Here is a 55750-nt window from a genome sequence, read left to right as displayed (position 1 = left end):
TTGAGGACGGAGAGCCGGAGCAGGGTGACCGCCCACTCGCGGACCAGGACGACGATCGCGATCGTCCACATCCACCAGGTGTCCATGATGATCGCCAGGCCGATGAACGCCATCCCGGTGATGGCCTTGTCGGCGATGGGGTCGGCGATCTTGCCGAAGTTCGTGATGAGGTTGCGCTTGCGCGCGATGTCGCCGTCGACCTTGTCGGTCACCATGGCCGCGACGAAGATCGCCCAGGCGACCGTGCGCCAGAGGACGGAGTCGCCGCCGTCGGCGAGGAGCGCCCAGCCGTAGAACGGCACCGAGGCGATCCGCAGCGTGGTCAGCGCGTTGGGCAGGTTCCAGTTGCTCGGCTTCGCCACCGCCCCGGTGGTCGGCGTGGTGCCGCCCTCTGCACCGCTCATCGCTTCTCTCCCGTCGCCTCCGCGACCAGGTCGACCCCGTCGCTCTCGACCACCACGGCGCGCACGAGGTCGCCGATCCTCACGTCAGTGCAGCCCCGCACCAGCGTGCTGCCGTCGACCTCCGGCCCCTGGTGGGCGGCGCGGCCCTCGCAGTGGTCCGGCCGGTCGCTGTCGAGCTGCTCGACCAGCACCTCGACGGTGCTGCCGATCCGCTCCTCGGCACGCTCGCCGTTGAGCGCGGTGACCAGGTCGGTCACGTGGGCGACGCGCGCCCGGATCTCGTCCTCGTCGTGCTTGCCCTCGAAGGTCTCCGCCTCGGTGCCGTCCTCGTCGGAGTAGCCGAACACGCCGGTCACGTCGAGGCGGGCGGCGGTGAGGAAGTCGCAGAGGATGTCGAGGTCCTCATCGGTCTCACCGGGGAAGCCGACGATCACGTTCGATCGGACGCCAGCCTCCGGCGCCAGGGAGCGCACCTGGTCGAGGAGACCGAGGAAGCTCTCCGGGTCGCCGAACCGGCGCATCCGGCGCAGCACCGCGTTGCTGGCGTGCTGGAACGACAGGTCGAAGTACGGCGCGACGCCCGGTGTGGTCGCGATCGCCTCGATCAGGCCCGGCCTGGTCTCCGCAGGCTGCAGGTAGGACACCCGGACCCGGTCGATGCCCTCGACCGCGGCCAGCTCGGGGAGCAGGGTCTCGAGCAGCCGCAGGTCGCCGAGGTCCTTGCCGTACGACGTGGAGTTCTCCGAGACCAGGAACAGCTCCCGCGCGCCCTGTCCGGCGAGCCAGACGGCCTCGGCCAGCACGTCGGAGGGCCGGCGACTGACGAACGAGCCGCGGAACATCGGGATCGCGCAGAACGTGCAGCGCCGGTCGCACCCGCTGGCCAGCTTGAGGGCCGCCATCGGACCGGAGTCGAGCCGGGCCCGCGCCGGTCCGGTGGTCGAGCTTGTCGAGACCGCCGTTCCAGCTGCCGGCCGCTCGGCCGGGCTGATCGGCAGCAGCCGCCGCCGGTCCTGCGGGGTGTGCGGGTGCGGCCGCTCCCCCGCCACGATCGACCGCAGCCGGGCTGCGATGTCGGGGTAGTCGTCGAACCCCAGGACGGCGTCCGCCTCGGGCAGCTCGTCGGCCAGCTCGGCGCCGTACCGCTCGGCGAGGCAGCCCACCGCCACCACGGTCTGCGGCCGGCCGGCCTCCTTGAGGTCCGCAGCGGCCAGCAGGGTGTCGATCGAGTCCTTCTTGGCCGCGTCGACGAACCCGCAGGTGTTGACCACGACGGTGTCGGCGTCCTCCGGGTCGTCGACGAGCCGGAACCCGTCAGCCGCGAGGCGTCCGGCGATCTCCTCGGAGTCGACGTCGTTGCGGGCGCAGCCGAGGGTCAGGAGCGCGACCGCGAGCGGCGCTGGTGAGCCGGTCGCCGGGGACGGTGCGGTCGGAGGAGAGGACGTCATGACTACCGGCAAGTATGGCTGCTCGCCCCTCCCTGGAGCGAAACGCCGGGATCTCCCCTCCCGGGGTGCGTCAGCAGGCGGAGAGCACCTTCGTGACCTCCGCGCCGGTCTCGCCGAGCGGCTCGGGGTCCTTGCAGTCGACTGCCGCGGTGACCGAGCCGTCGGAGCTCTGGATCCGGACCGGCGGGACGACCTCGAGCTTCGACGTCTGCCCGAACGCGAGCTGTCCGTCGAAGACGATGTCGCCGTCGCGGTCGCGGACCAGGACCGCAGCGCCACCACCGGTGGCGGTCAGGGTGACCGGTACGGCGGGCACGTTCCCCTGGCCGTTCGAGATCCCGCCGCTACCGGTCTGCCGCAGCGACGCGGGGTCGCCGAGGGGCACCGGCCCGTCCATCACCAGCCGGGCGATCGACCACACCAGCACTGCCGCCATCACCGCAGCGAGGAGGACCGACCAATTCCGGCCGCCGCGCGTGCCGCGGATCGAGCCGCCCACGCCGGTGGCGAGCTCGGACTCGAAGACCCGGCGCGGGTCGACGGGCGCGTCGGCGTACTTCTCGTCGTACGACGCCACCAGAGGGCCGGCGTCGAGCCCCAGGACCCGGGCGAGCGTGCGCAGGTGACCGCGGGCGTAGAAGTCGCCCCCGCACGGACCGAAGTCGTCGACCTCGATCGCCTCGATCACGTGGGGACGGATCCGGGTGCGCTCCGAGAGCTGGTCGACCGTCAGCCGGAGCCGGCTCCGGGCCCCCTCGAGCTGCGGGCCGATGACCGGCTCGGGCGCGGGGTGCACGGCCAGGTCGTCGAGGACGACGGTCAACGTCTGCTCGGCGGGCGTCGCGTCGAGGGCGGGGTCGGAGAGCAGCGCGTTGGCGCCGATCGTGGGGTGGGACCCGGTCTGGTGCGCGCCGGTGCGCTGCACCTCGACCCGCGCGGCGCCGACCACCGGGCGGCCGGGGCCGGGCGTCGGGGTCGGGGCACGGCGGCCGTCGGCCGGCTCGTCGTCCGGCACGGCCTCGATCTCGTCGGTCGACGCCTCGGCGAGGACGGGCTCGATCGTGTCGACGGTGTCGTCGTCGGTGTCGGCGGGCGCCGCCGGCCCCGCGAACGGGAAGCGGAAGCGTCGCTCGACCTCGGCCGCGATGCCGCGGCGCTCGAGGGCGACGGTGTCCTCGGCGTCGCTCTCCTCGTCGGGCGAGGTCGCGAAGGTGTCGTCGTCGGCGTCATCGTCCAGGCCGGGCACCACCTCGACGACGTCGGCGCGACCGTCCGCGAGCGTGGCGAGCTCGTCGCTGACGGTCGCCCGGTCGGCGCCGACCAGCCGGGTGGCGAGGGTCAGCGGCACGATCAGCTGCTGCCCGCTCTCCCCCACGACGAGCAGGTGCCCGTCGCGGAACGGCAGCCGCCGCGGCAGGTGCTCGAGGCACTCGACCTGGTCCCAGGCGATGCCCTGCCACTCGGCGCCCTCCCGCAGCCGGACGCCCAGGCGGTCGGCCACGAGCAGCGGCGCGCGGCCGTCGGCGACGGCAGCGGCGTGCAGCACCGTGATGAGACCGAGCACCGCGAACGCCGCCCAGTCGAGCGGTGCACCGTCGCCGAACGCGCGAACGGCGAACGCGACGGTCAGTGCCGCGGCGATGGTGCCGATGACGGCCGAGAGCACGACGTTGCGTCGTACCTCCACCTGGTCGGGGGTCTCGTCGGGTCGGTCCGTGGTCGGCAGGTCGGTGTCGAGAATCTCGTCGGTCATGTCCGTCACTCCCCCTGGATGGTCGCGATCACGGAGTCGAGCTCATCGGGTTTCACCAGCACGTCGCGGGCCTTCGAACCCTCGCTGGGGCCGACCACGCCACGACTCTCGAGGATGTCCATCAGCCGGCCGGCCTTGGCGAAGCCGACGCGGAGCTTGCGCTGCAGCATCGAGGTGGACCCGAACTGCGTCGACACGACCAGCTCGATCGCCTGGACGACCAGGTCGAGGTCGTCGCCGATGTCGTCGTCGAGGACCTTGCCGCTGGTCTGCGGGGCGGTGACGTCCTCCCGGTAGGTCGGCTCGAGCTGGGTCTTGCAGTGCCGCACCACCTGGTGGATCTCGGCCTCGGTGACCCAGCTGCCCTGGACTCGTATCGGCTTCGACGCGCCCATCGGCAGGAACAGCCCGTCGCCCTGGCCGACCAGCTTCTCCGCACCCGGCTGGTCGAGGATGACCCGGCTGTCGGCGAGCGACGAGGTCGCGAACGCCAGCCGGGACGGCACGTTCGCCTTGATCAGGCCGGTCACGACGTCGACCGACGGCCGCTGCGTGGCGAGCACCAGGTGGATGCCGGCCGCGCGCGCCAGCTGCGTGATCCGGACGACCGAGTCCTCCACGTCGCGCGGCGCCACCATCATCAGGTCGGCGAGCTCGTCGACGATCACCAGCAGGTAGGGGTACGGCGCGAGCACCCGCTCGCTGCCGGCCGGGACCTCGACCTTGCCCGCCCTGACGGCCTTGTTGAAGTCGTCGATGTGGCGGAACCCGAAGTTGGCGAGGTCGTCGTACCGCATGTCCATCTCGCGGCAGACCCACGCCAGCGCCTCGGCGGCCTTCTTGGGGTTGGTGATGATCGGCGTGATCAGGTGCGGCACGCCCTCGTAGTTGTTGAGCTCGACCCGCTTGGGGTCGACCATGATCATCCGCACCTCGTCGGGCGTCGCCCGCATGAGGACCGACGTGATCAGCGAGTTGATGAAGCTCGACTTTCCGGAGCCGGTGGCACCCGCCACCAGCAGGTGCGGCATCTTCGCCATGTTGGCGACGACGAAGCCGCCCTCGACGTCCTTGCCGAGCCCGGCGACCATCGGGTGGTGGTCGTTGCGCGCGGCGTTCGACCGCAGCACGTCGCCCAGGGACACGATCTCCTTGTCGATGTTGGGGATCTCGACGCCGACCGCGGACTTGCCGGGGATCGGGCTGAGGATGCGCACGTCCTCGGAGCCGACGGCGTAGGAGATGTTGCGCGAGACGCCGAGGATCTTCTCCACCTTGACGCCGGTGCCGAGCTCGATCTCGTAGCGGGTGACCGTAGGGCCGCGGGTGTAGCCGGTGACCTGCGCATCGATGCCGAACTCCTCCAGCACCTGCGACAGCTTCTCCACCACGGCGTCGCTGGCCTTGGACCGGGCGCGGTGGGGCGAGCCGGGCTTGAGCGCGTCGCCGCTGGGCAGCGAGTAGGTGATGTCGCCGGAGAGGGCGAGCTGCTCGACCCGCTGCGGCAGCTGGGCGTGGGGCGGGGGCTCGAGCTCCCCGGTCTCGTCCTGGGCGGCGGGGACCGGAGCCGGGCCGGGCTCGTCGGTGAGCGGCACGTCGATCGGCTCGCGCAGCTCCATCGACTCCTCGACCGCGGCGGCGGCCTTGCGGCCACGCCGCTTCTTCGGCTGGTCCGCGAGGAGCGGGGAGTCGTAGGCCTGGTCGCCCATCAGCGGGTCGATCGTGTCGTCGGACCCGCGCCCGCGCTTCACCCGGATCGGCTGGGTCGGCTCGCCCTCGTCGGCGTCGCCGTGGTGGCGGCCGAGGAGCACGTCACCCATCTCGCGGAGCCGGTCGGGCACGCGGTAGAGCGGTGTCGCGGTGATGACGAGGACGCCGAAGAACGCCAGCAGCACGAGCAGCGGAACGACGAGCGCCGGGGAGCGGAGCAGGTCGAGGAGCAGGGCGGAGACGACGTACCCGACCGCTCCCCCGCCCTCGCGGAGCGGGGTGGTGTCGCCGCTGACCGGCTCGGGGCTGCCGTTGGCGATGTGCACGACGCCGAGGAGGCCGAACGCGAAGGCGGTCCAGCCGATCACCTGGCGGCCGACCGGACCGTTGGCGACCGGGTCACGCATCACGCGCCAGGCGGCGAGCAGGACCAGCATCGGGACGAACCACGCGACCTTGCCGACCGTGCCGGAGACCACGGTCCGGACGAGCTCCATGACACCGCCCGGGACCTCGAACCACACCCCGGCAGCGACGACCATGGCGAGCCCGACCAGCAGGAGGCCCACACCGTCGCGGCGCTGCTCCGGCTCGATCTCCTTGGCTCCCCCCACGATCCCTCGTACGACGGCGCCGACGCCGTGCGCGATGCCGAGCCAGATCGCCGCGATCGCCCGCGCGAACGCGGCGAACGATCGCGAGACCGGGCCGGGTCCGCTCCGGACGGCGCGAGGCGCCGGCCGACGGGTCGCGGCGCTTCGCTTCGCGGTCGGCTTCTTCTTGGCTGTACTTCGCGATCGCGAGCTGGAACCTGCCTTGCCGCTCCCGCGGCTGCTGGACGTGCTCCGGCTGCGCGACCGCGTCGGGGAAGACGTACGGGTCGCCATGCTGATGACCCTACTCAGTCGTCACATCAGCCCCATGGATCACGGAAGCGTGTCGCTGCCTCAAACGCCCCTTCCTGCACACGGAAGCGCAGGGCGGGGACGAGAAGGTCGTGGCGGGCAAATTCAGTCGAATCAGGGTCTGGACCGGAGAGTGCCGCACTCCTAAGGTGCCGGATGGTGCGTGTCTTTCGGCCCGCATCTCCTGGAATAAATTCCTTGGAAGGATTCCCTCGGTGAAGAATCTCAACCGGGGCCGCAGCTTTGCGCTCGGCCTCGCCCTCATCGCCGCCGGCCTGGCGGCACCCCCCGCGCTCAGCGCATCCGCTGCTCCCGCGGCCCCTGACCCATCCATCATCGACGAGATGCGGAACACCGCGTCCGGCGACATCGCGCTGCGCGAGAACCCGGCCACGGGGAAGGTCGGCTTCGTGCGCGGCAAGGGTGCCAATCCCGACCTGCTCCCCGGGGTCGCCGCCGAGGGACGTCAAGGAGCGATCGACAAGGCGACCCGCTACCTCGACCGGTTCGCCGGTGCCTTCGGCGCCCGTTCCTCCGAGCTGAAGCAGGCCGGCGTCTACGCCGACAAGTTCGGCTGGTCGGTCACCTTCACCCAGTCCCACCAGGGCATCCCGGTGTTCGGTGCCGAGCTCAAGGCCGAGGTCGACCGCGAGGGCGACCTGACCGTGATCAACGGCTTCGCCGCCCCTGGCCTCTCCCTCAGCACGACTCCCCGGTTCTCGAAGGAGGAGGCGTCCGCGCGCGCGCTCGCGCTGGTCAAGGCCCGTCCCGAGGGCTACGAGGACGGATTGCCGCGCGCCTACAAGGCGGGGCTCAAGGTCCGCTCGATCGAGTTGATGGTCTACCGCACCGGCTCGCCCCGCGGCATCGACGGCGACAACCGTCTCGCCTGGGTCGCCGAGGTGTGGAACAAGGACAACATCCGCGAGACGTTGATCCTCGACGCCGAGACCAACAAGCCGCTCAACCGCTGGTCGATGATGGCGCACGCCCTCGAGCGCGAGCTCTACGAAGGCTACGTCGACGACAACGGCACGCCGGACAACCCCGACGACGACTTCGTCAACTACGACCACGTGTGGAGCGAGGGCGACCCGTTCCCCGGCAGCCTCGACGAGGACCAGCGCAACGAGGTCCTCGGAGCCGGTGAGACGTACTGGATGTTCCGCAACACGTTCGGCTACAACTCCTGGGACGGTCTGGGCGGCGAGATGATCACCGTCAACAACGACCCCACCATCAACTGCCCGAACGCCAACTGGAACGGTTTCTCGACCAACTACTGCAGCGGTGTCACCGGTGACGACACGGTCGCCCACGAGTGGGGTCACGCCTACACGGAGTCGACCTCGGGTCTGATCTACCAGTGGCAGGCCGGCGCCATGAACGAGGCCTACTCCGACATCTGGGGCGAGACCGTCGACATGCTGAACACCCGCCACAACGAGGGCGGTGAGACGCAGGCGAACCCGGTCTACCGCACGGAGGGCAACTGCTCGGAGTACACCCGCAACGAGATCACGATGGAGATCACCGCGCCCGCGAGCGTGGCCGGACCCTGTGCCGCCGCGCCGGCGTCGTTCGGTCCCGTGATCACACAGGCCGGGGTCACCGGCGAGGCGATCGTCGGTGTCGACGGCACCGGCACCCTGCCGGACGGCACGCCGGACACCTCGACGGGCAACGGCTGTCTCCCGTTCGAGAACGCCGGCGACATAGCCGGTCGCTGGGTCTACGTCGACCGCGGCGCCTGCACGTTCGCGACCAAGGCCCAGAACGCCGAGGACGCCGGTGCCGAAGGCATCGTCGTGGGCAACCACACGGCCGGCCAGGAGCCGTTCTCGATGTCGGGCTCGGCTGACATCTACGGAATCATGGTCAGCTTCGAGGACGGCCAGAAGTTCAAGTCGGCCGGAGGCCCGGTGACGTTCCACGCGGCCGCCGTCCCGTCGGACACCGACGACACCTACCGCTGGCTGTCGGGTGAGTCCGACCCGGCGTTCGGTGGTGCGATCCGCGACATGTGGAACCCCAACTGCTACGGCGACCCGGGCAAGGTCTCCGACGCCGAGTACCACTGCTCGGACGATGACTCCGGCGGTGTGCACAGCAACTCGGGTGTCGTGAACCGGACGTTCGCGATCCTCGTGGACGGACTGGACGGCAAGGTCGCCCCGATCGGGCTCGACAAGGCCGCGTGGCTGTTCTGGTACACCCAGGCCCACTTCCTCACGCCGATGTCGTACTTCCCCGACCTGGCCGACGGTCTGCTCGCGTCCTGCGAGGCACTCCAGGGCCAGGACATCGAGAGGGTCACCCTCGGCAGCCCGACCCAAGCCGACGGCGCGGACGGCGGTGTCGTCGACCCCGCCGTGGTCGAGGGCGGCACGACGGACGCTGACTGCAACCGGGTAGAGGCGGCCATCGCCGAGACCGAGCTCCGGCTCGACCCGACCGAGAAGTGCGACTGGCAGCCCCTGCTGCAGCCGGGCAACCCGTCCGTCTGCGGTGAGGGCACCCACACCGAGACCACCTACAAGGAGAACTTCGAGGACGGTCTCGCGGGCTGGAGCCAGGACGAGGAGCTCGGCTTCTCGTTCAGCGAGGGGATCCCGTGGCGGGCCTCGGAGGACGCACCGGACGACCACGGCGGCACCGTCGCGTTCGCACCCGACCCTGTGGCGGGCGTCTGCGGTGGCGAGGGTGACCTCACCAGCCGGAACGGTCTGATCAGCCCGGACATCACCGTCCCTGAGGGCCAGACCCCCCGGCTCACGTTCCGCCACTACATGGCGTCCGAGGCGACGTGGGACGGCGGCAACGTGAAGGTCAGCGTCAACGGCGGGGACTTCGAGCTCGTGCCGCTCGACGCGTACCTGTTCAACGCGCCGGGCGGCGAGCTCGACCCGACGGCCGGTCCGATGGGCGGCGAGCCCGCATGGACAGGCACCGACGGCGGTCAGCTGGGCGGCTCGTGGGGCAAGTCGATCATCGACCTCAGCACGCTCGCCGATGCCGGTGACAGCGTGAGCTTCCGGTTCGACTTCGGTCGTGACGGCTGCAACGGCGTCGACGGTTGGTACGTCGACAACGTCAAGGTCCAGGTCTGCGCGCCCAACCCGGTCAAGACCACCACGAAGGCCGTCGAGTACCCCGAGCGGCAGGAGAAGGGCGTGCCGTTCGACGTCAAGGTCAAGGTCACCGCCGCCAACGGCGAGACCCCGACCGGGCGCGTCGTGCTGTGGTACGGCCAGCGGAAGCTCGGACGGGACTGGCTCAATGACCGCGGCATCGCGAAGGTGACGGTGCTCCGGGTCTTCCGGGTCGGCGATCGCCCGATCGTTGCCAGGTACAAGGGCGACGACGGCTTCCGGCGGAGCCAGGACACGTTCATCGTCCACTTCCACCACTGATCGACCAGCAGCACCTAGCAGCAAGGACGACGGTCCCCGCTCTCCTCCGGGAGGGCGGGGACCGTTGCGTTCGGTGGTCGAGCTTGTCGAGACCCGACTAGGCCTCGACGACGACCGGGATGATCATGGGCCGCCGCTTGTGCGTGCCACTGACCCAGCGCCCGATGGTCCGGCGCACGGTCTGCTGGAGCTGGTAGGTGTCGTCGTTGCCGTCGGACAGCATCGCGTTGACCGCGTCGATGATCGGCTGCTTGATGGACTCGAAGTCGGAGTCGGCCCAGGCGTGCCCACGGGCGTGGATCTCCGGGCCCGCCGACACCTTCCCGGCGACGGAGTCGACCACCACGATGACCGAGATGAAGCCCTCCTCGCCGAGGATCCGGCGGTCCTTGAGCTCGGACTCGGTGACGTCGCCGATCGACTGGCCGTCGACGAAGACGTAGCCGACGGCGACCTTGCCGGTGACCGACGCGACGCCGTCGACGAGGTCCACCACGACGCCGTCCTCGGCGTACACGACGTTCTCGACGCCGGTCTGCTTCGCCAGCGCGCCGTTGGCGAGCATGTGACGGGTCTCGCCGTGCACCGGCAGCACGTTGCGCGGGCGGACGATGTTGTAGCAGTAGAGGAGCTCGCCGGCGCTGGCGTGGCCGCTGACGTGGACCAGGGCGTTGCCCTTGTGCACCACCCGGGCGCCCCACCGGGAAAGCCCGTTGATGACGCGGTAGACCGCGTTCTCGTTGCCGGGGATCAGGCTCGAGGCGAGGACCACCATGTCGCCGGCCTCGAGGTTGACGAAGTGGTGGCTACGGTTGGCGATCCGGGCGAGCGCGCTCATCGGCTCGCCCTGCGAGCCGGTGGAGATCAGCACCTGCCGCTCGGGCGGCAGCTCGGCGAGCTCCTTCGCGTCGACCATGACGCCCGGCGGGATGGTCAGGTAGCCGAGATCGCGCGCCACCCCCATGTTGCGGACCATCGACCGGCCCACGAAGGCCACCCGGCGGTCGTGGGCGACCGCGGTGTCGAGGATCTGCTGGACCCGGTGCACGTGGGACGCGAAGCAGGCGACGATGATCCGCTGGTCGGCCTCTCGGAAGACCTGGTCGAGGACCGGGGTGATGTTCTTCTCGGAGGTCGTGAAGCCGGGGACCTCGGCGTTCGTCGAGTCGGTGAGGAAGAGGTCGACCCCCTCCTCCCCCAGTCGCGCGAACGCCCGCAGGTCGGTGATCCGGCCGTCGAGCGGCAGCTGGTCCATCTTGAAGTCGCCGGTGTGGAGCACGAGGCCCGCGCCGGTGCGGATCGCGACGGCGAGCGCGTCGGGGATGGAGTGGTTGACCGCGACGAACTCGAGGTCGAACGGGCCGAAGCTGATCCGGTCGCCCTCCTTGACCTTGTGGAAGGCGGTCTGCTTCAGGCGGTGCTCGCGGAGCTTGCCGTTGAGGAGCGCCAGGGTCAGCTCGGAGCCGACGAGCGGGATGTCGCCACGCTCGCGCAGGAGGTACGGCGTCGCGCCGATGTGGTCCTCGTGCCCGTGCGTGAGCACGAGCGCCTCGACGGCGTCGAGCCGGTCCCGGATCGCGGCGAAGTCGGGCAGGATCAGGTCGACGCCCGGGTGGGACTCGTCGGGGAAGAGCACGCCGCAGTCGACGATGAGCAGGCGCCCGTCGTACTCGAAGACGGTCATGTTGCGGCCGACCTCGCCGAGGCCGCCCAGCGGGATCACCCGCAGCCCACCGGAGGGCAGCTCGGGCGGGGCTCCGAGCTCCGGGTGCGGGTGGCTCAACCCAGGACTCCCGCCGACTCAAGACCGGCGCGGAGAGCCGCGACCTCGTCGTCGTCCAGGGCCACGAGTGGCGACCGGACCCGACGGTTGTCGAGGACACCGACCAGCTCCAGCGCCGCCTTGGCGGCGGTCGCCCCGTAGTTGGGGGCGCCCATGATCGCGTCGATCGCGGGGAGCATCCCGGAGTAGATGTCGAGGGCCGCCATCGGGTCGCCGTGGTGGAACGCGTCGTACATCGCCCGCAGGCGGTCGCCCACGACGTGGCCCGCCACCGACACGAAGCCGGCGGCGCCGTGCGCCAGCCAGGCGAGGTTGGCGTGGTCGTCACCGGAGTAGACCGCGTAGCCCAGGTCCCTGATCCGCACGCCGCGGACCATGTCGCCGACGGCGTCCTTGACGGCGACGACCGGCTCCCAGCCGGCCATCTCCTGGTAGGACTCCAGCGCGATGGTGCTTCCGGTGCGGCCGGGGACGTCGTAGAGCATCACCGGAAGGTCGGCGGCGTCGACGACCTGGCGGAAGTGGTGGACGATCCCGCGCTGGCCCGGCTTGTTGTAGTACGGCGTCACGAGCAGCACGCCGTCCGCGCCGACCTTGGCCGCCTGCTGGGCGAGCCAGATCGAGGTGTTGGTGTCGTTGGTGCCGACGCCCGCGACCAGCTTGGCGCGGTCACCCACCGCATCCTTGACCGCGGCGAGGATCTCGCCGTCCTCCTCCTTGGTGGTGGTGGGCGACTCACCAGTGGTGCCGGACACCACCAGTCCGTCATGGCCGTGGTCGACGAGGTGGCGGGCGACGCGCTGGACGGCGTCGAGGTCCACCGAGCCGTCCTCGCGGAAGGGCGTGACCATTGCGGTCAGCACGGTGCCGAAGGGCGCGGAACTCATGGTGCAAGGCTATCGCTTCGACCGGGCAGGGCCGACTCGCGACGGGGGTCACAGCCTCGACGGACCACCTGTGGTGTCATCCCGGCCCGGTTCGACCTGAGACCTGGAAGGATCTCTCCTCGTGCGAGTGCGCTCCCTCTCCGCACCACTGACCGCCGTCGTCGGCTTGCTGATGCTGCTCACCGTCGGCCAGCCGCCGGCGTCCCCCAGCGTGCCCTCGGCCGGCGTACCGGCGTCCCCGGCCGCCGTCGACAGCCGCCCGAACATCGTGCTGATCCTCGCCGACGACATGCGCGCCGACGAGCTCCGCCTGATGCCGAGCGTACGACGGCTGCTGGTCCGCAACGGCACGACCTACCGGGGCGCGCTCTCCCCGCACCCGGTCTGCTGCCCGGCCCGGGCCGAGCTGGTCACCGGCCAGTTCGGCCAGAACAACGGGGTGCAGAACAACAAGGGACCGTGGGGCGGCTACCAGGCGCTCTCCCACCCCGGCAACACCGTGGCGGCGTGGCTCCAGGACGCGGGCTACCGGACCTCGCACCACGGGAAGTACCTCAACGGCTACGAGCGGTTCGCCGCCCCGCGTGAGCCCGGCTGGACGCGGTGGGACACCCAGGTCGGTGGCATCTACAGCTACGACCGGAGGGCGGTCTTCACCGACGGCGACCGGATCGACGGCCGCTACACCACCCACGTCATCGGCGGGCGCTCCGATCGCACGATGGCGCGGTTCGCGCGCAGCGGTGCTCCGTTCTTCACCGTCGTCAACCACGTCGCCCCCCACGGGTCACGCCGCAACGGAGTGTGGCGCCACCCGGTCGCGGAGCGCAGGCACCAGGACGCGTACGCCGCCCTGCTCCCTGGGTCGTACGGCGAGCCGTCCTTCCAGGAACGGGACGTCAGCGACCTGCCGGCCGACCTCCGGCGACCGCTGATCCCGACCCGCGACCTGGTCCGGCTGGCCCGCGCCCGGGCCCGGGCGCTGCTGTCGGTCGACGACGCGGTCAGGCGCACCGTGAACCGGCTGCGGGAGCTGGGCGAGCTCGACGACACCTACGTCGTCTTCGCCTCCGACAACGGCTTCCAACTCGGCGAGCACCGCCAGCGCGGCAAGAACCTGCCGTTCGACGAGACATTCGAGATCCCGCTCGTCGTCCGGGGCCCGGGCATCGCCCGGGGCGCGGTCGTCGACGAGCCGATCACCCTCGTCGACCTGGCTGCGACCTTCCTGGAGTGGGCGGGCGGCGTGCCCGCCGACCGGACGCTCGACGGCCTGCCGCTGGGCCGGATCGGCACCGACCATCCGCGGGACACGATCCTGGTGCAGATCGGCGACTCGGCGGACGACGACACCGACGGCTGGCGCTACCGCGGCGTGACGACCGGCCGCTACCTCTTCGCGGTCCACGCCGGCAACCCCCGCAACGGCGTGCTCTTCGACCGGGCCGTCGACCCGCACGCGACGGTCAACCGGATCGCCGACCCGGCGTACGACGAGGTCCGGCGCGAGCTGCTGCGGCGCACCCGCGAGCTCACGTCGTGCTCCGGTGAGGCGGCGTGCAACCAGTCCTTCGGCCCGATGCCGAAGCCTGCCTGACCCCGTCGTCACTCAGACGTGCGGCATGACCTCCTCGGCCACGAGGTGGAGGTGCTCGAGGTCGGACAGGTCGAGGACCTGCAGGTAGACCCGCTGGGCGCCGAGCTTGGCGTAGCGGCCGATCTTGTCGACGACCTCCGGCGGAGTGCCGGCCAGCCCGTTCAACCGCAGCTCGTCGACGTCACGACCGATCACCTCCGCCCGGCGGGCGAGCTCGGCCTCGTCACGGCCGACGCACAGCACGAGCGCGTTGGACCAGGTCAGGTCGTCGGGATCGCGCCCGATCTCCTCGCACGCGGCCCGCACACGTGCGAACTGGGTCGCGGTGAAGTCCTCGTCGACGAACGGCAAGTTGAACTCGTCGGCGTAGCGGGCGGTGAGCGCGGGCGTCTGGTTCCTGCCCTTGCCGCCGATCAGGATCGGCGGGCCGCCGCGGTAGCCACCGTCCTGGACCGGCTTCGGCAGAGCCGGCGAGTCGGCCAGCCGGTAGTGGGTGCCGGTGAAGTCGTAGGTCTCCCCCCGCGGCGTCGACCACAGCCCGGTGACCACGTCCAGCTGCTCGGCGAACCGCGCGAACCGCTCCCTGGTGTCGGGGAACGGGATGCCGTAGGCGGTGTGCTCCTCCGTGAACCAGCCTGCGCCGATGCCGAGCTCGACCCGGCCGCCGCTCATCGCGTCGACGTTGGCGACCTGGATCGCGAGCACGCCGGGGTGGCGGAAGGTCGCGCTCGACATCATCGTGCCGAGCCGGATCGTGGAGGTGTCCCGCGCGAGCCCGGCCAGCGTGGTCCACGCGTCCGAGGGCCCGGGCAGCCCGTCGCCGCCCATCGTCAGGTAGTGGTCGGAGCGGAAGAACGCACCGAACCCGAGGTCCTCGGCCGTGCGGGCTACCGCGAGGAGGTCGTCGTACGACGCGCCCTGCTGGGGCTCGGTGAACACCCGGAGCTCAACTGTCATGCGTCGAGCCTTGCAGGCCGCTCAACCGCAGGCGTGGACCCGCTCCCAGCGGACGATGTCGAACCCCTCGCGCGGCTCGCGGGAGACCTCGCGCCAGCGCTTGCGGCTGAACTCCGGGTAGTGGGTGTCCCCCTCGGGCGACTGGTGGACCTCGCTGATGACCTGCACGTCGGCGTACGGCAGCGCGGCGTCGTAGACCACTGCCCCGCCGCCGATCATCACGTCGCCGTCGAGCGTGTCGGCGAGCCTCAGCGCGTCGGGGAGCGTGGGCGCGACGAAGAGGTCGGTGCCGACGCCGTCGGCCTTCCAGTCCGGGTCGCGGGTCAGCACGATCGTGGTGCGGTCGGGCAGCGGCTTGCCGATGCCCTCGTGGGTCGTGCGGCCGAGGATCAGGACGTGGCCCGAGGTCGTCGCCTTGAAGTGCGCGAAGTCCTCCGGGAGGTGCCACGGGATCTTGCCGTGCAGCCCGATCACTCCGTTCTCCGCGACGGCGGCGACCATCGTCACCGTCTTGCCGCCCGGGGTCGTCACCGGGGTCCCCGCGGCGTTGTTCGTCGGAGGAGCGAAGCGGGGGAGACGAAGAACGCCGTGGGGTGGTTCATACTGCGATCGGGGCCTTGATGCCGGGGTGGGGGTCGTAGCCCTCCACGGCGATGTCCTCGAGCTCGAAGGCGTCGATCTCGGTGACCGCCGGGTCGAGGACCAGCTTGGGCAGCGGGCGCGGGTCGCGGGTGAGCTGCAGCCGGGCCTGCTCGAGGTGGTTGGAGTAGAGGTGGGCGTCGCCGAGGGTGTGCACGAAGTCGCCGACCTGGAGCTCGCACACCTGCGCGACCATGTGGGTGAGCAGCGCGTAGGACGCGATGTTGAACGGCACGCCGAGGAACACGTCGGCCGAGCGCTGGTAGAGCTGGCAGCTCAGCCGTCCCTCCGCGACGTAGAACTGGAAGAGGGTGTGACAGGGCGCGAGCGCCATCTGGGGGATGTCCGCGGGGTTCCAGGCCGACACGATGTGACGACGGCTGTCGGGGTTGCTGCGGATCTGCTGGATGACCTCGGCGAGCTGGTCGATGTGGCGTCCGTCCGGGGTCGGCCAGGAGCGCCACTGGGCGCCGTACACCGGTCCGAGGTCGCCGTTCGCGTCCGCCCACTCGTCCCAGATGGTGATGCCGCGGTCCTGCAGCCACTTGACGTTGGTGTCGCCGCGGAGGAACCACAGCAGCTCCCCGAAGACGGAGCGGGTGTGGATCTTCTTCGTGGTCACCAGCGGGAAGCCGGCGTTGAGGTCGAAGCGCATCTGGTGGCCGAACACGCTCAGCGTGCCGGTGCCGGTGCGGTCGCCCTTCTCCGCTCCCTCGTCGAGGATCCGCTGCACGAGATCGAGGTAGGCCTGCACGCTGCTCAGCCTAGATGGTGGGTACGACGAGGTGGCGGCTCACGCGCTGAGTGACATGGGGCCGTAGACGACCCGGTCCAGCTCCATCAGGGTCACCGCGACCACGCCGGCGCCCTTGAGCTCCGACCAGGTCTCCCCGATCCACGACTCGGCGTCGGCCTGGCTGGCGAACCGGCGGTCGGCGTACTCGTCGGCGGCCTCGCCGGACAGCGTCACCTCGGCGCCGTCGGCGTCCTCGAGGCGCCACCACCAGGGGCGCTCCGACGGCGTCGGCTGGCGGAACGCGGGAGGGGGCTCGGGAAGGTTCATCAGGACTCCCGGACCGAGGTGTCGACGAACGGTGGCTTGACGACCTTGAACACCTCGCGCCGGCCGCGGACGTCGACGGCGACCTCGCCGTCGTCGGCGACCACGCTGGCGATCAGCGCCAGGCCGATGCCCTGCTTCAGGCTCGGCGAGAACGTGCCGGAGGTGACCTCGCCCAGGCGCACGTCGGGCACCAGCGAGATCGGCATGTGCGGCCGCGGGATCGCGCGTCCGGTCGAGACGATGCCGACCAGCTTGCGACGGGGACCGCGCTCCTTCTCGGCGAGGACGGCCTCGCGGCCCCAGAACTCCGGCTTCTTCCAGCCCACCGCCCAGCCGAGCCGGGCCTCGTTGGGGGTGACCGTCGGACCGATGTCCTGGCCGTGGAGCGGGTAGCCCATCTCGGTGCGCAGCGTGTCGCGGGCGCCCAGGCCGCACGGCAGGATGCCGTGCTCCTCGCCGGCCGCCAGCACGGCGTCCCACAGCTGCGGGGCGACCTCGCTGGGCGCGATCAGCTCGTAGCCACGCTCGCCCGTGTAGCCGGTGCGACACACGATGACCGGGTGGCCGTCGTGGTCGGCCTCGACGAACGTGAGGTAGTCGTGCCCGACCGGCAGCCCGGCCGCGGCCAGGACCTCGTCGGACTTCGGGCCCTGGACGGCGAGCACGGCGTAGTCGGCGTGGTGGTTGACCACCTCGACCCCGTCCGGAGCGGCCGCTGCGAGCCTGCTGAACACCTCTGCGTTGTTGGCCGCGTTGGGGACGAGGAGCACGTGCTCGTCGTCCCGGTAGTAGCTGAAGATGTCGTCGATGATGCCGCCGGTCTCGGCGTCGAGGCACAGGGTGTACTGCGCACGACCGGGACCGATCCGGCCGAGGTCGTTGCTGAGCGTGGCGTTGACGAACGCGACGGCACCGGGGCCACGGACGACGATCTTGCCGAGGTGGCTGACGTCGAAGATGCCGACGGCGGTGCGGACCGCGTTGTGCTCCTCGACGATGCCGGAGTACTGCAGCGGCATCTCCCAGCCGCCGAACTCGGCGAACTTCGCACCGAGGGCCTCGTGCCGGTCGTGGAGCGGCGAGCGGGCCGGTGCGGCCTCGTTCGTCGGCTGGGTTCCGTCGAGCATGTCGGCGACTCTACCGACGCGGCTCCGCCTCGGGCCGACGTCTACCCTTCCGGCGTATGACGTCCTACGCCCTGCGCACCGCCAGCCCCGCCAAGACCCGGGCGGAGGCAGTGGTGGTCGGCGTCGTACCGGGCAAGGGCGGCCGCGCCGGCTCGGCGAGGCTCGCGCCCGGCGGCGAGGACGTCGCCCAGGCGTACGGCCGCAAGCTCGCGCCGCTGCTGGCCACCCTCGGTCTCAACGGCAAGCCGGGCGAGGTCGCGAAGGTCCCCACCAGCGGCACCATCACCTCGCCGCTCCTCGTGCTCGTCGGCCTGGGTGCCGACCCCGACCCGCTCTCGGTGCGCCGTGCCGCCGGCGCCGCTGCGCGCGCCGTCACGAACGCCGCGTCGGTGGCGGTGGCACTGCCCGCGGACACGCCCGAGCTTGTGCGGTCGGTGCTGGAGGGCTACCGGCTCGGGGGCTACACGTTCACGCGCTACAAGAGCGGCCCCGCCCCCTCAGGGCCCGCCGAGATCGTCGTCCTGTCGCCGGCCGCGCGGCGCAAGGAGGCGATCGCCGCCTTTGACGACGCGCAGGTCGTGGTCGACGCGGTGGTCGCCGCGCGCGACTGGGTCAACACCCCGCCGGGCGACCTCACCCCCGGCCTGTTCGCCGACGAGATCGCGGCGGCGGCGAAACCGGTGGCCGGCGTCAAGGCGACGGTGTACGACGAGGCGAAGCTCGCCGAGATCGGCTGCGGGGGCATCCTCGGGGTCGGTGCCGGCTCGGCCGCTCCCCCGCGCCTGGTCGAGCTGGACTACCGCCCGAAGGGCGCGACGACCCACCTCGCGCTGGTCGGCAAAGGCATCACCTTCGACTCCGGCGGCCTCACCATCAAGCCGGCCACGAGCATGCCGACGATGAAGGAGGACATGGCGGGCGCCGCGGCCGTCGTGCAGGCCGTCCTCGCGATCGCCCGCCTCAAGCTGCCGGTCCGCATCACCGGCATCGCCGCGCTGGCGGAGAACATGGTGGGCGGAGCGTCGTTCCGCCCCGGCGACGTGCTCACGACGTACGGCGGGACGACCGTCGAGATCAGCAACACCGACGCGGAGGGCCGGCTGGTCCTGGCCGACGCGCTCGGCCGGGCGGTCGAGCGCAAGCCCGACCTCGTCGTGGACGTCGCGACCCTGACCGCCCACATGTCCCTCGCGCTGGGCGACCGGATGTGCGGCGTGATGGGCGACGACGCCGTCGTCGAGCAGGTGCTCGCAGCCGCGGCGGCCGGCGGCGAGGAGGCCTGGCCGATGCCGATCCCCGAGCACATGGAGGAGCGGATCCGCACGTCGAAGGTCGCCGACCTCACCCAGCACGACTGGATCCGGTGGGGCGGCGGGCTGTTCGCGGCGGCGTTCCTCCGGGAGTTCACCGGCGGCCTGCCCTGGGCCCACCTCGACATCGCCGGCCCGGCGTTCAACAAGGGGGGTCCGGTCGGCCACTGGACCGCGGGCGGGACCGGCTACGGCGTCGCCACGCTGGTCGAGCTCGCCCGGGACCTCGCCGCGGTCGGGAGCGACTGACCCTCGGGTCAGGTCTCGCGCGGCTTGTACTGCTCGTAGTCGGCGGCCTTCTGCTTCTTCATCCGGGAGTTGTAGTCGCGCATCCGCTGCGGGATGCCGACCACGGCGGCGTCGTACGACGGCACCTGGTGGCGGTTGCAGAAGTCATGGGCCCACTTCACGCCGGGCACCCGGCGGCGCGTCCACTCGCCGTCGTGGGCGACCAGGAGCAGGGTCACCTCGCTGACCGCGGTGCGGGGCTCGACGAAGCCCTCGACCCCACGGCGGGCGCCGACCCACTCGTGCAGGTGCGCCTCGTCGACCTTGTCCGCGGCGCGGACGCGCGTCGACCCGGTGCGGGCCGCATCACGCGCCGGCCCGCTCATCTTCGGTCCCTTCCGGAACCGGCTCCACAAGCCCATGCGGCCCAGTGTGCCCGATCGGGCCAGGGTCGTGCGGCGAACCACGATCGGGCTCCACGCGCCAGGACCACCGCCGGGCGGGATCGCTACCCGTCAGTACGAAGGCCGTTGCGCTGAGCAACGCGGGTGGTGCAAGGATGGGCGCCGCACCCGAACGAGAGGGAGGACGAGCGGTGGCCGAGGCCGACGGCGACAACGTGGTCGACGTTCTTATCCTGGGCGCGGGGTCGGGCGGCTACGCCTGTGCTCTCCGCGCCGCCCAGCTGGGTCTCAGCGTGGCGCTCGTCGAGCAGGCGAAGCTCGGAGGCACCTGCCTCCACGTCGGCTGCATCCCTACGAAGGCGCTGCTGCACGCGGCCGAGATCGCGGACGCGACGCGCGAGGCGGACAGCTTCGGCGTGCTGGCGAAGTTCGACGGCATCGATGCCGCCGGCGTGCTCGGCTACGCCGACGGCGTGGTCAGCCGTCTCTTCAAGGGGCTGACCGGCCTGGTGAAGAGCCGCGGCATCCGCGTCGTGGAGGGCCGCGGCACGCTGACGGGGCCGCGTGAGGTGACGGTCGAGGGTCCTCATGGCCCAGTGACCCTGACCGGCCGCGACGTCGTGCTCGCCACCGGCTCCGCGCCGCGGCTGCTGCCTGGCATCGAGATCGACGGCAGCCGGGTCCTGACCTCCGACGACGCACTACGGCTCGACCGCGTCCCCTCCTCGGCGATCGTGCTCGGCGGAGGCGTCATCGGTTGTGAGTTCGCGAGCGTGTGGCGCAGCTTCGGCGCCGACGTCACCATCGTCGAGGCGCTCCCCCGGCTGCTGCCGCCCGAGGACGCCGCGTCCTCGGCCGCGCTGGAGCGGGCGTTCCGCCGTCGCGGCATCACCTCGCGCACCGGCACGTCGGTCACCGCCGTCACCACTGCCTCGGATGACGACGGCGGCGGTGTCGTCGTCACGCTGTCGGACGACACCGAGCTGCGCGCCGACGTGCTCCTCGTCGCCGTCGGCCGGGTCCCCCGCACCGACGGGCTGGGCTACGCCGAGCAGGGCGTCACTCTCGACCGCGGTTTCGTCACCGTCGACGACCACTGCCGCACCGGCGTCGACGGCGTGTGGGCGGTCGGCGACATCGTCCCCGGTCTCCAGCTCGCGCACCGCGGCTTCCAGCAGGGCATCTTCGTGGCCGAGCAGATCGCCGGCCTGAGCCCGCGCCCGATCGACGAGCGCGGCATCCCGCGGGTCACCTACTCGCGGCCCGAGGTCGCGTCCGTCGGACTCACCGAGGAGCAGGCCAAGGAGGAGTATGGCGACGACGCCGTCACCACGTTGACCTACGACCTCGCCGGCAACGGCAGGTCGCAGATCCTCCGCACCCAGGGGTTCGTCAAGCTGGTCCGCCAGGTCGACGGCCCGGTCGTCGGCGTCCACCTCGTCGGCGAGCGGGTTGGCGAGCTGATCGGCGAGGCCCAGCTCGTCTACGGCTGGGAGGCGCACCCCGACGACGTCGCGCCCCTGGTGCACGCGCACCCGACCCAGCACGAGGCCATCGGCGAGGCGTTCCTCGCCCTGGCCGGCAAGCCCCTGCACACCCACAGCTGACCACAAGTCACCGAAACACAAACGAGGACGAGGATTCCATGGCCACCGAAGTCACCCTCCCGGCACTCGGCGAGTCCGTCACCGAAGGCACCGTCACCCGCTGGCTGAAGCAGGTCGGCGACGAGGTCGCCGTCGACGAGGCGCTGCTCGAGGTCTCGACCGACAAGGTCGACACCGAGATCCCGTCGCCCGTGGCCGGCACCCTCGTGGAGATCAAGGCCTCCGAGGACGAGACCGTCGAGGTCGGCGCCGTGCTCGCGCTGATCGGCGACGCGGGTGAGGGTTCCGGCGGCGGCGAGGCCCCGGCCGAGGAGGCTCCCGCCGAGGAGGCACCGGCGCAGGAGGCTCCGGCCGAGGAGTCGGCCCCCGAGCCCGAGCCCGCTGCGCAGGAGCCCGCCCAGGCCGAGCAGCCGTCAGCGCCCGAGGCCCCGGCTGCCGAGGCGCAGCCGTCGTCCGGTGGTTCCGCGGACGGCACTCCCGTCACGCTGCCGGCGCTCGGTGAGTCCGTCACCGAGGGCACCGTCACCCGCTGGCTGAAGCAGGTCGGCGACGAGGTGGCCGTCGACGAGGCGCTGCTCGAGGTCTCGACCGACAAGGTCGACACCGAGATCCCGTCGCCCGTGGCCGGCACCCTGCTCGAGATCAAGGCCTCCGAGGACGAGACCGTCGAGGTCGGCGCCGTGCTCGCCATCGTCGGGTCCGGCTCCCCCTCGGAGGCTCCGGCCCAGCAGGAGGCGCCGCCCCAGCAGGAGGAGCAGGCCCCCCAGCAGGAGGAGCAGGCTCCGGCCCAGCAGGAGGAGCAGGCTCCGGCCCAGCAGCAGGAAGCCCCGGCCCAGCAGCAGGCCCCCGCCCAGGAGAAGGCTCCCGAGCCTGCTCCTGCCCCGCAGCAGCACGCTGCACCTTCCGCTCCGGCTCCTGCCGGCGGCGGAGACGGCCCCGGCTACGTCACGCCCCTGGTCCGCAAGCTGGCCGCCCAGCACGGCGTGGACCTCGCCACCGTCAAGGGCCGCGGCGTCGGCGGCCGGATCCGCAAGCAGGACGTCCTCGACGCCGCGGAGGCCCAGAAGGCCGCCGCTGCCCCGGCGGCGCCCGCGGCCGCGGCCCCGGCTGCTTCCTCCGCCCCCGCGCCTGCGGCGTCGGCCTCGCCCTCGCCGCTGCGCGGCCAGACCGTCCCGGTCAGCCGCCTGCGCAAGATCATCGCCCAGCGGATGGTCGAGTCGCTCCAGACATCGGCGCAGCTCACCCAGGTGATCGAGGTCGACGTCACCAACATCGCGCGGCTGCGCGAGGCGACGAAGGCTGACTTCCAGGCCCGGGAGGGCGTGAAGCTCAGCTACCTGCCGTTCTTCGCGAAGGCCGCGATCGACGCCCTGAAGCAGCACCCGTCGCTCAACGCCACCATCGACCTGGAGAAGGGCGAGGTGACCTACCACGACCGCGAGAACATCGCGTTCGCGGTCGACACCGAGAAGGGACTGCTCACGCCGGTCGTCAAGGACGCCGGCGACCTCTCGGTCTCGGGGCTGGCGAAGAAGATCGCCGACGTGGCCGGCCGCACCCGCAGCAACAAGATCGGACCCGACGAGCTCTCCGGCGGCACCTTCACGATCACCAACCTCGGCAGCGTGGGCGCCCTGTGGGACACCCCGATCATCAACCAGCCGCAGGTCGCGATCCTCGGGCCCGGCGCCGTGGTGAAGCGCCCGGTCGTCATCGACGACGAGGACCTCGGCGAGACCATCGCGGTGCGCCACATGGTCCACCTCGCGCTGACCTACGACCACCGCCTGGTCGACGGCGCCGACGCCGGCCGCTTCCTCCAGGAGGTCAAGAAGCGCCTCGAGGCCGGCCAGTTCGAGGTCTGAGGCCGACGCTCCTCGAAACCCGTGACCCCCGGGTGCTCGCGCACTGCGTGACAGGGTGGGTGACATGGGACTCCACGTGGTCATGGCCGGCAGCTCGGGCTTCCTCGGCACTCACCTGACGGCCGAGCTCGATCGGCGCGGTCACTCGGTCACCGCCCTCGTGCGGCGTCCGTCCGAGCGACCGGACGAGTCCAGCTGGGACCCCTACGAGGGGAAGGTCGACCGCGCCCTCGTCGCCGGCGCGGACCTCGTGGTCAACCTCGCCGGCTCACCGACCCTCGGCAACCCGCACTCGCAGAAGTGGGCGACCGCGCTGCGCGAGTCGCGGGTGCGGACGACCGAGGTCCTGGCGGGCGCGATCGCGGCGGCGCCCGAGCCGCCGGCGTTCCTCGCCGGCAACGCCGTGGCTTGGTACGGCGACCACGGGCCGGCCCAGCTCACCGAGGCGGCCGACAGCCGCGGCCACTCCCTGATGACGTCGGTGTGCCGCGAGTGGCAGGCGGCGGCGCAGCCTGCCGTCGACGCCGGCGCGCGGGTCGTCTTCCTGCGCACGTCGCCGATCATGGATCGCTCCGCCCCGCCGCTCCAGCAGCTGCGGCTGCTCTTCAAGGCCGGTCTCGGCGGGCGGATCGGGAGCGGCCGGCAGCACATGCCGATGATCTCGCTGGGCGACTGGGTGGGCGCGGCGGCGTACCTCGCCGAGCACCCGATCGTCTCCGGCCCCGTCAACATGACCTGCGTGGAGACGCCGACCAACGCCGAGTTCACCAGGGCGCTCGCCAGCGCGCTCCACCGGCCGGCGTTCGCAACCGTGCCCGGCCCGGTCATCAAGCTCGGCGCCGGTCGGGCCGCGTCGGAGCTGCTCGGCTCGCTCAACACCCGTCCGCAGGCCCTGCTGGACCTGGGCTACCAGTTCGCCGACCCCGACGTCACCGCGGTGCTGGCGAGCGGTCTCTCGTAGACGGCGGCGAGCGCCCACCCGTCCCGCGCGAGCCGGAACTCCAGCCGCCGGGTGGTCAGCCCGTCCTGCGGCAGCGCTTGCGGCTCGCCCCGGCCGAACGGCACGGCGACCGCGTCGGCCAGACGATCGGTGACGAGGAGCACGATCCGCCGCTCGGTGCGCACCCGCAGCTGGACGGAGTGCACCTGCATCGTCATCCGTCGCACCCGGAGGCCGCGCTCCATCCACCGGCGGAGCATGGCGACGTCGCGGACCCCCACGGCCGACCCCGGGAGGTAGATGCGCCGCAGCGCCGCGACGTCACCGCGCGCCCACGCCGCTGACCGGGCACGGTCCCAGTCACGCAGCACTGCGAGCGACGCCACCGCCTCGGTCATCGTCACCGACCCGGCCAGCCGCGGCGCTACGACCGGGGAAGGGCTGCTGCGGTCGTCCCCCGGTGTCGACCGCAGCAGCCCGGTCACGACCAGCACGACCACTGCCACCACGATCACCGTGGCGACCGCGAGGGTCACCCGGAGCTGGGGCGGCGACGCGGCGCACGCGTCGGGGTCCGTCGTCATGCCGTCAGTCCTATCCCGCGGAGGGCGACGACGCATCCGGCTGTCCACAGGCTCCGAGTACCCTCGATCCCGTGACCGACCTGCAGTTCCAGGAAGCCGGCCTCGGTGCCGACGCGATCGACTACCTCGCCGCCTGGGACCTCCAGCGTCGCGTGCACGAGCAGGTCACCGCGGGCGACCGTCCCGGCACCGTGCTGCTGCTCGAGCACCCGCCGGTCTTCACCGCCGGCAAGCGCACCGCCCCGCACGAGCGCCCCGCCGACCCGGGAGGTGCGGCCGTCATCGACGTCGACCGCGGCGGCAAGATCACCTTCCACGGCCCTGGCCAGCTGGTCGGCTACCCCATCGTCCGGCTCCCCGACCACGTCAAGGTGGTCGACTACGTCCGCCGGGTCGAGGAGGCGCTGATCGCGGTCTGCGCCGACCTCGGCGTCACCACCGCCCGCGTGCCCGGCCGCAGCGGCGTCTGGCTCCAGGCCGACGCGCGGGGCCCGGAGCGCAAGATCGCCGCCATCGGCATCCGCGTCAGCCGCGGCGTGACGATGCACGGGTTCGCGCTCAACTGCGACGTCGACCTGGGGTGGTACGACCGGTTCGTCCCGTGCGGCATCGCCGACGCCGGCGTCACCTCCCTCACCAACGAGCTCGGCCGCGACGTCACGGTCGTCGACGTGCTGCCGTCGGTGCGCCGGCACCTGGGCGAGCTCCTCGCCTGGCAGCCCTACGACGCCACGCCCGACTACGAGCCCCGCCCCGAGCCCGGCCGGACCCCGAAGATCCCGCTGCTGGCCCCCTCGGCCTGACCAGATCCGCGGCGACCTGCCCGCGCGTCGCGCCCGCCACCCAACCATTCGGCGTGGTCCCATCGTCTGACCATCCGGAGGGGGCGACAGAAAGAGGGACATCGGGTGAGCGACCTGGTCATCGAGACGACCGGCCTGCGGAAGGAGTTCCGCAGCCTGCGCGGCGGCCTGCGGGTCGCCGTACACAACCTGGACCTGGCGGTGCCCGCCGGCGGGGTGCACGGCTTCCTCGGCCCCAACGGGTCCGGCAAGACCACGACCATCCGGATGCTGCTCGGCCTGGCCCGACCGACCCGCGGGACCATGAAGCTGTTCGGCCAGCCGGTGCCACGCCATCTGCCGCAGGTGATCGGACGCGTCGGCGCCGTCGTCGAGTCGCCGAAGTTCTCCCCCAACTTCACCGGGCGGCGCAACCTGCAGCTGCTGGCGGGCGCGATCGGCGCCCCGGCCGGGCGGGTGGACGCGGCGATCGAGACGGTCAAGCTGATCGGCCGCGAGAAGGACCGCTACAAGTCCTACTCGCTCGGCATGAAGCAGAGGCTGGCGATCGCGGCCACGCTCCTCAAGCAGCCCGACCTGCTGATCCTCGACGAGCCCACCAACGGCCTCGACCCGGCCGGCATCCGCGAGATCCGCGAGACCATCCGCGACCTCGGAGACTCCGGCGTGACCGTGCTGCTGAGCTCGCACATCCTGGCCGAGGTCCAGCAGGTCTGCACCTCGGCGACGATCATCGGCAACGGCCGGCTGCTGGCGTCCGGCACCGTCGACGAGCTGCTCGGCATGGGTACGTCGTACCGCGTCTCCGTGCCGGACCCCACCGCGGCCGCGCACGTCCTCGCCCGGGCCGGCTTCGCGCCGGCGGCCATCGACGGCGAGCTCCACGTCGACGCCGACCGACCCGCGGACCTCACTCGGGTGCTCGGTGAGGCCGGGATCTGGCTGACCGAGCTGACCCCGCTCCGCGCCGACCTGGAGGCCTACTTCCTCCAGCTCACCGAGGGTGAGCAGCTCGGCCAGGACGCAGAGGAGGCAGTGGCATGACGCGCCTCCTCCGCGTCGAGCTGACCCGGCTCCTCTCCCGGCGGGCGGTGCTCGTGCTGCTCGTGGTGGCGGTCGCGATCCCGACTGTGATCGGCGTCGCCACCGTCCTCAACTCCCGGCCTCCTTCCCCTGCCGAGATCGCCAACGCCGAGCGCTCCCTCGAGCAGGAGATGGAATCCCCGTGGTTCCAGAAGCAGCTCGCGAAGTGCGAGGCCAACCCGGGTCGCTGGGGGGTCGAGCCGGGCCCGGACGTCGAGCAGTCGTGCGCGGAGTCGATGGGCATGACCATCCACAACTACCTCTGGTGGAACGAGCTGCAGCTCGTCGAGGAGCGGGACAGCGGGTCCGGGCTCGCCGTCGTGATCGTGCTGGCGATCCTGATGATGCTGGCGGGCACGACGTTCGCCGGGCACGACTGGGCGAGCGGATCGGTCAGCAACCAGCTGCTCTTCGAGCCACGACGTCCGCTGGTCTGGGCCGCCAAGGCGGTCGTCGTGACGGCGGTGACGGGGGTGTTCGCCGCCGTCGTCATCACGGCCTACTGGCTGTTCCTCGGCGCGGTCGCCCGCTCCCGCGATCTCCCCGTCGGCGACGGGCTGCTGCTCGACTGCCTCCGGAGTGGCTGGCGCGGCGCCGGTGTCGCTGCCGCCGCGGCGCTGGCCGGCTATGGCCTCACCATGCTGTTCCGCAGCACGGTGGCGGCGCTCGGCATCCTGCTCGCGTCCAGCGTCGCCGGTGGCGTCGTGCTCGCGGTGGTCGGGATCGGCTCGGTCTGGAACCCCGGCCTCAACGTCGCAGCGGTCATCCTCGACGGCGCGACCTACTGGGCGGACGTGCAGTGCCCCGGCGAGGCGGCTCTTCCCGGTGAGACCTGCAGCGTCGAGAGGACCCTGCCGCTGGGCCGCGCGCTGTGGTTCCTCGGCGTCGGCCTGGTGCTGTTCGCCACCGCCTCGGTGGCGTCGTTCCAGCGTCGCGACGTGCCCTGACCGAAGCGGGGCTTCGCCCCCCTGCGGGGTACTCTTGCGGGCGTGTCCGCCCCCGTTCCCGAAGGCCGCAAGCTCCTCCGTCTCGAGGTCCGCAACGCTGAGACCCCGATCGAGCGGAAACCCTCGTGGATCAAGACCCGGGCGAAGATGGGGCCGGAGTACACCGCGCTCCAGAGCCTGGTGAAGTCCGAGGGCCTGCACACGGTCTGCCAGGAGGCGGGCTGCCCCAACATCTTCGAGTGCTGGGAGGACCGCGAGGCGACGTTCCTCATCGGCGGCGACCAGTGCACGCGGCGCTGCGACTTCTGCCAGATCGACACCGGCAAGCCACAGCCGCTCGACCGGGACGAGCCCCGTCGCGTCGCGGAGTCGGTGCGCTCGATGCAGCTGCGCTACGCCACGATCACCGGCGTCGCCCGCGACGACCTCGCCGACGGCGGCGCCTGGCTCTACGCCGAGACCGTGCGCGCCATCCACGAGCTCAACCCGGACACGGGCGTGGAGAACCTCATCCCCGACTTCAACGGCAAGCCCGACCTGCTGGCCGAGGTGTTCGAGTCGCGGCCCGAGGTGCTCGCCCACAACGTCGAGACCGTGCCGCGGATCTTCAAGCGGATCCGGCCGGCCTTCCGCTACGACCGCTCCCTCGACGTGCTGACCCAGGCCCGCGCGTTCGGGCTGGTCACCAAGTCCAACCTCATCCTCGGCATGGGCGAGACCGCTGCGGAGGTCAGCCAGGCGATGCGCGACCTCCACGCCGCCGGCACCGAGCTGCTCACGATCACCCAGTACCTCCGCCCCTCCGTGCGGCACCACCCGGTCGAGCGGTGGGTCAAGCCCGAGGAGTTCGTCGAGCTCCAGCAGGAGGCGACCGAGATCGGGTTCGTCGGGGTCCTCTCAGGACCGCTCGTGCGTTCGTCGTACCGTGCCGGTCGGCTGTACCGTCAGGCGATGGACGCCCGGGCCACGGAGAGCTCCGTCACCACGGCTTCGGCCTGAGCGCCCACCACCAGCACACCCGCAGAGAAGTCAGGCAGGCAGCACACCGCGATGTCGAACCAGCCCCTGGACCCGTCGACCATGAGCCGACGCCGGCAGATCATCGAGACCTTCCGGATGACCAAGCAGGTCGACCGGGCCGTCGGCTGGTGGATGCTCGGCGCGTTCCTCCTCTTCGGCGCCATCGGCTTCGGCATCTTCTGGGCGCTCCCCGGCGGCGGCGTGATCGAGATGGTCATGGCGGTCGTCGGCGGCCTGCTGTTCGGCTTCCTCGGCATGATGATCGTCTTCAGCCGGAGGGCCCAGAAGGCGGCCTATGCCCGCATGGAGGGTCAGGTCGGCGCCGGCGCCCGCGCGCTCACCATGCTGCGACGCGGCTGGAAGCTCGAGGAGGTCGTCGGCTTCACCAAGCAGCAGGACATGGTGCACCGCGTGGTCGGGCCTCCGGGCATCGTCCTGGTCGGCGAGGGCAACCCCAACCGGCTCCGCCAGCTGATGATCAGCGAGCGCAGGAAGCACGAGCGGGTCGCCGCCGACTACCCCGTGCACGAGGTCTACGTCGGCACCGGCGAGGGCCAGGTGCCGCTGCCGAAGCTGGTGCGCCACGTCCAGAAGCTCGGCCGCCAGGTCAAGCCGGCCGAGCAGACCGACATCATCAACCGGCTCAAGGCGCTCGACGCGCAGCGGCCGAAGGTGCCGCTCCCCCGGGGTCCGGTGCCGACCAGCATGAAGGGCATGCGCGGCAACCTGCGCGGCAAGTGATCGAAGGTCAGACGCCGGTGGTCGTCAGCCGCCGGTAGGTCTGCATGTCGACGGTCGCCGTGCCGGCGATCATGTCGTGGAGGCCGCGGCCGTCCTGCCGGAAGACCAGCGGCGGGATCACCGCCACGACCGCCACCTGGCGGAGCAGCAGCGGGAGCGGGTTGGAGAGGCGCCCCCGCCCCTTCGCGGGTACGACGCGCAGGCCGGTCACCAGCTTGCCGAACGAGCCGGCGAGCAGCCAGGTCAGCAGCGTCGCCTCGAGCACGTAGACCGCGAGCGTGTAGAGCTGGGCGGGCGAGCCCGGCTCACCGTACGTGTCCAGGCCGACGAACGCGATCACGACCAGCGTCGAGGCGATCCAGTCGACGAAGATCGCGAGGATCCGCCGTCCCCACGACGCGGTGGGGAACGGGACGGTGGCGGCGGGCTGGCCTGGCTGCACGGACATCGCCGTCACCCTAGTGACCCGGCCGCGGACCCTCCCAACCCCGGTCTCAGAAACCTGTTACATCCCCGAAACAATGTGGTCATGGTCGAGAAACGGCCCCTCCGTAGGTTCCTGGACAGGCGGTCGTCGCGCAGCGTGGCGTAGGTACGATGCCGCGATCTACACCCCTCGATTCCGGTGTTGCCGGATCCAAACTGTTGGCTGACTACCGTCAGCCGAGGAGGAACGAATGTTCAGCAACAGCGAAGAGCTGCTCAAGTTCATCGCGGACGAGGGCGTCGAGATGGTCGACGTCCGGTTCTGTGACCTGCCCGGAATCATGCAGCACTTCACCGTCCCGGTCTCGTCGTTCGACCAGTCGGTCTTCGACGACGGTCTGAACTTCGACGGCTCGTCGATCCGGGGATTCCAGGCCATCAACGAGTCGGACATGGCGCTGTTCCCGGACCCGACGACGGCGTACGTCGACCCGTTCCGCAAGGCCAAGACGCTCAACGTCAACTTCTTCATCCACGACCCGATCACCGGTGAGCCCTACTCCCGCGACCCGCGCAACATCGCGAAGAAGGCGCTCGCCTACCTCAACACCACGGGCATCGCGGACACCGCGTACTTCGCGCCTGAGGCGGAGTTCTACATCTTCGACTCGGTGCGCTACTCGACCTCCGAGAACGAGGCGTTCTACCACATCGACTCGATCGAGGGCTGGTGGAACTCCGGCGACGACACCGCGCCGAACCTCGGCTACAAGACCCGCTTCAAGGGCGGCTACTTCCCCGTCGCGCCGTACGACCACTACGGCGACCTGCGCGACGACATGGTGAAGAACCTCGAGGCCTGCGGCCTCCAGGTCGAGCGCGGCCACCACGAGGTCGGGACCGCCGGCCAGGCGGAGATCAACTACCGCTTCGACACGCTGCTCAAGGCCGCGGACGACGTGATGAAGTTCAAGTACCTCATCAAGAACACCGCCTGGGAGCAGGGCAAGTCGGTCACCTTCATGCCGAAGCCGATCTTCGGTGACAACGGCTCGGGCATGCACGTGCACCAGTCGCTGTGGAAGGGCGGCGACCCGCTGTTCTACGACGAGACCGGCTACGGCGGCCTCTCCGACATGGCCCGCTGGTACATCGGCGGCATCCTGAAGCACGCGCCGGCCGTGCTGGCGTTCACCAACCCGACGGTGAACTCGTACCACCGCCTGGTCCCGGGCTTCGAGGCCCCGATCTCGCTGGTCTACTCCTCGCGGAACCGGTCCGCCTCGGTCCGGATCCCGATCACGGGCACCAACCCCAAGGCCAAGCGCATCGAGACCCGCTTCCCCGACCCGTCGGCGAACCCGTACCTCGCGTTCTCGGCGCTCATGCTCGCGGGCCTCGACGGCATCCAGAACAAGATCGAGCCCGCCGCTCCGATCGACAAGGACATCTACGAGCTCCCGCCGGACGAGATGGCCGAGATCGACCAGGTGCCGACCTCGCTCGACGCCGTGCTCGACGCCCTCGAGGCCGACCACGAGTTCCTGACGGCCGGCAACGTCTTCACGCCGGACCTGATCGACACCTGGATCTCCTACAAGCGCGAGAACGAGATCGCCCCCGTGCAGCAGCGCCCGCACCCGCACGAGTTCGAGCTCTACTACGACATCTGAGCCTCAACCCGCCTCTGACCTGCGGAAACGCGATCTGAGGCGGGCACCAGTCCGCAGATAGTCCGCAAGAAGGGCCGTCGAGCACCCCGCTCGGCGGCCCTTCGCGCCTACTCCAGGCCGGCGCCGCGACGTTCCCGTAGCCGTCGCGCCACCTCCGCCACGACGGCTTCCGGCGTGCTTCTCGTTCGATCCGAGGCGAACGACACGAGCTCCTCGCAGACCTGCACGAGCTGCCACACCAAGGCGTCTCGCCGGGCATCGATGCCGAGCTCGTCATGGACCTGACGCCAGAGTGCCGCATCCGCATCCTGGTCGACGCGATCGCGCTGCACGCCGAGCGCGTCGGCACTCAGCCGCAGCGTCACCATGCCGACAACCAGCTGTTCCGCGACGACTGCCAGATCCTCGGCCATGGCTACTCTGCGGCCTGGCGCAGCACCTCGGCGCGCTCGGCGAGGAGCTCGTCGACCGCCGTCCGCGTGCTGTCGTCGGCGTCCGGCCATAGGTGTGCGTACGTGTCGAGCGTGGTCTTCGCGCTCGCGTGACGCAGCCTCGCCTGGACCACCTTCACGTCGGCGCCCTTCGCGATCAGCATCGAGGCGTAGAAGTGCCGCAGATCGTGGAATCGGAAGTCGACGGGCAGACCGGGGACCTTCTTGCGCGCCGAGCGGATCGCGCGCTCGAGCGTCCACGGTGCGAGCTGGTGGCCGAACTCGTTGACCAGGAGCGACCCCGGCCGGGGCCGGGCAGCGTCGGTGTCGTCGTCCGGGACGTACCGCGCGCAGTGGCTGGCGAGCTCGAGCGCGAGGCTCTGACCTACCGGGATCGGGGTCTGCGACGTCTCGCTCTTCAACGACTCGGCCGGGTACTGGACCGCCGGCGAGACGACGCCTCGGATGAAGTCGACGTCCTCGATTCTCAACCCGCAGGCTTCGGCTAGGCGGAGGCCGGCGAACGCGCCGAGCAGGACGGCCGCTCGGAGGTGCTCGGGCAACGCGTCGTGGAGCTCCCACATCTGCTCCGTGGTGCAGACGTAGGGCCGCTGCTTGCCCATCGGTGGCGACGTGCGGCGGGAGCAGGGGGACCGCGGGACCAGGCCGTCGTGGACCGCGTCGGCGAAGATCTGCGCGAGCCGGGAGTGCAAGGCGTACACGTAGGAGTCGGCCAGGCCCTCTGCGGAGAGCTGCGCGCACCAGGTGCGGACGTGCGACGGCCGGACAGCGCTTAGCTGCATGTCGCCGAACGCGGTACGGATCCGGGCGATGTGCACCTCGGCCTGCCGGACGGTGGTCTTCCGGTTGCCGCGATAGCCCTCGAGCCAGCGGTCACACCACTCCCCCACGGTCGTCCGCGCTTGGCGTGGCGCGACGTGGGTGCCGGCGACGAGCTTCGCAGTCTGCTCGTCGAGCCACCGCTGGGCGTCGACCTTCCGCTCGAAGTGCCGCGCGTGTTCGTGGCCGGCGTCGTCGCGGTACCGAGCCCGCCACTTTCCGTTGTCACGCTTCTTGATCGACGCCATCTTCTGCTTCCTTTCCGCGCACCATCCACTGCTCAATCCGCACCAATCGGTCCCGCGCTAGGCGGGCCTCCTCGCCCCAATATGTGGCCGCGACCTCGGCCCGTTGAGCGACCTCGACTGCGCGCTTGAGCTGCTCCTCGAGGCTCCCTGCGTCGGGCATGACCAGCTCTTGGAGTTCCAGCTGCAGCGCTTGCGCCAACGCCACCGCCTCGTTCAGCCGCACACGGCGCTCGCCCCGCTCGATCCGGGTGATAGCGGTCGCGTCGATGTCCACGCCCACCAAACGCATCCGGTCCGCGACCCGGGCTTGAGACAAGCCCTGGCGTTCGCGTTCGCTACGGACTCGCGCGGCGAAGACCTCTTCGGGCGTCGCGCCATCGTTGGCACTCGTTGACAGTCGTTGACTATCCTGCATATTTCGCAGCGTACTGCGATTTCTGTTGCTTGTCACTAGTTCGGCGGATTACTGTGATTTCAACAGTTCTCTGTGAGGAGCGCAGGATGGATCCACTGATGACGATCGACCAGGCGGCCGAACGGCTCTGCATGTCGGAGGCGACGCTTCGGTTCTGGCGACACAAGGGCATCGGACCCAAGTCGGCGAAGTTCGGCCGCCGCATCGTGTACCGCGAGAGCGATCTCAACGCGTGGATCGAGGCGCAGTTCGCGGCGGCGGCCGAGACCAACGGCCGGCCCACCCCAGCGGCGTGACCAGCTTCCGGCGGCGGGCCGAACCCCTTACCTCCTTGGGGCCCGTGGCCGGAGATGACGCAACGGCCGCCCCACTTGCCCGTGGGACGGCCGTGATCGACAGCTCCAGGCTCCACCGAGGAGGTCCCTCACATGATCACACGAGACCGGACGAGCCATCGCCCGGCCACACGAGTCCGGTTCGGTCCGAACATGCCCGACGTCGACCGGCTGCTGCTCGACGTCACGCTCGGCGCAGCGGCGCCCGGGGAGACGATCATCATCGACGTCGGCCGTCATCACTGGCTCCTCCTCGACAACGTGTGGCCTGACGTCATGCCGCTCGCTCCCGGCATCGCTCGCGCGATCGCCTGCGGCGTCCACGTCCTCTTCATTGGCCAGCCGCAGGCGGCCGCTACGTGGTGGCGATGCTTCTACGAACTTGGGGCGGCGGCATGACGGGCCACAGCACCGCGGCAATCCGGCGCGCTTGTAGCCAACGACTTCAACCTACGGACGATGTACCGGCTCGACGGCGGCGACCTCATCGGCGGCCAACACGAGAGCGCTACGAGGTGCCCACGCCGTGACGTGCGACCACGACTGCTGCCAACCGCCGCTGTTGACCCCAGAGGACTCCAAGCGGCTCGCCGACCAATGGGCGTCGGAGATGAAGGCCTACGAGGCCGAGCGGCTCCGCCTGCTCGGCACGCGAGTCGGAGGGCTGACCGGTCCGCGCGTCTTCGAGTTCTCGCGCAACCTCCTCGCCGAGGTCCTCGCACAGCACACGCCGGACCACTGGCTCACCGTCGCCGCGACCTTCGAACGGCAGAAGCCCGACCTCAACGACACCGACGCGGCCGACAGGATCGCAGACGTCGCACGGTGGCTTCGCCACGACGAACGCGCCCGCGCGTGCCGACGCCACGCCACTCTCGTGGGCGTCGACGTCGAGGCCGAGCTCGACGACCAGATCGAAGTCGTGCTCGCCGACTTCTGGGGCGCGATCGACCCGACCGGCCACGGCCGCCAGCGGATCCTCCTGCACCGTGCCGCCGACCAGGGAGCAGCCGCATGACGCTCGCAACCAGCACCCGCCGCGCCCCCACCGACGTCGCCGGCCTCACCGCGGAGGGCACCCACATGGCCTGCATCGACCCCGCCGGTGAGCTGCGCTACATCGCCGTCCGTGCGTGGGCTGTCGACGGACGCCCGATGTGCTTCTTCGCGAGCACGGGCCGCCTGATGCCGTACGACGCCACCGGCTACGAGCTCCACGGACCCGGCGACCAGATCCTCGGCTGCCAACGCTGCACCGCCCTCAAGCTCCGCGCCAGGCGAACCCTCAAGGCGGTCGACTGATGACCTCGAATCCCGTCGTCGAGGACTGGGTCTACGGCAGCGAGCCGGCAGAGGGACCTGGCGGGGCCGCCTTCGGGAACGTCCTCGGCGGCATCTACGGCCGATCCGAACTGACCGCCATCCCCAAGCCCGCCGACCTGATCGCCGACGTCGTAGCCAGCGGCGTCGTCGTGCTGGTAGGCGCCTGGGGCATCGGCAAAACCTTCCTCACCGTCGGCATGGCGTGCTCGGTCGCTACCGGCCGCACCTGGCTCGGCCACGACGTCAACGCAGCACCCGTCCTGTACGTCGTCGGCGAGGGATCCACCGGCCTCGACGACCGCCTGGCCGCCTGGGAGACCGCCTACAACCGCGGCAAGACCATCCCGGACGCCGACCTCACCATCGCCGTCCAGCCGAGAAGCCTCAGCGAACGCGAGACCTGGGCACGCCTCACCGAGCTCGCCCTGGCGAAGACCGTCCGGTTCGTCATCCTCGACACCTTCTCCAGCCTCGCCCCCGACGCCGACGAGACCAAAGACGCACCGCTGGTCATGCGCCGCGCCGCCGACCTCGCCACCGCAATCGGCGGCACCGTGCTCCTGGTCCACCACCCCGGATGGTCCGACGCCACCCGCACCCGCGGCGGCTACCAGTTCGAGGCCAACGCCGAGGAAGTTCTCCTCCTCACCGGCACCCCCGAAGACCCACTCGTCACCCTCAAGGTGAAGAAGCTCAAGGAAGGCACCCCCGGCCGCACCATCTGGCTGCGCCGCACGCCCATCCAGCTCACCGGTGACCGCCTCGGCCGCAACAGCATCGTCATGTCCACCATCGGCGCCGGCGAAGTCGACGCACCCATCCGCGACCGCATCGCCCTGATCCTCGCCAACTACGACGACGTCGGCGCCACCGGTCCCCAAGTCATGGCCGAGCTCAAGATCCCCGACGAGCAGCGCTCCACCTTCTACCGCAACCTCGCCGCCATGGTCCGCGACGACCAGATCCTCGTGGCCGGCAAGGGCAACGCCAGGCGCTACTTCACCACGAAGGAGACCGACCGATGACCCCCCGATCCGAGTCGCATCTCACAAAATCCGTGCGACTCGAGCAGACCCATGCGACTCACACCCCGAGCCGAGTCGCACCCGAGTCGCACCCGAGTCGCACCCGATCCCGACTCCGAGTCGCACCCGAGTCGCACATCCTGCGACCCGGCCAGCCGAGTCGCATCTCACCCCCCTCTATAGGGGTGAGACTGAGACTGGCGCGACGCGACACGAACTCCCATCCCCCGGGTGAGTCGCGGGCCGCGCGCTTGGCTCGATCCGGCGATGTGCAGATGCCCCGCGCGGTCTACTCGTGGCCGGTTGAGGCCGGATTCGCGGGGGTCCTGCGGACTGTGTGCGGACCGCGGACCGGGGCGTGTGGTGTTTCCGCAGGTCAGAGCCGGGTTGGTTCGCTCGGTTCGGAGTTGGACCCCAACTCCGACGCCCGATCTGGGGCCGCGGGAGGCGGTGCGTGGTGAGCCTCGAGGAGGACTGGTGTACGCCGAGGACGGTAGTGCGGTCGGGGGCGCACTGGCCGCGGCATCGGCATCGGGCGCGGCAGAAGAGGGCTCGTGCGCGTCGTGAGGCGAGGCAGCGTGCGCAGGCCCGGCGGGAGCTGCGTCGGAGGAAGGGGCGGCGGTCGTGAGCGCGGGCGAGTACTACGCCGAGAAGGCCGAGGGTGAGGAGGCGGGCGGCTGGGTGCCGGCGTTCCCGGGGCAGCGGCCGCCGTTCGCTCCTGGCAACGAGGTGGCCGACATGCGGTGGCAGGACAGCCATGGCGCGTACAGCCCGCGGAAGGTGGATCCGCTCGCGAAGGAGCTCGTTGACCTGGTGCTCGCTGACCCGTCGACCGCCTACCTGCAAGCCGGGCACTGGCGGCCGGCGCTGTACGCGTGGGCCCGCGCGGAGGCTCAGGTGCAGCTCGTCAGCGAGTGGCTCGCCGATCAGGCCACGGAGAAGCACCCGATCGGCGACCTCGGTGACGAGCGCGTACGCGCGGCGTACCTCCTCCTCCACCGCGCCGAGACGAGGGCGACGACCGGGCGAACGCGGCTCGGCCTCGACCCGCTGTCGGCGGCCCGGCTCGGCCGGGACAAGACGGCCGCTGCGCTCGATGCGGCGCAGCTGATGGCGCAGCTGGAGCGCCAGGAACGCGAGCGGGAGGAGCGTCGTGGCTGACTTAGATCGGGTGACCCTTGTCGTCCCGCGGTACACGCTGAACGGCCTCGAAGAGGTAGATCAGCGCAGCGAGGGCGAGGACTGCCGGCCCCGCGGCCATGATCTGCCACCACCAGTCCTCGCGGTCGATCAGCCAGATGGCTCCCCAGATGAAGACGAGCGCCAGGACCGCGCCGAGGACACTGGCTGTGACATCACGCGTCGCTTCGGCATCGAGTTTGCGGATCCTGCTGATCTGTTCGTCGAGGTAGCCGAGCATCGATGCACGGGCGGCGGTGCCCTCTGGAAGCTTGTCGAGCATGTCGACGTCGTGGCGCAGCCGGGACCGCAGTGCCCCTGGTCCGCGGCTGGCGCCGAGCGCGGCGACGGCGAGTGGGGCTGCCGTCGCCAGTACCTGACCGACCATTCGCCAGTCGATGTTTTCGAGCACGGCGTCACCGTAGCGGGCGGAGCGAGCCGTGGGTGATCGGGGCATTGAGGCGCTCGATCGCGCGCGGCGGGACGCCGGTGTGTTCGCTGAACTGCTCCTCGGTGCTGCGCTGTGGCCGCATCAGCTCGAGGTGGTGGCATCGCCGGCGCGGTACCGGGTGATCTGCGCGGGCCGGCAGGTCGGGAAGTCGAGGCTCCTGGCGATCCTGGCGCTGCATCGGGCGTTCGCGCAGGCGGGCGCTGTCGTGCTGCTGGTCTCGGCGGGTGACACCGCGGCGAAGCGGCTGCTCGAGGACGTCGCCACGTTGGCGCTCGGGTCGCCGATGCTGGCGGGGTCGGTGATCGATGAGTCGTCGAAGGCGGTGACGCTGTCGAACGGGTCGGTGATCCGGGCGGTGCCGGCGTCGGCGGCGCAGATCCGTGGGTGGGCGGTGGATCTGCTGATCGTGGACGAGGCGGCGTTCATCGATCAGGAGATCTGGCGTGCGGCGGAGCCGGCGATCATCGCGCGGCCGGGGTCGCGGGTGGTGTTGTCGTCGTCGCCGTGGGGGTCGCCGGATCACTTCTTCCGGGCGTTGTGGACGCGGGGCACGGCGGAGCCGACGGTGCATCTGGCGGCGTGGCACTGGCCCTCGATCACTTCGCCGCTGGTCGACGAGGCGTTGTTGGAGGAGATCCGGGCGCGGGAGGCGCCGGCGTACTTTGAGCGAGAGTTTGAGGCGAAGTGGACGGACTCGGCTGGGGCGTACTTCACGACGGCGGAGCTCGAGGCGGCGACGGCGAGAGACGGCGAGCACGAGCTCGTCGACCTGGACGCGGCCGCCGGGTGTGGTCAGGTGGTCGGCGGCGTCGACTGGGGTATGCAGCGCGATGCGCATGCGCTGGTCGTGGTCGCGGCGATCGCCGGCGAGGAAGGCCTCGACGAGCGCGGGCGTCAGCGGTACTGGGTGCCGTTCGTGGAGGAGCGGTTCGCGACGGACTACGACACGTGGATTGACCGTCTGGTCAAGTGCGCCGGGGCGTTCGTCTTCGGGGCGTTGGTCGCGGAGACGAACGGTGTCGGGCAGATGCCGACTCAGCAGTTGGCGAGACGACTGTGGGAGGCGTCTGGGCGCGACTTGGTGGTGCCGGTGGCGACGACGGCGAGGTTGAAGGAGGACCTGTTCGGCTTCATGAGACTGCTGGTGCAGCAGAAGCGGCTTGTGTTGCCGCGGGAGCCGTCGCTGCTGCGTCAGCTGGGGGCGTTGGAGTTCGTGCAGGGTGATGGCGGGGTGATGCGGATCGCGGTGCCGGAGCGGTCGGGCCACGACGACGTCGCGATGGCGTTCGCGTTCGCGTTGCAGCCGTTGATGGGCGGGGAGATGGTGCCGGTGCTCGAGGGGGTCGTGGAGGACTACGACCTTGACGAGGAGCTGGCGGACTATCGGATCGCGCCGTACGACGAGGGTTGGTGGTAGCCGTGGCGTCAGATGCCTGGGCCGTCGAGTTCGTCGCGAAGCCGTGCGGTGGACTCCAGTTCCTTGCGCCGCTGCTCGATCAGGGCTCGAGCTTGCTCGGCCTTGCTGGCGTTGTAGTCATCGACGGTCGCGTGAATCTTGGCGAGGCGCTCCTCGATGCTGTCGACGGTCTCCTTTGCCCACTTCCGAACGGTTTGCGGGTCGGTGTCGGGGTCGAACGACTTGGTGATCGTCATGTGCGGTTCGACCTTGGGCGACAGGAAGCTGTCCTCGGTGATCTCGACGTAGGGACCAACGCCCCGGATCGCATCGGTCCGGGTGTGGAGCAGGTTGAGGTTTCCGGACAGCGGCAGGGTGAGCGTCACTGTGCCATGGCTGTCGACATCAAAGTCCGCTCGCTCGCGATGGATGACGCAGCGCTCGACGGTGGTGCGGCGCGCGAACCGGTCCTCATCCTCGGCGAACTCCTCGAGCTCGCCGAGGTCGTCAAATCCAGTGACCTGGCGCTCGAAGCGGGCGAACTCCTGGATGAGGTGATCTTCGATCAGCGATCCAGAGAACAGATGGTGGCCGGTGGTCGACATGGGCTAGCCGTTCATGAGAGGGGTCAATCGTGCCCTTGACGGTAGGCCGGGCCTCCGACACAACTGTGGCGCCGTGCCGTGATCGGGCGGCGTACTGCTCGGGCTGGTGGTCGCTGTGACCGCGGTGCTGGTGGAGTGTCGGGCGTACGCGCTCGCGAGCCGGGAGCGGCACGGTGTGTGGGGTGGCACGACGCCTGCGGACCGTCGAGCGGGGGTGGCGGGGTGAGCGACCGGCTGAAGCCGCTGGGGGCATACGTCGAGCCATTCGTCGCCGCGGTCCTGGTGCGGGAGGGCAGCCGGCTGCTGCGAGAGCTTGAGGCGTACGGCCAGAACATGGTGGTAGCAGGCAGAGAGCGACGCGGTCACGAGGTGCTTGATTCGGTGGGCCGGCTCCGGGAATCGGCGCAGCAGTACAAGGCGGCGTATGGCGGCCGGAGGCCTGCAGCGACTTCCGATGCCGGAAACGCGGAAGTTCCGACCGGTGGCGATGGGACATCGTCGGAGCCGTTCTCCTTGGTAGTGCGGGAGGCGGCCGAGATGCTCGGTCGGAGCGAGCGGCAGGTGACGAACATGTGCCGTAAGCCGGACGGTGGTCTCTCTGCCGTCTTCCGCGGAGGGCGTTGGTTCATCGACGAGCTCTCGGTGATCGAGGAGCTCCGGCGACGCAAGGAGCGTGCTGATGAGTGAGGAAATCTCCGAGGCGGAGTTCGACAGGGCGATGGCTCGGGCGTTCGGTCACGACGACCCTGTCTTGGTCGCGGCGTTCCGGGACGCCGGGTTCGACGACGACCAGGCGAAGCGTGGCGCGAGGCTGATGGAGTCGGGTGCGTTCTTCGGGTTCGAAGATGTCGCCGTCACGATGAGCCGCGGCTACGACAATGGGAATCGGCCGGTCGCTCCGAAGGTGTCCTCCACGAGCATCGCGGAGGCGGCCAAGCGCCTACCGGCGGAGTACCGGACAGACGAAGTGACGTCGTGATGATGGTTCGACGTCGCCGACGGCAGGGCACGGTTCGGGTCGGCGCTCGGAAACTCATCGCCGTGCAGCGTGGCGCGATACGGGCGCTCGAGCTGGAGGCCGAGATCCGTGAGCACCGGACTGTGCGAGCCACACTCGAGGCGAAGACACGCGCTCGTGAACTCATCGAGGAGGCCGGCCTCGCGTCCGGCGACGACGCCAGCGCGGAGGCGCTCGCTGCCTTGCCGTACACGGCGGACGGACGGCTTCACGAGGAGGCGTTCCACGCCCTGATCGACCACCTGCAGTGGAAGCACCAAGCGCCAGCTCGGGTGCTTCGTCTCGCCACGACCGGCGCCGACTGAGGAGAACTGAGATGACCCATCGAACCGAGAACGTCGCGAACAAGCCGAATGCCGTGCAAACGGCGCGCGAAGCGGTTCTCGCAGCTCGGGGGAAGCTCGCCGAGTGGCAGACCACTCTCGCGGCCGCCGAGAGCGAACTCGCCGACCTCGAGGGACGGACCGGCGAACAGGCGCTGGACGATCCCGAGATCGCGTTCAGCATCCCGCGGCGGATGCAGGAGCAGCGCGACCGGATCGGCGTCGCGAAGAAGGTGATCACGGTCCAGGCAGCGCGCGTACGCGCGGCCGAACGGGACTACCTGCTCACCGAGGCCTCCGTGCTGGAGCGGAAGGTGGTGGCGGCTCGCCAGAAGCTTGAACGCCACGAGGCCCGAACCAAGGAGCTCCTGGCGCAGCTGGAGGCGCACGAGGGCCCCTACACCCCAGAGGGTCCGGTGCTTTACAAGCAGTGGCTCGACGGTAGTCGCGGCGGTGTGTTCAGAGGGCCGACTTACACGAGCGACGCGTTGCGTGACGAGATCAGGACCGCCGAGCGGCCGGTGCAGATCATTCGCGCGATGGCGGAAGGAAGAAATCTCAGCGACCTCTTCCAGGAGTGGAACCTCGACAGTGCCGGCGCGCGGGATCTGTACCCGGCCTGCGTATGGGGGCCTGACGTCCTCGTGCCGGCGCCCGGGTACCTGCGGGCCGTCGAGTGGGCGCGCAACGAGGTGGACGCGGCGATCAAGCGTCACCCCAACCTCGAGGCCAACGTCGTGCGCTGCGAGCGTGAGCTCGAGGAGGCGCTCGTGCACTACGACGAGAACGGTCGCCCGCGGTCGAGGATCGGATCGGGACTGTCGCCCGACGACGACGCGCATCCCGCTCGTCACCAGGCCCGCGTGCAGCATGCACGGCGTCTGGTCGAGGAGAACCTCCAGGAGCGGAAGCGCGCGGAGACGGCCCTGGCCGAGCTGGTCGGTCAGCCGACGGCTGAGCCCATCCCGACGACTGTCTGAGGTCCGCCGTGACTGCTCCGAATGTCCGGTCGGCCACGGTCCGGTTGAACGCTGAGGTCGCGAAGTACATCGCGGACATGAAGGCCGCCGGCAAGGCGACCAACGACGCGTTCGACAGCGCGCACCTGCAGGTCTCTCGGGTCGACCGGGACCTCGGAAAGCTGACGGCCTCGACGCGGGACTACTCCACCAGCACGCGAGTCGCGGCACGGGACTCCCTGACGCTGACGACCAACCTCGATCGCACCAGCCGCGCGATCGACCGCTACTCGGGCCGGCTCGGCCTCGCGCTCAGGGGCGTCACCGCCCTTTCCCCGGCGGTGACTGGGCTGATCGCCACCGCGGCGCCGGCGCTGACCACGCTGGCCAACCTGTTCGCTGCGTCCGCGGCCGGTGGAGCGTCCTCGATCATCGCGTTCCAAGGGGTCGGCAACGCCATCGAGGCAGTCGAGAAGGCTCGCCTCGATCCGACGGTCGAGAACCTTGCAGAGGCTCGGCGCCAACTGGAGGACCTGTCGCCCGCTGCTGCCACCTTCGCGTTGCGGATCGACGAGCTGGTCCCGGCGCTCAAGCGAGTGCGCGACAGCGCCGCCGGCGAGCTCTTCCCCGGGGTGCTCGAGGCAACCGACGACTTCGAGCGGGCACTGCCGCAGATCCGCGGGTTCGTCTCCGAGTACGCCTCCGTAGTCGGCGACCTGGTGGCGTCCTCAAGCGAGAGCCTGACCTCCGATCGGTGGACCGGGTTCTACCGCTTCCTGCAGGGCGAGGCGCGGCCGGCGCTCACCGCGATCACGGAGATCGTTGGCGACCTCGGCCATGGGCTCTCCGAGCTGTGGATGGCCTTCGACCCGCTGAACGACGACGTCACCCAAGGGCTGGTCAACGGCGCCGACGCCTTCGACCGGTGGGCTTCCTCAGTCGACAAGACCGAGGGCTTCCAGGAGTTCCTGGACTACATCGACAAGACCGGGCCCCTCGCGCTCGACACGCTGACCAACATCGCGGACGCCGCCCTGCAGATCGCAGAGGCCACCGCACCGCTGTCCGGGCCGGCGCTGACGACGCTGTCGAACTTCTTTGACATCATCGCTGCGATCGCGGACTCCCCGATCGGGGCCGCGCTCCTCACCTACGCGGCCGCGGCCTCCGCGGCGGCACTGGCCTCGAAGGGCTTCAGCGCGGCTGGCGGGCCGGCGCTGCTGAGCAACCTGAGGGCGCAGAGCAGCGCGGTGCAGATGCTCAACACCGACCTGAGGACTCTCGCGTCGGGATACGTCATGTCGGCCTCGGCCGGCCGTCGCGAGCTCGACAAGTACAACGCCGCGCTGGCCCGGACTCGAGCAACACTCGCGCGGTTTGGCAAGGGCGCCGGGCTGGCGGCCGGCGTCGCCGCGATATCAACCGGCTGGGCCGACTCCATGGGGGTCGCCAACACCGCGACGCTGGGGCTGACCGGGGCGATGATCGGCGGCGCCCCTGGTGCGGTCGCCGGCGGTCTGATCGGCGCGGTCGTCGACGTACGAGCAGAGCTGGCACGAGGCTCCGAAGAGGCCAAGGCGTTCAACCGGTCGCTGGCGACCACCGACCTCTCCCAGGCGATCGGGGCCTACAAGGATCTCGGGGCTCAGATCCGGGAAACCTCGGAGGGCATGGAGACCTTCGGGTGGGATGTGATCGCCCAGGGGCTGGGGTCCCGGGTCACCAGCGAGGGCTTCATCACCCCGCTGGAGGAGGACATCGCGAACTGGGAGGCGCAGGTCCACGAACTGAACCGCATCGGCGACATCATGCGGCAGACGTTCGACGACGCCTCGATGCTCAGGCCGAAGCGCGAGGTGGGCGACGACGGGCTGCTGTGGGACCTCGACAAACTCGGCGCCGCGGCGACACGCCTCAAGCCTGCGCTCGACAACCTCGACCTGACGTGGGAGGACCTCGCCAACATCGACAACAGCGATTGGCAGGCCTCCGCCGAGATCAGCGGGAAACTCCGCGCGGAGCTGATCGATCTCGCGAGCGTCGACGTCGGTGACGTCGCCGCCTCGATCCGCGAACTCGACAACGAGCTCCTCTCGGCCTCCGAACGGGCCGCGCAGTTCGGGGACACCCTGTCTGCTCTGCTCGACCCCAACGTCAACCTGTCGGCGCAGACCGACGCCTGGATCATGTCCCTGCGCGAGTTGAACGGTGAGCTGTCGGACAACTCCAACACCCTCAAGGGCAACGGCAACGCGGCTCTGCAGAACCGGGCGGCGATCCGCGACCGGGTCGAGCAGCTCAAGGAAACCCTGGTCGCCCAAGCTGAGGCGGGAGCGGGTTCCCGACAACTGTCGAGGTCGCTGCAGCGACAGCGCGACGCCCTCATCGAGGCCGGCGTCGCGGCGGGCCTGTCCGGGAAGGAGCTCCGCGGCTATCTCGACACGCTGGGGCTCACGCCGAAGCTCGTCCGCACGATCATCGAGGCAGTAGGTGTCGACCGAGCGTCGGCGAGGGTGAGAGCGATCCAGCACCTGATCGACAACTACGGGTTGACCCGCGCTGAGGCGCAAGCGCTGCTGCGGGACATGGCTTCCGGGAAGGTCGCCTCGGTACAGCAACTGATCAACAAGTACGGCCTGACTCGGGCCGAAGCGCGGGCGCTGCTCGATGACCTGGCGTCGGGCAAGCTCGCTCGGATTATCGCCCTGCTGAACTCCGTGGACGGCCGTCACACGACCTCGTCGCACACCCACACGAACACGATCACGACGTACCACCGCACTCAACACGTCCCGGGCACAGGCTCGGGCGGTCTCGGCCCGATCGATCCCACCGACTCCGCCGGCGGCGGGTTCGTCCCCAAGGACGGCGGGCCTTACGCCGACCGGTTCCGGTATGTCTTGGCGCCGGGCGAGGGCATCACCACCAACCGGCACGGCGAGACCGACCGAAGCCGACGCCTGATCGAGGGCATCAACGCCGGGGTGATCGACGACCGAATCCTTACGCGTGCTCCTGGCGCCGCGAAGGGCGCCATCATCCCCGGCGGCCGCTCCACCCTCCTCACCACGGCGAAGAGCGACAACAGGGCCGACGAGGAGGTCCGCCGCGAGACCGAGAACCGCAAGCGCCTCAACGCACAGCTCAAGGAGGAGACCCGGCGGCGCGACCACCTCGTGGACAAGATGAAGCAGATCGAATCCTCGGTCAGGAGCGCGCTTACCACCGACCTCGGTAGCGAGAGCGGCGACGTCTGGACTAGCGAGGGGGGCGGAACGTTGGCGGGGAACCTCGCGATCCTCCGGGCGGACACGCGTGAGGCGCGACGGATGCGCCGGTTCGTTGAGATCCTCGAGGAGAAGGGCTTCGACGGGCCAGCGCTGGCCGATCTGCTCTCGCGCGGTGACCTCAATGAGATCGCGAGCTACGCGGAGGGCTCGCGTCGCGAACTCAACCGGCTCGAGCAGGCGTTCGCGGAGCGTGCTCGTGTGCTGACGGTGGTGTCCCGTGAGGGCGCGGACGCTGCGCTCGGGGATCGGCTCGACAGGGCGAACGCCGAGCTGCGGGAGGCGACCCGGGAGCTGCGGCAGATCAAGGCGCAGGTCAAGCGGAACGGTCGTGACGACCGTCGCGACAACCAGGAGAACCGGAACCAGCAACGCCGCGGGGCCGGCAACGCCCGACGGAACAGAAGGCGGGACGGGTGACCGGCCACGTCTGTCCGCCCGCTGCTCTAGCGGCGTGGCCATGAGCGACCGCGGGACCGACTCCGCTGACGATGGCGGCGTGGTGGCGAAGGTCGATGGGCTCACCTGGGAGCTCGTCCACGGTCTGGCGACCGGTGAGCAAACCACTGACGAAGTTGCAGCGGTCCTCTCTGAGCTCGGGCGGCTCGGCGCGGGCAACCTTGCGCTTCTTACCTTGACCGGCCACGCCGCACTGCTCTTGAAGCGCCTCGCTGAGGCAACGGGTCGTTCGATCGACGACGTGGCCGCTGATGTCGTCGAGCTCAACACGTTCGTCGAGATCGTCAGCGACATTGAGGACGACGACGAGAGCGATCGCGACTAGTGCGTTCCTTCGCCGGTGCGGGCTGTCACAGGTCGTAGAGGTCCCACAGCGTCAGGCCAAGCAGCCGCACCGCGAGCTGGTCCGCCGCCCGGATCGTCAACGTGCCCTCGTGACGGGCCCGCTCGATCGCCTTCTGCTCCTGCTCGTCGAGACTCGCCATTCGACCGGCAAGGCTGGCCAGCTCGATCTGTCGGAGCAGCGGCGCCGCCGGTACACGTTCCCGAAGGAGGTTCGGACCCACCTCGTCCTCATCCGCGACAAGGTGCCGCGGCTCCGGCGCGGTGCGCCGGGCAGGCACGGCGACGAGCGCTGCCCGCTCACGCGCCCGCTGCAGGCCGGCCAGCCGGTGCGGATGCTCCTGTTCGTAGGCGACGACCGAGGCGCCGTCGATCAGCCACTGCTCATCGACCTTCACCCCGTCGAGCTCTCCCTGCCGGGCGAGCGTGCCGACGTAACTCTTCGTCCTCCTGAGCGCCTGCGCGGCCTCCGCCGCGGTCAAGGTCACCGGACGACCCCGTGAGACCGCGAGAGCCACCTCTCCGAGCTCCGTGAGGCCGAACGGGACCGGAGCGTCGAGGTCGAGGACCTCGAGGTGCCGCGCGCTCACCGCTCCGCCCCGTCCGGAGTCTTCGTCGCAGACGCGATGACGAGATCCCACAGCAGGTCCCGCACTTCCTCGCGTCCGAAGACGCACAGCATGGCGAACGCATCGCTGTGCTTGAACTCGACCTCGAACCGCTCGCCGGTCAGCTCGCCGTCGCCCTCGATGACAAGGCGGGTCTGAGTGCGGCCGTCGCGGTCCTTGACCAGCCAGGCTCCAACCGCCGAGGTCTCGACGCCCTCTCGCGTCGACGGGATCAGGTCGACGATTTCGCTGCAGTGGAACTCGTCGTGATCGGACTGTCCGGCGTTGATGCACCAGTCGTGCTCGACACAGCGGCCAAGGGCCTCTGAGACACGCTCGTTGATCAGCGCCGTGGTGTTGGTGACGATCTCGCGCCAAGTGTCGACGTCGACGCCGGCCGGTCGGTCGTAGCGGATCGTGTCGTTCGCGTCGTCGTGACGGCGCGCGGGAGTAGCGTTGTCCATTGGGTTCGTCCCCTCCTACACAGGGTTCGGATCAAGGCCTCGGGCCGGTGCTCCAACACCGCCCGGGGCCGCTTTACGTGACGTCAAATCGCCACTGCGTCAGCCTCACTCCGATTTGACGTCATGTCAAGTAGAATCCGGCGCCATGAGCCATCACCTCATGGGCGTCGCAGAGATCGCCGAGCTGCTCGGGGTCACCAGGCAGCGCGTCCACCAACTGCGCCAGCTCGACGGCTTCCCAGAGCCCACCTCCGAACTCGCAATCGGGCTCGTTTGGGAGAGCGCCGACATCGAGCGCTGGGCCCGCGAGACAGGGAGACTCGAATGATCCTCGGGTAGCCTGAAGGCGGTGGGATGCGCCTCCGTTTCACGGGGGGACGGCATCCCACCACTGCTTCCCTGACCGACGTCGAGCGCTGGGGCCCGCGAGACCGGCCGGCTGACATTCGGACGACGACGCAATGGAGCCGATACCGTGCTCGCGTGCTCTCGAGTCGACTCGCCCTCTTGCTATCCGCGGTGTTCGTCCTCGGCCCGCTCACCGGATGCGGAGGAGAGGACGACTCCGATGCCAACAGTGCTGATGCTCCCGCAACCGAGGCGCCACCATCGCCGCTCGCTGACGCGTACGACGCCTGCGGGCCCGAGCTGGAGGAAGGCATGGCGGAGTTCGGCGACGACGCGCCAGCGCTCGACGAGGTGATTCGGCTCGAGGACGACGGCAACAGCATCATCGTGACCACCCCGGAGCCGGGCGGAGAGATCGCGTCCAACCTCGCCTTCATCGCCGCGGCCTGCGTTCTGCGCGAGACCGACGCGCCGGCGACGGTCACCGCGAACATGCAAACGACGACCGCGATGTCTGGATCGCAAACCGCAACCTGGGAAGACATCGAGGTCGTCTGGTCCTACGCCGCCGGCGTCGGCAACGCTGGCTTCAACGCCACCTTCGCGGTTGTCGGCTAGCGAGCCTGACGCTCGCGTATCGTCGGACGTGAGGCGGGACCCTCCCCTGTACCGCGGGGGCTCGGGTTCCGCTTTCACTGCGTTTCGAGTGTGATCTCCCGCAGTGTGGCACCCCAGGACCCCCTGTCAGCGTTCAAGCGGCGGCCATCCTCGTCGCGCGCGGATCCGGTCCTCGAGCTCGTCGACCGAGTAGCGGCAGCCCTTGTGCCAAGCCGCCTCCGCCTGCTCGCGGGGCGTCAGCTGCGCGTTGGTGACGCGGGCGTTCGCGAGGGCGCGAGCCGCCCGCTCGATGCCCTGCTCAGGGGTGCGGGCCGGTTTCTGGTCTGGTGATTCGTTCATCATGAGGATGGTTGTTACCGGGACATGGCCGAGCGCGCGAACTAGCGTGATCAGCGTGGACGACGCCGACGAGGAGCTCACTCGACTCGCGATCGCCCAGGCCCTTGAGCTCGATCATCAGTACCTCGAGACGGTGCCGGCCTGGGACCAGGCGCGCGTCGACCAGCTCCGCCGGATCGGCCGCTCGGTGGCACGCGAGTTCGGCTGGCGCGTCCGTACCGGGACGATCGACCTCGACGAGGAGCGGCTGAAGGTGTGGATCGTGATCGTCGAGTCGACGCCCGAGGACCAGGAGCGCATCAGGGAGCGTGGGGAGTTCCTGGTGGAGCAGATCTTCAAGGATCTCTAGGGCCGCGCTCATCGGCGACTACCGTGGCGCTCGTGCAGGACTATGCGGATCGACTCGGGTACGCCAACCAGACCATCGCGCACATCGAGCGCGCGCAGCGCCAAGAGCGCCGCCTCCAGCGCGCGTACCGCAAGATGATGGCGAAGCACGAGGCGATCGACCTGTCGGAGACCGACTCGAGGTTCGCCCCTGCCGAGTGGGTGGAGCCGCTCACCAAATTCGAAGATGAGCTCTACTTCCTAGTCGTCGAGCTCCGTCAGGTCCTGCGTGGCCACGACCTGATGGAGCACATGGGATTTCCGATGCCCACGTTCCGCCAAGCCGACCTGATCGAATCGTGGCGGGACATTGAGGAGCACTGGAATGACCCGCCGAAGGGCAAGGAGATCTGGGCGTTCAAGAAGTGGCGGTCTGTGTCCGAAGAGGAAGAACCAGGTCTGTCCCTTTCGGGTGCCGGCAAGCTGCGCGAGGCGTCCGGGCTACGGATGAAGTGGGTACGGAAGGACCTTCAAGTCCTGCACGAGGCCGTCGGCGAGGTCAGCGAGCGAGAGTGGGATCACTGCTACCTGACACCGGACGAGGCTGCGGGGATGCTCGGTGTCACGACCCAGGAACTCGAAGCCATGGATCCGCCGCCAGTACACCTCGATTTCGAGGGCGACCTCGGGGTGCGGTACTGGCGCGAAGGCGTCGAAGCCCGGAGGGAAGGTTGGATCTACCCGCCGCGCTGGATCGAAGAAGGCGTCATCCCCGGACTGTCCGCAGATAGTCCGCAAGACAACCGATTCTGACCAACCACAGCCAACGTAGACAAACAGCGTTTCCGCAGGTCGGCGGACAAGTTCAACGAGAGCCAACGCCAATCAATCACGCGGGGACAGTTCGAGCTCTACTACGACATCTGATCCGCTGGTAGGACCGAAGGCCCCCGGAGCGATCCGGGGGCCTTCGGCATTTCATCAGTCAGAGCAGGAACGAAACCTGACGGGCGGCACGCTCCCCCGGCTGGACCGCCGTCCCGCCTGAGCGAGATTCTAAAACAAATGATGGTTGACACTAGTGATTCACGGTTCTAGTGTGAATCAAACAGCGTTTTAGAATGAGGCGATGAGCGATGGAGCACCGGAGCGTCTGGCTGGCAACGGCCGAAGTGCCGACGTACGACCCCCTCCTTCATGACCTCGACGTGGACGTGGTGGTCGTCGGGGGCGGGCTCGTCGGGCTCACGACTGCCGTGCTGGCACAGCGCGACGGCCCCCGGGTGGCGGTGCTGGAAGGTGCGCGCATCGGCTGCGGGACCACCGGGCACACGACCGGCAAGGTCACCTCGCAGCACTCCCTGATCTACGCCGACCTCGTCCGTCGCCACGGCGAGCACGACGCGCGGCGGTACGCCGAGGCCAACCAGGCCGGCGTCGAGAAGCTGGCCGGTTTGGCCGACGAGCTCGGCATTGAGTGCGAGCTGGCGCGCGCCGTCGCGTTCGCCTACACCACCGATCCCCGGCAGTGCGAGCGGATCGAGGACGAGGTGGCCGCAGCCAAGGAGCTCGGCTTGCCGGCGAGCCTCTCGTCCGAGATCGACCTTCCGTTCGAGGTGGAAGCCGCGGTGCGCTTCGACGACCAGGTCCACTTCCACCCCGGCAAGTACCTGGCGGGACTGGCTCGAGCCCTGGTGCGCGGGGGCGGCGCGATCTACGAGAACACCCGGGTGTCCGAGATCGAGGAATCGCCCGACCACCGCGTTCACCTCACCACGGACAAGGGCACTGTCGGTGCCGACCAGGCCGTTGTCGCATCCTTGATCCCGCCCGGGCTGGTCGGCGGCTACTTCGCCAAGACTCGTCCCCACCGTTCCTACGGACTCGCGATGCGCTTGAACGGCGAGGCGCCGCGGAGCATGGCGATCTCGGTCGACGCCCCCACGCGCTCGACGCGGCCCTGGGGGCAGGACGGGATCATCATCGTCGGCAACGGCCACGAGGTCGGGGACGACGAGGACACCGAGGCGAGGTACCGCGACCTGGAGGACTGGGGGCGCTCGACCTTCGACGTGAAGTCGACCGACTACCGATGGTCCGCACAGGACTACGCGACGCCCGACCAGGTGCCCTACGTCGGCCGTTCCGCGCTGGGCCACCGGGTGCTGGTCGCCACCGGCTTCCGGAAGTGGGGGCTCAGCAACGGGACCGCGGCGGCGATCATGCTCGCGGACCTGCTGGCGGATCGGGAGAACGACTGGCTGCGGGTCTTCGACGCCTCGAGGATCGGCGATGCCTTGGCCGTGGGCCGGTTGGTCAAGGACAACCTCAAGGTCGGGACCGAGCTCTTCGGCGGCCGCCTCAACCGACCTGGGCCCGTTCCCATCGACCACCTCCAGCCGGAGGAGGGCGGCATCGTCGAGCTCGACCGGGAGACCGTCGGGGGCTACCGCGACGCGGAAGGCGCGCTGCACGCGGTCAAGCTCAGGTGCAGCCACCTGGGATGCCCCCTGCACTGGAACAACGCCGAGCACAGCTGGGACTGCCGCTGCCACGGCTCGCGCTTCGACGTCGACGGCGCCGTTCTCAACGGTCCTGCCACCGGACCCCTGGAGACGCGCCTGTGAGTGTCTGAGGTGGACTGGGCAGGGGCCTTGTTCGAGCTTCTCGCGAGGAGTGTCTGCTCAGCGGCCGCCCGAGACGTCCACCGTCGTCCCGGTCACGTACGAGGCCTCCGACGACAGCAGCCACTCGATCGCCGCGGCCACCTCGTCAGCCGAACCGCCCCTTCTCATCGGCAGGCTCGGTGCCAGTCGACCGACCCGACCCGGTTCTCCACCCGAGGCATGGATGTCGGTGTCGATGATCCCCGGCCGCACGCTGTTGACCCGGATGCCACTGCCCGCCACCTCGAGCGCGAGGCCGCGCGTCAACGTGTCGACGGCTGCCTTGCTGGCGGCGTAGTCGACGTACTCGTCGGGAGAGCCCAGTACGGCGGCACGGGACGAGACGTTGACGATGGCGCCACCGCCCGCGCCAGCCATGCGCGGGACGGCCTCTCTGCAGCACCTGACCGTCCCGAGCACATTGGTCTCGAAGACACGACGCCAGCGCGCGAGGTCGATGTCGACGAACCTCGACTGTCGCTCGAGGACGCCCGCGCTGTTGACCAGCCCGGCCATGGCACCGACCCCGTCCGCTGCCTCGAACAGTGCGGCCGCCCCTTCATCGGTGCCGACGTCGGACTGCACGGCCCGCACCTCCGTCAACGAGGCGAGCTCGGTCTCGGCACTCGCCGCGGCCTCCGCGTCACCTCGGTAGCCCAGGACCAGCGGTATGCCGCGCGCAGCGAGTCGGCGGGCAGCTGCCAGGCCGATCCCACGAGTGCCGCCAGTGATGACCACGACTCCATCGATCACAACGGACAGTGTCGTCGACGGGTCACCACTTGTGCATGGTCCCGTTGGCGATGTTGTCGTACATCCCGATGTGCGTGTAGAAGTTCATCGCGCCGAAGAGCAGGAAGACCACGCCACCGACCAACCAGGCCCGGGTGGCCCACCGCAGCAGCCCGAGGCGGTCGGTCCACAGTGCGGTCGCGAAGATCAGCGCACCGAGCGCCACGATGCCCCACAAGCCGCCGAGGAACATCGCCTCGATGATCGGCAGGTGGCCGAAGCGACCGCTGATCGGCTCCTCGGGCGGAGCGGCGCCCAGCTGGAAGCGGACGAACGTGACGGCGAGAACCGCCATGCCCAGGCCCAGCGCGCCGACGAAGATGCCTGCCGGCCTCATCGCGGCGAGTGCCGCTTCCTTGGCCGGCCCGACGTCGCCCGCGAACAGTGCTCGGTGGCGCCACAGGTAGACCGCCGCGAAGAGGAGCAGCGCTCCGAAGCCCGCCGCCGGCTGGCCGAAGGCGATGTTGGCGTACTCGAACCCGCCGCCGCCGAACGGCCAGGTCAGTGTGGTGTGCAGTCCGGTCACCAGCAGCAACGCCCCGGTGATCGCGAAGAAGGCGGCCCAGCCTTCGCTGTTGATGCGCCTGTCACGGATGAGGTCGGCGAGGAAAGCCGCGAACCCCAGCAGGCCGGCGCCGGCGGTGACGGCCACCAGCTCGTTGTAGACGACCATGTCGTCCACCTTCCTTTCGTTGTCGAAGTGGCACGCCACCCCGGTCGTCGAGCGTCAAGCCGCGTCGCGGACGAGTTCGCGGGCCTTCTCCGCCCGACGCTTGTAGGTGAAGTACGCCAGCGCGATGCCGCCGTAGATGACCACGTTGGTCATGACAGCGGTGGCCACGAACCAGACCAGGTACGACGTCGACCCCATCGCGACCTCCTTCGCTCCGGACCCGGTCGGTCCGGGTCCGCTATTTTCGCTTCGTTAGACGTAGCGTAAATAGGCGACAGATCATTCCGTGACCTGGCTCACCGGTGCGGAGCAGGAGGCGGCGGAACGGGAGGCGGCGGGGCAGGACCTATTCCCGGCCGGCGGTCATCGCGACCCAGATCATGTGGATGCACCTGTCAGCGAAGTCAGCGCCGACAGTGCCGCGCCTGACCAGCTCGCCGAGGTACGCGCCCACCATCAGGCTGACCGCGGTGTCCGCATCCAGGTCGTCGCGCAGCTTGCCTGCTGCGACGTCCGCCCGGATCAGGGCGACCAGGGCGTCGGCGTATGGGACCAGGATGCTCCGGAACAGCTCGGTGAAGCGACGATCGGTGTCCCCGACGATCGCGGCGAGCCCGCCCGGGCCGAGCACCTCGGTCATCTGCTGCCAGGTCTGGCCCAGGGCCCACCGGATCTTCTCCCGCGGATCGGCGTCGGGCGGCTGGCCGGGATCACCGATCGCGCCTGCCAGCGCAGCGCGCAGCAGCTCCTGCCGATCGGCGTACCGACGGTAGATGGTCGTCTTCGCCACCCCGGCGAGCTCGGCGACGGCCTCGACGGTGACGGCGCCCGGCCCACCGCGTCGCAGCACCCCGAGCACAGCGGCCAGGATCCGCTTGTCGGTCTCCACGCTGCGCGGCCGACCTCGACGCGGCGCCGCCTCTTGTCGCGGCCCTGGCTTGCCTACCACCGGTCTGGCTCCTGGAGGATCGAACGGACGACCGGCGGCGGCGAAGCCGGATCGGGCACTCAGACTACGCGAGCCGTAGCGATTCTCGGCCGCCTCCGAGTGGCGATGGTGACGTGACGGAGCCGTCGCCGCCCGCCGAGCGAGCCCGACTCCCGCTGCGCGTACGGCCTGGCGGCGCTGGCCTAGGACAGCGCGGCGCCTACCAGTCGAGGCGGCCGAGCATCAGTGCGGTCGCGACAGCGAAGGAGACCACGAGCAGCACGGCGAGGGTGAGGACCAGCCGGTCCTGGAGCCTGCGCTGCTGCGCGAGGCGTTCCAGGACCGGGCGGTCCATCCTGAGCTCCACGTGCACGTCCGGCTGGCTGCGATGACCGGTGGCGCGCAGGGTCAGGTGGATCTCCCCCCGGCTCACCCCGACGGCGTACGACGTGGCGTGGCGGAACCGGATCACCTCAGGCAGGTCCGCGGGAGCGACGGACGGCTCGCCTTCGCCGGAGGAAGGCCACATGCGGGCAGGGAGAGCGGCCTGCGCTCGTGCCAGGTCCCGGAGCAGACCGCGGGTGACGGGAGCACCGAGGTGGGCCTCCCCGGTGTGCGCCACGAGGACGAGCCCCCGCGACAGCGAGGTCGCCAGGGTGGCGCCCTCGGCGGGCAGTACGGCGCCAGCCGCCTGGCCGCGCCGTGTCCTCTCCAGGTGGTCAGGACCGCTCATCGGCGTGAGCTCTCGTCTCGACCTGTGCCTCGCCCAGCTCTCCGCGCATCGCCACAGAAAGCGCGTAGGCCCGTTCGGGGCTCAACGGCAGGTGCTTCTCGTTGTAGCCGCCGTCGGGCGAACGCCGGATCACGCCGGTCTCACGGCCGTGGAGCAGGCGGTCGCGGTCGTGCCGCTGCAGGGAGATGCACCATCGCTTGGTGATCATGAACGCGAGGACCGGGCCGACGAAGATGAGGACCCGCAGCGCGTAGGTCACCTGGTTGATCGACAGGTGCATCTTGATCGCGATGATGTCGTTGCCACCGGCCATCCACGCGAGACCGTAGAACGTCACGAGCGCAGCCATCAGCGCCGTGCGGTGAGGCACGTCCCGTGGCCGCTGGAGCAGGTGGTGCTCCCGCTTGTCGCCGGTGATCCGGGCCTCGATGAACGGCAGCAGCATCACCACGAGGAGCAACGTCGGGGGCGCTACCAGGATCGGGATGACCACGTTCCACGAGATCGTCACCCCCCAGGCGTGCGTCTCCAGCGGCGGGATGATCCGCAGCAACCCGTCGGGCCAGCCCATGTACCAGTCCGGCTGGGATCCCGCGGTCACCTTGGACGGGTCGTAGGGACCGAACTTCCAGACGCTGTTGATGGAGAACAGGCCGCCCATCAGTGCGATGAGCCCGAACACCACGAGGAAGAAGCCGCCGGCCTTCGCGGTGTAGACGGGCCAGAACGGCGCGCCGACCACGTTCTGCTCGGTGCGCCCGGGACCCGGCCACTGCGTGTGCTTGTGGTAGACGACCAGGATCAGGTGGAGGGCGACCAGCGCCAGCAGCAGGCCCGGGATCAACAGCACGTGGAAGACGTAGAACCGCGGGATGATCTGGTCGCCCGGGAACTCGCCACCGAAGACGAGGAACGAGAGGTAGGTCCCGACGACCGGGGTCGCCTTCAGGAACCCGTCGAACGCTCGGAGGCCGGTGCCGGAGAGGAGGTCGTCGGGCAGCGAGTAGCCGAGGAACCCGTTGAGGGTTCCGAACAGCAGCAGCATGGTGCCGATGACCCAGTTGACCTCACGAGGCTTGCGGAAGCTGCCCGTCAGGGCGTGCCGCAGCAGGTGAATCATCATCGCGGCGATGAAGACGTGTGCGGCCCAGTGGTGCATCTGCCGCATCAGAAGACCACCGCGGACGTCGAAGGAGATGTCCAGGGTCGAGGCGTAGGCCGCGGACATGTCCACTCCGCGCAGCGGGTCGTAGGACCCCTGGTACGCCACCTCGGCCATGCTCGGGTCGAACCAGAGGGTC

59 protein-coding genes (2 of these 59 only partly in view) are annotated in these 55750 nt (G+C 70.1%); 31 read left to right on the top strand and 28 right to left on the bottom strand.

Annotation, left to right across the window (positions count from 1 at the left end; translation table 11 throughout):
• The 4 genes from pgsA to F0U47_RS13935 form a co-directional block, all read right to left on the bottom strand.
• Nucleotides 1-404 carry the 5' portion of a CDP-diacylglycerol--glycerol-3-phosphate 3-phosphatidyltransferase gene (pgsA, locus tag F0U47_RS13950; RefSeq protein ID WP_149751080.1) on the bottom strand. It extends 259 nt beyond the left edge of the window, so 404 of the gene's 663 nt are visible here — the first part of the coding sequence; the start codon lies at nucleotides 402-404; its stop codon lies off the left edge, out of view.
• Nucleotides 401-1852 carry a 30S ribosomal protein S12 methylthiotransferase RimO gene (rimO, locus tag F0U47_RS13945; RefSeq protein ID WP_149751079.1) on the bottom strand — a complete coding sequence of 484 codons (1452 nt, stop codon included), beginning with the start codon at nucleotides 1850-1852 and terminating at the stop codon, nucleotides 401-403. The genes pgsA and rimO overlap by 4 nt, the downstream gene beginning before the upstream one ends.
• A 70-nt stretch (nucleotides 1853-1922) precedes the next feature.
• Nucleotides 1923-3605, bottom strand: coding sequence for a helix-turn-helix domain-containing protein (locus tag F0U47_RS21620; protein ID WP_223162776.1), 1683 nt, complete (start codon nucleotides 3603-3605; stop codon nucleotides 1923-1925).
• A 5-nt stretch (nucleotides 3606-3610) separates the two neighbouring features.
• Entirely contained in the window at nucleotides 3611-6202 is a 2592-nt protein-coding gene (locus F0U47_RS13935) for a DNA translocase FtsK (protein WP_149751078.1), read from the bottom strand.
• A 233-nt stretch (nucleotides 6203-6435) separates the two neighbouring features.
• Here F0U47_RS13935 and F0U47_RS13930 point away from each other — a divergent pair, with 233 nt between their 5' ends.
• The gene (locus tag F0U47_RS13930) at nucleotides 6436-9633 is read left to right on the top strand and encodes a M4 family metallopeptidase (protein ID WP_149751077.1); all 3198 of its coding nucleotides are present in this window, start codon (nucleotides 6436-6438) and stop codon (nucleotides 9631-9633) included.
• Nucleotides 9634-9730: 97 nt separating this feature from the next.
• On the opposite strand, the gene F0U47_RS13925 is transcribed toward F0U47_RS13930, so the two are convergent.
• Together F0U47_RS13925 and dapA are read right to left on the bottom strand one after the other, a co-directional pair.
• A complete protein-coding gene (locus tag F0U47_RS13925; protein WP_149751076.1) occupies nucleotides 9731-11416 on the bottom strand; it encodes a ribonuclease J in 1686 nt (561 codons plus the stop codon).
• Nucleotides 11413-12303 (bottom strand): 4-hydroxy-tetrahydrodipicolinate synthase, encoded by an 891-nt coding sequence (gene dapA, locus F0U47_RS13920; protein ID WP_149751075.1) that lies wholly within the window; start codon nucleotides 12301-12303, stop codon nucleotides 11413-11415. Before dapA ends, F0U47_RS13925 begins: the two co-directional genes overlap by 4 nt.
• A 121-nt stretch (nucleotides 12304-12424) precedes the next feature.
• Here dapA and F0U47_RS13915 point away from each other — a divergent pair, with 121 nt between their 5' ends.
• Entirely contained in the window at nucleotides 12425-13900 is a 1476-nt protein-coding gene (locus F0U47_RS13915; RefSeq protein ID WP_149751074.1) for a sulfatase-like hydrolase/transferase, read from the top strand.
• 12 nt (nucleotides 13901-13912) lie between these two features.
• Here F0U47_RS13915 and F0U47_RS13910 read toward each other — a convergent pair whose 3' ends face one another.
• The 5 genes from F0U47_RS13910 to gcvT all read right to left on the bottom strand — a co-directional run bounded on the left by F0U47_RS13910 (nucleotide 13913) and on the right by gcvT (nucleotide 17686).
• The gene (locus tag F0U47_RS13910; protein WP_149751073.1) at nucleotides 13913-14857 is read right to left on the bottom strand and encodes an LLM class F420-dependent oxidoreductase; all 945 of its coding nucleotides are present in this window, start codon (nucleotides 14855-14857) and stop codon (nucleotides 13913-13915) included.
• 21 nt (nucleotides 14858-14878) lie between these two features.
• Nucleotides 14879-15388: a dihydrofolate reductase gene (locus F0U47_RS13905; RefSeq protein WP_246159626.1), complete on the bottom strand. Its 510-nt coding sequence runs from the start codon at nucleotides 15386-15388 to the stop codon at nucleotides 14879-14881.
• Nucleotides 15389-15455: 67 nt separating this feature from the next.
• Nucleotides 15456-16250: a thymidylate synthase gene (locus F0U47_RS13900; protein WP_149751072.1), complete on the bottom strand. Its 795-nt coding sequence runs from the start codon at nucleotides 16248-16250 to the stop codon at nucleotides 15456-15458.
• 39 nt (nucleotides 16251-16289) lie between these two features.
• Entirely contained in the window at nucleotides 16290-16559 is a 270-nt protein-coding gene (locus F0U47_RS13895) for a hypothetical protein (RefSeq protein WP_149751071.1), read from the bottom strand.
• Nucleotides 16559-17686, bottom strand: coding sequence for a glycine cleavage system aminomethyltransferase GcvT (gcvT, locus tag F0U47_RS13890; RefSeq protein WP_149751070.1), 1128 nt, complete (start codon nucleotides 17684-17686; stop codon nucleotides 16559-16561). The genes F0U47_RS13895 and gcvT overlap by 1 nt, the downstream gene beginning before the upstream one ends.
• Before the next feature lie 56 nt (nucleotides 17687-17742).
• On the opposite strand from gcvT, the gene F0U47_RS13885 reads away from it, so the two are divergent.
• Nucleotides 17743-19245 carry a leucyl aminopeptidase gene (locus tag F0U47_RS13885; RefSeq protein ID WP_149751069.1) on the top strand — a complete coding sequence of 501 codons (1503 nt, stop codon included), beginning with the start codon at nucleotides 17743-17745 and terminating at the stop codon, nucleotides 19243-19245.
• A gap of 8 nt (nucleotides 19246-19253) precedes the next feature.
• Here F0U47_RS13885 and F0U47_RS13880 read toward each other — a convergent pair whose 3' ends face one another.
• Complete coding sequence (locus F0U47_RS13880) at nucleotides 19254-19646, bottom strand: hypothetical protein (RefSeq protein WP_246159625.1); 393 nt, start codon at nucleotides 19644-19646, stop codon at nucleotides 19254-19256.
• Nucleotides 19647-19819: 173 nt separating this feature from the next.
• Between F0U47_RS13880 and lpdA the strand changes: the two genes are divergently transcribed.
• The 3 genes from lpdA (at nucleotide 19820) to F0U47_RS13865 (ending at nucleotide 24061) form a co-directional block, all read left to right on the top strand.
• Nucleotides 19820-21235 carry a dihydrolipoyl dehydrogenase gene (lpdA, locus tag F0U47_RS13875; protein ID WP_246159624.1) on the top strand — a complete coding sequence of 472 codons (1416 nt, stop codon included), beginning with the start codon at nucleotides 19820-19822 and terminating at the stop codon, nucleotides 21233-21235.
• Nucleotides 21236-21273: 38 nt separating this feature from the next.
• Nucleotides 21274-23100, top strand: coding sequence for a 2-oxoglutarate dehydrogenase, E2 component, dihydrolipoamide succinyltransferase (gene sucB, locus F0U47_RS13870; protein WP_149751067.1), 1827 nt, complete (start codon nucleotides 21274-21276; stop codon nucleotides 23098-23100).
• Nucleotides 23101-23164: 64 nt separating this feature from the next.
• Nucleotides 23165-24061 (top strand): TIGR01777 family oxidoreductase, encoded by an 897-nt coding sequence (locus F0U47_RS13865; protein ID WP_149751066.1) that lies wholly within the window; start codon nucleotides 23165-23167, stop codon nucleotides 24059-24061.
• Here the strand turns inward: F0U47_RS13865 and F0U47_RS13860 are convergent.
• On the bottom strand, nucleotides 24007-24624 hold the full coding sequence (locus F0U47_RS13860) for a hypothetical protein (RefSeq protein ID WP_149751065.1): 618 nt from the start codon (nucleotides 24622-24624) through the stop codon (nucleotides 24007-24009). The genes F0U47_RS13865 and F0U47_RS13860 overlap by 55 nt on opposite strands.
• A gap of 71 nt (nucleotides 24625-24695) precedes the next feature.
• Here F0U47_RS13860 and lipB point away from each other — a divergent pair, with 71 nt between their 5' ends.
• From lipB to F0U47_RS13835, 5 genes are all read left to right on the top strand, one after another.
• Nucleotides 24696-25427, top strand: coding sequence for a lipoyl(octanoyl) transferase LipB (gene lipB, locus F0U47_RS13855; RefSeq protein ID WP_149751064.1), 732 nt, complete (start codon nucleotides 24696-24698; stop codon nucleotides 25425-25427).
• Nucleotides 25428-25532: 105 nt separating this feature from the next.
• Complete coding sequence (locus tag F0U47_RS13850) at nucleotides 25533-26471, top strand: ABC transporter ATP-binding protein (RefSeq protein ID WP_149751063.1); 939 nt, start codon at nucleotides 25533-25535, stop codon at nucleotides 26469-26471.
• Complete coding sequence (locus tag F0U47_RS13845) at nucleotides 26468-27457, top strand: hypothetical protein (protein ID WP_149751062.1); 990 nt, start codon at nucleotides 26468-26470, stop codon at nucleotides 27455-27457. Before F0U47_RS13850 ends, F0U47_RS13845 begins: the two co-directional genes overlap by 4 nt.
• Nucleotides 27458-27499: 42 nt before the next feature.
• Nucleotides 27500-28456, top strand: coding sequence for a lipoyl synthase (lipA, locus tag F0U47_RS13840; RefSeq protein ID WP_149751061.1), 957 nt, complete (start codon nucleotides 27500-27502; stop codon nucleotides 28454-28456).
• A gap of 51 nt (nucleotides 28457-28507) precedes the next feature.
• Complete coding sequence (locus tag F0U47_RS13835; RefSeq protein WP_149751060.1) at nucleotides 28508-29218, top strand: DUF4191 domain-containing protein; 711 nt, start codon at nucleotides 28508-28510, stop codon at nucleotides 29216-29218.
• A gap of 7 nt (nucleotides 29219-29225) precedes the next feature.
• Here F0U47_RS13835 and F0U47_RS13830 read toward each other — a convergent pair whose 3' ends face one another.
• The gene (locus F0U47_RS13830; RefSeq protein ID WP_149751059.1) at nucleotides 29226-29666 is read right to left on the bottom strand and encodes an RDD family protein; all 441 of its coding nucleotides are present in this window, start codon (nucleotides 29664-29666) and stop codon (nucleotides 29226-29228) included.
• Between the two features lie 229 nt (nucleotides 29667-29895).
• Between F0U47_RS13830 and glnA the strand changes: the two genes are divergently transcribed.
• Entirely contained in the window at nucleotides 29896-31317 is a 1422-nt protein-coding gene (gene glnA / locus F0U47_RS13825; RefSeq protein ID WP_149751058.1) for a type I glutamate--ammonia ligase, read from the top strand.
• Between the two features lie 107 nt (nucleotides 31318-31424).
• Here glnA and F0U47_RS13820 read toward each other — a convergent pair whose 3' ends face one another.
• From F0U47_RS13820 to F0U47_RS13810, 3 genes are read right to left on the bottom strand one after another with little or no spacing between them, the layout of a single operon-like run.
• Nucleotides 31425-31730 carry a hypothetical protein gene (locus F0U47_RS13820; protein ID WP_149751057.1) on the bottom strand — a complete coding sequence of 102 codons (306 nt, stop codon included), beginning with the start codon at nucleotides 31728-31730 and terminating at the stop codon, nucleotides 31425-31427.
• Between the two features lie 2 nt (nucleotides 31731-31732).
• Nucleotides 31733-32836, bottom strand: coding sequence for a tyrosine-type recombinase/integrase (locus F0U47_RS13815; RefSeq protein ID WP_149751056.1), 1104 nt, complete (start codon nucleotides 32834-32836; stop codon nucleotides 31733-31735).
• Nucleotides 32814-33251, bottom strand: a complete 438-nt coding sequence (locus F0U47_RS13810) for a helix-turn-helix domain-containing protein (protein ID WP_149751055.1) — start codon at nucleotides 33249-33251, stop codon at nucleotides 32814-32816. The genes F0U47_RS13815 and F0U47_RS13810 overlap by 23 nt, the downstream gene beginning before the upstream one ends.
• Nucleotides 33252-33349: 98 nt before the next feature.
• Between F0U47_RS13810 and F0U47_RS13805 the strand changes: the two genes are divergently transcribed.
• The 6 genes from F0U47_RS13805 to F0U47_RS13780 all read left to right on the top strand — a co-directional run bounded on the left by F0U47_RS13805 (nucleotide 33350) and on the right by F0U47_RS13780 (nucleotide 37095).
• The gene (locus F0U47_RS13805) at nucleotides 33350-33547 is read left to right on the top strand and encodes a helix-turn-helix transcriptional regulator (protein ID WP_246159623.1); all 198 of its coding nucleotides are present in this window, start codon (nucleotides 33350-33352) and stop codon (nucleotides 33545-33547) included.
• 192 nt (nucleotides 33548-33739) lie between these two features.
• Complete coding sequence (locus tag F0U47_RS13800) at nucleotides 33740-33985, top strand: hypothetical protein (protein ID WP_149751053.1); 246 nt, start codon at nucleotides 33740-33742, stop codon at nucleotides 33983-33985.
• Nucleotides 33986-34148: 163 nt separating this feature from the next.
• On the top strand, nucleotides 34149-34604 hold the full coding sequence (locus F0U47_RS13795; protein WP_149751052.1) for a hypothetical protein: 456 nt from the start codon (nucleotides 34149-34151) through the stop codon (nucleotides 34602-34604).
• Nucleotides 34601-34888: a hypothetical protein gene (locus tag F0U47_RS13790; RefSeq protein WP_149751051.1), complete on the top strand. Its 288-nt coding sequence runs from the start codon at nucleotides 34601-34603 to the stop codon at nucleotides 34886-34888. Before F0U47_RS13795 ends, F0U47_RS13790 begins: the two co-directional genes overlap by 4 nt.
• Nucleotides 34888-35934, top strand: coding sequence for an AAA family ATPase (locus tag F0U47_RS13785; RefSeq protein WP_149751050.1), 1047 nt, complete (start codon nucleotides 34888-34890; stop codon nucleotides 35932-35934). The genes F0U47_RS13790 and F0U47_RS13785 overlap by 1 nt, the downstream gene beginning before the upstream one ends.
• 624 nt (nucleotides 35935-36558) lie before the next feature.
• A complete protein-coding gene (locus F0U47_RS13780; protein WP_149751049.1) occupies nucleotides 36559-37095 on the top strand; it encodes a hypothetical protein in 537 nt (178 codons plus the stop codon).
• A gap of 1 nt (nucleotide 37096) precedes the next feature.
• On the opposite strand, the gene F0U47_RS13775 is transcribed toward F0U47_RS13780, so the two are convergent.
• Nucleotides 37097-37525 carry a hypothetical protein gene (locus F0U47_RS13775; RefSeq protein ID WP_149751048.1) on the bottom strand — a complete coding sequence of 143 codons (429 nt, stop codon included), beginning with the start codon at nucleotides 37523-37525 and terminating at the stop codon, nucleotides 37097-37099.
• Between the two features lie 28 nt (nucleotides 37526-37553).
• Between F0U47_RS13775 and F0U47_RS13770 the strand changes: the two genes are divergently transcribed.
• A complete protein-coding gene (locus tag F0U47_RS13770; protein WP_149751047.1) occupies nucleotides 37554-38981 on the top strand; it encodes a terminase large subunit domain-containing protein in 1428 nt (475 codons plus the stop codon).
• Between the two features lie 8 nt (nucleotides 38982-38989).
• On the opposite strand, the gene F0U47_RS13765 is transcribed toward F0U47_RS13770, so the two are convergent.
• On the bottom strand, nucleotides 38990-39565 hold the full coding sequence (locus F0U47_RS13765) for a hypothetical protein (RefSeq protein WP_149751046.1): 576 nt from the start codon (nucleotides 39563-39565) through the stop codon (nucleotides 38990-38992).
• 106 nt (nucleotides 39566-39671) lie between these two features.
• Here F0U47_RS13765 and F0U47_RS22125 point away from each other — a divergent pair, with 106 nt between their 5' ends.
• The 7 genes from F0U47_RS22125 to F0U47_RS13730 all read left to right on the top strand — a co-directional run bounded on the left by F0U47_RS22125 (nucleotide 39672) and on the right by F0U47_RS13730 (nucleotide 45936).
• Nucleotides 39672-39791 carry a WhiB family transcriptional regulator gene (locus F0U47_RS22125; protein WP_223162775.1) on the top strand — a complete coding sequence of 40 codons (120 nt, stop codon included), beginning with the start codon at nucleotides 39672-39674 and terminating at the stop codon, nucleotides 39789-39791.
• Nucleotides 39788-40252 (top strand): helix-turn-helix domain-containing protein, encoded by a 465-nt coding sequence (locus F0U47_RS13755; protein ID WP_149751045.1) that lies wholly within the window; start codon nucleotides 39788-39790, stop codon nucleotides 40250-40252. Before F0U47_RS22125 ends, F0U47_RS13755 begins: the two co-directional genes overlap by 4 nt.
• On the top strand, nucleotides 40239-40544 hold the full coding sequence (locus F0U47_RS13750; protein WP_149751044.1) for a hypothetical protein: 306 nt from the start codon (nucleotides 40239-40241) through the stop codon (nucleotides 40542-40544). Before F0U47_RS13755 ends, F0U47_RS13750 begins: the two co-directional genes overlap by 14 nt.
• A 62-nt stretch (nucleotides 40545-40606) precedes the next feature.
• On the top strand, nucleotides 40607-40888 hold the full coding sequence (locus F0U47_RS13745; protein WP_149751043.1) for a hypothetical protein: 282 nt from the start codon (nucleotides 40607-40609) through the stop codon (nucleotides 40886-40888).
• 11 nt (nucleotides 40889-40899) lie between these two features.
• Nucleotides 40900-41886, top strand: a complete 987-nt coding sequence (locus F0U47_RS13740) for a hypothetical protein (protein ID WP_149751042.1) — start codon at nucleotides 40900-40902, stop codon at nucleotides 41884-41886.
• 8 nt (nucleotides 41887-41894) lie between these two features.
• Entirely contained in the window at nucleotides 41895-45572 is a 3678-nt protein-coding gene (locus tag F0U47_RS13735) for a DUF445 domain-containing protein (protein WP_149751041.1), read from the top strand.
• 34 nt (nucleotides 45573-45606) lie between these two features.
• Nucleotides 45607-45936 (top strand): hypothetical protein, encoded by a 330-nt coding sequence (locus F0U47_RS13730; RefSeq protein WP_149751040.1) that lies wholly within the window; start codon nucleotides 45607-45609, stop codon nucleotides 45934-45936.
• A gap of 25 nt (nucleotides 45937-45961) precedes the next feature.
• Here F0U47_RS13730 and F0U47_RS13725 read toward each other — a convergent pair whose 3' ends face one another.
• A complete protein-coding gene (locus tag F0U47_RS13725) occupies nucleotides 45962-46543 on the bottom strand; it encodes a helix-turn-helix domain-containing protein (protein WP_149751039.1) in 582 nt (193 codons plus the stop codon).
• Nucleotides 46540-47025 (bottom strand): hypothetical protein, encoded by a 486-nt coding sequence (locus F0U47_RS13720; RefSeq protein ID WP_149751038.1) that lies wholly within the window; start codon nucleotides 47023-47025, stop codon nucleotides 46540-46542. Before F0U47_RS13720 ends, F0U47_RS13725 begins: the two co-directional genes overlap by 4 nt.
• Nucleotides 47026-47170: 145 nt before the next feature.
• On the opposite strand from F0U47_RS13720, the gene F0U47_RS13715 reads away from it, so the two are divergent.
• Entirely contained in the window at nucleotides 47171-47353 is a 183-nt protein-coding gene (locus F0U47_RS13715) for a helix-turn-helix transcriptional regulator (RefSeq protein WP_223162774.1), read from the top strand.
• Nucleotides 47354-47508: 155 nt separating this feature from the next.
• Nucleotides 47509-47991, top strand: a complete 483-nt coding sequence (locus F0U47_RS13710) for a hypothetical protein (protein ID WP_149751037.1) — start codon at nucleotides 47509-47511, stop codon at nucleotides 47989-47991.
• 126 nt (nucleotides 47992-48117) lie between these two features.
• Here F0U47_RS13710 and F0U47_RS13705 read toward each other — a convergent pair whose 3' ends face one another.
• On the bottom strand, nucleotides 48118-48330 hold the full coding sequence (locus tag F0U47_RS13705; protein ID WP_149751036.1) for a hypothetical protein: 213 nt from the start codon (nucleotides 48328-48330) through the stop codon (nucleotides 48118-48120).
• A gap of 55 nt (nucleotides 48331-48385) precedes the next feature.
• On the opposite strand from F0U47_RS13705, the gene F0U47_RS13700 reads away from it, so the two are divergent.
• From F0U47_RS13700 to F0U47_RS13690, 3 genes are all read left to right on the top strand, one after another.
• Nucleotides 48386-48679 (top strand): hypothetical protein, encoded by a 294-nt coding sequence (locus F0U47_RS13700; RefSeq protein ID WP_149751035.1) that lies wholly within the window; start codon nucleotides 48386-48388, stop codon nucleotides 48677-48679.
• A gap of 23 nt (nucleotides 48680-48702) precedes the next feature.
• Nucleotides 48703-49470: a hypothetical protein gene (locus F0U47_RS13695; protein WP_149751034.1), complete on the top strand. Its 768-nt coding sequence runs from the start codon at nucleotides 48703-48705 to the stop codon at nucleotides 49468-49470.
• A 323-nt stretch (nucleotides 49471-49793) separates the two neighbouring features.
• A complete protein-coding gene (locus tag F0U47_RS13690; protein WP_149751033.1) occupies nucleotides 49794-51284 on the top strand; it encodes an FAD-dependent oxidoreductase in 1491 nt (496 codons plus the stop codon).
• 57 nt (nucleotides 51285-51341) lie between these two features.
• Here F0U47_RS13690 and F0U47_RS13685 read toward each other — a convergent pair whose 3' ends face one another.
• The 6 genes from F0U47_RS13685 to qcrB all read right to left on the bottom strand — a co-directional run.
• A complete protein-coding gene (locus F0U47_RS13685; RefSeq protein WP_246159622.1) occupies nucleotides 51342-52076 on the bottom strand; it encodes an SDR family oxidoreductase in 735 nt (244 codons plus the stop codon).
• Between the two features lie 22 nt (nucleotides 52077-52098).
• Complete coding sequence (locus tag F0U47_RS13680) at nucleotides 52099-52788, bottom strand: DUF981 domain-containing protein (RefSeq protein WP_149751200.1); 690 nt, start codon at nucleotides 52786-52788, stop codon at nucleotides 52099-52101.
• A gap of 54 nt (nucleotides 52789-52842) precedes the next feature.
• A complete protein-coding gene (locus F0U47_RS21235) occupies nucleotides 52843-52986 on the bottom strand; it encodes a hypothetical protein (protein WP_188111353.1) in 144 nt (47 codons plus the stop codon).
• A 148-nt stretch (nucleotides 52987-53134) separates the two neighbouring features.
• On the bottom strand, nucleotides 53135-53677 hold the full coding sequence (locus tag F0U47_RS13675; RefSeq protein WP_188111352.1) for a TetR/AcrR family transcriptional regulator: 543 nt from the start codon (nucleotides 53675-53677) through the stop codon (nucleotides 53135-53137).
• A 259-nt stretch (nucleotides 53678-53936) separates the two neighbouring features.
• Nucleotides 53937-54449: a hypothetical protein gene (locus F0U47_RS13670; protein WP_149751031.1), complete on the bottom strand. Its 513-nt coding sequence runs from the start codon at nucleotides 54447-54449 to the stop codon at nucleotides 53937-53939.
• Nucleotides 54436-55750, bottom strand: partial view of a cytochrome bc1 complex cytochrome b subunit gene (qcrB, locus tag F0U47_RS13665; protein ID WP_438362073.1) — the 3' portion only. 233 nt of this gene lie beyond the right edge of the window; the window shows 1315 of its 1548 coding nt (coding positions 234-1548); the start codon falls outside the window, past its right edge — the gene reads right to left on this strand; it ends in the stop codon at nucleotides 54436-54438. The genes F0U47_RS13670 and qcrB overlap by 14 nt, the downstream gene beginning before the upstream one ends.

The sequence above is a fragment of the Nocardioides antri genome (assembly GCF_008373765.1).
GTDB classification, from domain to species: Bacteria; Actinomycetota; Actinomycetes; order Propionibacteriales; family Nocardioidaceae; genus Nocardioides; species Nocardioides antri.
This window is presented reverse-complemented; position numbering and strand designations above follow the sequence as displayed.

What these genes read in the sequence shown, in the direction of transcription:
- rimO (WP_149751079.1), bottom strand. Translation starts at nt 1,852, where the DNA reads ATGACGTCCTCTCCTCCGACCGCACCGTCCCCGGCGACCGGCTCACCA.
- F0U47_RS21620 (WP_223162776.1), bottom strand. Translation starts at nt 3,605, where the DNA reads ATGACCGACGAGATTCTCGACACCGACCTGCCGACCACGGACCGACCC.
- F0U47_RS13935 (WP_149751078.1), bottom strand. Translation starts at nt 6,202, where the DNA reads ATGGCGACCCGTACGTCTTCCCCGACGCGGTCGCGCAGCCGGAGCACG.
- dapA (WP_149751075.1), bottom strand. Translation starts at nt 12,303, where the DNA reads ATGAGTTCCGCGCCCTTCGGCACCGTGCTGACCGCAATGGTCACGCCC.
- F0U47_RS13910 (WP_149751073.1), bottom strand. Translation starts at nt 14,857, where the DNA reads ATGACAGTTGAGCTCCGGGTGTTCACCGAGCCCCAGCAGGGCGCGTCG.
- F0U47_RS13895 (WP_149751071.1), bottom strand. Translation starts at nt 16,559, where the DNA reads ATGAACCTTCCCGAGCCCCCTCCCGCGTTCCGCCAGCCGACGCCGTCG.
- gcvT (WP_149751070.1), bottom strand. Translation starts at nt 17,686, where the DNA reads ATGCTCGACGGAACCCAGCCGACGAACGAGGCCGCACCGGCCCGCTCG.
- F0U47_RS13885 (WP_149751069.1), top strand. Translation starts at nt 17,743, where the DNA reads ATGACGTCCTACGCCCTGCGCACCGCCAGCCCCGCCAAGACCCGGGCG.
- F0U47_RS13880 (WP_246159625.1), bottom strand. Translation starts at nt 19,646, where the DNA reads ATGGGCTTGTGGAGCCGGTTCCGGAAGGGACCGAAGATGAGCGGGCCG.
- sucB (WP_149751067.1), top strand. Translation starts at nt 21,274, where the DNA reads ATGGCCACCGAAGTCACCCTCCCGGCACTCGGCGAGTCCGTCACCGAA.
- F0U47_RS13865 (WP_149751066.1), top strand. Translation starts at nt 23,165, where the DNA reads ATGGGACTCCACGTGGTCATGGCCGGCAGCTCGGGCTTCCTCGGCACT.
- F0U47_RS13860 (WP_149751065.1), bottom strand. Translation starts at nt 24,624, where the DNA reads ATGACGACGGACCCCGACGCGTGCGCCGCGTCGCCGCCCCAGCTCCGG.
- F0U47_RS13845 (WP_149751062.1), top strand. Translation starts at nt 26,468, where the DNA reads ATGACGCGCCTCCTCCGCGTCGAGCTGACCCGGCTCCTCTCCCGGCGG.
- F0U47_RS13835 (WP_149751060.1), top strand. Translation starts at nt 28,508, where the DNA reads ATGTCGAACCAGCCCCTGGACCCGTCGACCATGAGCCGACGCCGGCAG.
- F0U47_RS13830 (WP_149751059.1), bottom strand. Translation starts at nt 29,666, where the DNA reads ATGTCCGTGCAGCCAGGCCAGCCCGCCGCCACCGTCCCGTTCCCCACC.
- glnA (WP_149751058.1), top strand. Translation starts at nt 29,896, where the DNA reads ATGTTCAGCAACAGCGAAGAGCTGCTCAAGTTCATCGCGGACGAGGGC.
- F0U47_RS13820 (WP_149751057.1), bottom strand. Translation starts at nt 31,730, where the DNA reads ATGGCCGAGGATCTGGCAGTCGTCGCGGAACAGCTGGTTGTCGGCATG.
- F0U47_RS13815 (WP_149751056.1), bottom strand. Translation starts at nt 32,836, where the DNA reads ATGGCGTCGATCAAGAAGCGTGACAACGGAAAGTGGCGGGCTCGGTAC.
- F0U47_RS13810 (WP_149751055.1), bottom strand. Translation starts at nt 33,251, where the DNA reads ATGCAGGATAGTCAACGACTGTCAACGAGTGCCAACGATGGCGCGACG.
- F0U47_RS13805 (WP_246159623.1), top strand. Translation starts at nt 33,350, where the DNA reads ATGACGATCGACCAGGCGGCCGAACGGCTCTGCATGTCGGAGGCGACG.
- F0U47_RS13800 (WP_149751053.1), top strand. Translation starts at nt 33,740, where the DNA reads ATGCCCGACGTCGACCGGCTGCTGCTCGACGTCACGCTCGGCGCAGCG.
- F0U47_RS13790 (WP_149751051.1), top strand. Translation starts at nt 34,601, where the DNA reads ATGACGCTCGCAACCAGCACCCGCCGCGCCCCCACCGACGTCGCCGGC.
- F0U47_RS13785 (WP_149751050.1), top strand. Translation starts at nt 34,888, where the DNA reads ATGACCTCGAATCCCGTCGTCGAGGACTGGGTCTACGGCAGCGAGCCG.
- F0U47_RS13765 (WP_149751046.1), bottom strand. Translation starts at nt 39,565, where the DNA reads ATGTCGACCACCGGCCACCATCTGTTCTCTGGATCGCTGATCGAAGAT.
- F0U47_RS13740 (WP_149751042.1), top strand. Translation starts at nt 40,900, where the DNA reads ATGACCCATCGAACCGAGAACGTCGCGAACAAGCCGAATGCCGTGCAA.
- F0U47_RS13720 (WP_149751038.1), bottom strand. Translation starts at nt 47,025, where the DNA reads ATGGACAACGCTACTCCCGCGCGCCGTCACGACGACGCGAACGACACG.
- F0U47_RS13715 (WP_223162774.1), top strand. Translation starts at nt 47,171, where the DNA reads ATGAGCCATCACCTCATGGGCGTCGCAGAGATCGCCGAGCTGCTCGGG.
- F0U47_RS13705 (WP_149751036.1), bottom strand. Translation starts at nt 48,330, where the DNA reads ATGAACGAATCACCAGACCAGAAACCGGCCCGCACCCCTGAGCAGGGC.
- F0U47_RS13690 (WP_149751033.1), top strand. Translation starts at nt 49,794, where the DNA reads ATGGAGCACCGGAGCGTCTGGCTGGCAACGGCCGAAGTGCCGACGTAC.
- F0U47_RS13680 (WP_149751200.1), bottom strand. Translation starts at nt 52,788, where the DNA reads ATGGTCGTCTACAACGAGCTGGTGGCCGTCACCGCCGGCGCCGGCCTG.
- F0U47_RS21235 (WP_188111353.1), bottom strand. Translation starts at nt 52,986, where the DNA reads ATGGGGTCGACGTCGTACCTGGTCTGGTTCGTGGCCACCGCTGTCATG.
- F0U47_RS13670 (WP_149751031.1), bottom strand. Translation starts at nt 54,449, where the DNA reads ATGAGCGGTCCTGACCACCTGGAGAGGACACGGCGCGGCCAGGCGGCT.